The 57,671-nt window shown below is 38.5% G+C and carries 49 protein-coding genes (1 of these 49 only partly in view); 29 read left to right on the top strand and 20 right to left on the bottom strand.

All coding sequences use genetic code 11. The features are described 5' to 3' along the window. Window positions 1-347 precede the first annotated feature (347 nt). The 6 genes from EMK97_RS09760 (at window position 348) to EMK97_RS19040 (ending at window position 7,644) form a co-directional block, all read left to right on the top strand. A complete protein-coding gene (locus tag EMK97_RS09760; protein ID WP_130601678.1) occupies window positions 348-1,472 on the top strand; it encodes a DUF481 domain-containing protein in 1,125 nt (374 codons plus the stop codon). A gap of 127 nt (window positions 1,473-1,599) precedes the next feature. Then, a complete protein-coding gene (locus EMK97_RS09755; RefSeq protein WP_246028749.1) occupies window positions 1,600-2,637 on the top strand; it encodes a DUF481 domain-containing protein in 1,038 nt (345 codons plus the stop codon). A gap of 130 nt (window positions 2,638-2,767) precedes the next feature. Continuing rightward, on the top strand, window positions 2,768-4,141 hold the full coding sequence (mpl, locus tag EMK97_RS09750; protein WP_130601674.1) for a UDP-N-acetylmuramate:L-alanyl-gamma-D-glutamyl-meso-diaminopimelate ligase: 1,374 nt from the start codon (window positions 2,768-2,770) through the stop codon (window positions 4,139-4,141). Between the two features lie 66 nt (window positions 4,142-4,207). Then, entirely contained in the window at window positions 4,208-4,711 is a 504-nt protein-coding gene (gene def, locus EMK97_RS09745; protein WP_130601672.1) for a peptide deformylase, read from the top strand. A gap of 48 nt (window positions 4,712-4,759) precedes the next feature. Beyond that, window positions 4,760-5,377: a flavin prenyltransferase UbiX gene (locus tag EMK97_RS09740; protein ID WP_130601670.1), complete on the top strand. Its 618-nt coding sequence runs from the start codon at window positions 4,760-4,762 to the stop codon at window positions 5,375-5,377. 272 nt (window positions 5,378-5,649) lie between these two features. Next, window positions 5,650-7,644, top strand: coding sequence for a methyl-accepting chemotaxis protein (locus EMK97_RS19040; RefSeq protein WP_130601668.1), 1,995 nt, complete (start codon window positions 5,650-5,652; stop codon window positions 7,642-7,644). 87 nt (window positions 7,645-7,731) lie between these two features. On the opposite strand, the gene EMK97_RS09730 is transcribed toward EMK97_RS19040, so the two are convergent. Together EMK97_RS09730 and zur are read right to left on the bottom strand one after the other, a co-directional pair. After that, window positions 7,732-8,196, bottom strand: a complete 465-nt coding sequence (locus EMK97_RS09730) for a chemotaxis protein CheX (RefSeq protein WP_130601666.1) — start codon at window positions 8,194-8,196, stop codon at window positions 7,732-7,734. Window positions 8,197-8,579: 383 nt separating this feature from the next. Continuing rightward, a complete protein-coding gene (gene zur, locus EMK97_RS09725) occupies window positions 8,580-9,035 on the bottom strand; it encodes a zinc uptake transcriptional repressor Zur (protein ID WP_130601664.1) in 456 nt (151 codons plus the stop codon). Window positions 9,036-9,227: 192 nt separating this feature from the next. On the opposite strand from zur, the gene EMK97_RS09720 reads away from it, so the two are divergent. Both EMK97_RS09720 and EMK97_RS09715 read left to right on the top strand, forming a co-directional pair. Beyond that, window positions 9,228-10,307: an acyltransferase family protein gene (locus EMK97_RS09720; protein ID WP_130601662.1), complete on the top strand. Its 1,080-nt coding sequence runs from the start codon at window positions 9,228-9,230 to the stop codon at window positions 10,305-10,307. A gap of 115 nt (window positions 10,308-10,422) precedes the next feature. Beyond that, a complete protein-coding gene (locus tag EMK97_RS09715; protein ID WP_130601660.1) occupies window positions 10,423-11,784 on the top strand; it encodes a hypothetical protein in 1,362 nt (453 codons plus the stop codon). A 282-nt stretch (window positions 11,785-12,066) separates the two neighbouring features. On the opposite strand, the gene EMK97_RS09710 is transcribed toward EMK97_RS09715, so the two are convergent. Further along, window positions 12,067-12,357 carry a pyocin activator PrtN family protein gene (locus EMK97_RS09710; protein WP_130601658.1) on the bottom strand — a complete coding sequence of 97 codons (291 nt, stop codon included), beginning with the start codon at window positions 12,355-12,357 and terminating at the stop codon, window positions 12,067-12,069. A 256-nt stretch (window positions 12,358-12,613) separates the two neighbouring features. Next, window positions 12,614-12,886, bottom strand: a complete 273-nt coding sequence (locus EMK97_RS19415; protein ID WP_342774647.1) for a DNA methyltransferase — start codon at window positions 12,884-12,886, stop codon at window positions 12,614-12,616. Between the two features lie 1,237 nt (window positions 12,887-14,123). Between EMK97_RS19415 and EMK97_RS09700 the strand changes: the two genes are divergently transcribed. The 5 genes from EMK97_RS09700 to mobF are packed head-to-tail and all read left to right on the top strand — an operon-like array spanning window position 14,124 to window position 19,489. After that, window positions 14,124-14,576 carry a hypothetical protein gene (locus EMK97_RS09700; RefSeq protein WP_130601656.1) on the top strand — a complete coding sequence of 151 codons (453 nt, stop codon included), beginning with the start codon at window positions 14,124-14,126 and terminating at the stop codon, window positions 14,574-14,576. Further along, on the top strand, window positions 14,569-15,045 hold the full coding sequence (locus tag EMK97_RS09695) for a hypothetical protein (RefSeq protein ID WP_130601654.1): 477 nt from the start codon (window positions 14,569-14,571) through the stop codon (window positions 15,043-15,045). Before EMK97_RS09700 ends, EMK97_RS09695 begins: the two co-directional genes overlap by 8 nt. Window position 15,046: 1 nt before the next feature. Then, on the top strand, window positions 15,047-15,352 hold the full coding sequence (locus EMK97_RS09690; RefSeq protein WP_130601652.1) for a DUF6290 family protein: 306 nt from the start codon (window positions 15,047-15,049) through the stop codon (window positions 15,350-15,352). Continuing rightward, window positions 15,346-17,097, top strand: coding sequence for a type IV secretion system DNA-binding domain-containing protein (locus EMK97_RS09685; RefSeq protein ID WP_130601650.1), 1,752 nt, complete (start codon window positions 15,346-15,348; stop codon window positions 17,095-17,097). Before EMK97_RS09690 ends, EMK97_RS09685 begins: the two co-directional genes overlap by 7 nt. Beyond that, complete coding sequence (gene mobF / locus EMK97_RS09680; RefSeq protein WP_130601648.1) at window positions 17,081-19,489, top strand: MobF family relaxase; 2,409 nt, start codon at window positions 17,081-17,083, stop codon at window positions 19,487-19,489. Before EMK97_RS09685 ends, mobF begins: the two co-directional genes overlap by 17 nt. 4 nt (window positions 19,490-19,493) lie before the next feature. Here the strand turns inward: mobF and EMK97_RS09675 are convergent, their stop codons facing one another. From EMK97_RS09675 to EMK97_RS09660, 4 genes are read right to left on the bottom strand one after another with little or no spacing between them, the layout of a single operon-like run. Next, window positions 19,494-20,309, bottom strand: a complete 816-nt coding sequence (locus EMK97_RS09675; protein ID WP_130601646.1) for a hypothetical protein — start codon at window positions 20,307-20,309, stop codon at window positions 19,494-19,496. A 14-nt stretch (window positions 20,310-20,323) separates the two neighbouring features. Beyond that, on the bottom strand, window positions 20,324-23,506 hold the full coding sequence (locus tag EMK97_RS09670; RefSeq protein ID WP_130601644.1) for a type I restriction endonuclease subunit R: 3,183 nt from the start codon (window positions 23,504-23,506) through the stop codon (window positions 20,324-20,326). A 10-nt stretch (window positions 23,507-23,516) separates the two neighbouring features. Next, window positions 23,517-24,347, bottom strand: coding sequence for an FRG domain-containing protein (locus EMK97_RS09665; RefSeq protein ID WP_130601642.1), 831 nt, complete (start codon window positions 24,345-24,347; stop codon window positions 23,517-23,519). Next, window positions 24,340-24,981, bottom strand: a complete 642-nt coding sequence (locus tag EMK97_RS09660) for a restriction endonuclease subunit S (protein WP_170176741.1) — start codon at window positions 24,979-24,981, stop codon at window positions 24,340-24,342. Before EMK97_RS09660 ends, EMK97_RS09665 begins: the two co-directional genes overlap by 8 nt. Before the next feature lie 69 nt (window positions 24,982-25,050). Here EMK97_RS09660 and EMK97_RS09655 point away from each other — a divergent pair. Further along, window positions 25,051-26,204 (top strand): IS3 family transposase gene (locus tag EMK97_RS09655; protein WP_130598651.1). Its coding sequence is split into 2 segments (ribosomal slippage): window positions 25,051-25,309 and window positions 25,309-26,204, totalling 1,155 coding nucleotides; the frame shifts between segments, so codons are not numbered across the junction. Here EMK97_RS09655 and EMK97_RS09650 read toward each other — a convergent pair. The 4 genes from EMK97_RS09650 to EMK97_RS09635 form a co-directional block, all read right to left on the bottom strand. Further along, entirely contained in the window at window positions 26,201-26,929 is a 729-nt protein-coding gene (locus EMK97_RS09650; RefSeq protein ID WP_130601638.1) for a restriction endonuclease subunit S, read from the bottom strand. The two genes, EMK97_RS09655 and EMK97_RS09650, sit on opposite strands and share 4 nt — an antisense overlap. Further along, window positions 26,929-27,960, bottom strand: a complete 1,032-nt coding sequence (locus EMK97_RS09645) for an Abi family protein (RefSeq protein ID WP_130601636.1) — start codon at window positions 27,958-27,960, stop codon at window positions 26,929-26,931. The genes EMK97_RS09650 and EMK97_RS09645 overlap by 1 nt, the downstream gene beginning before the upstream one ends. Window positions 27,961-28,195: 235 nt before the next feature. Continuing rightward, window positions 28,196-30,214, bottom strand: a complete 2,019-nt coding sequence (locus tag EMK97_RS09640; protein ID WP_130601634.1) for a type I restriction-modification system subunit M — start codon at window positions 30,212-30,214, stop codon at window positions 28,196-28,198. A gap of 139 nt (window positions 30,215-30,353) precedes the next feature. Further along, complete coding sequence (locus tag EMK97_RS09635) at window positions 30,354-31,571, bottom strand: tyrosine-type recombinase/integrase (protein WP_130601632.1); 1,218 nt, start codon at window positions 31,569-31,571, stop codon at window positions 30,354-30,356. Window positions 31,572-31,783: 212 nt separating this feature from the next. Between EMK97_RS09635 and dusA the strand changes: the two genes are divergently transcribed. The 5 genes from dusA (at window position 31,784) to EMK97_RS09610 (ending at window position 35,376) form a co-directional block, all read left to right on the top strand. Continuing rightward, window positions 31,784-32,725, top strand: coding sequence for a tRNA dihydrouridine(20/20a) synthase DusA (gene dusA / locus EMK97_RS09630; RefSeq protein WP_130604449.1), 942 nt, complete (start codon window positions 31,784-31,786; stop codon window positions 32,723-32,725). A gap of 936 nt (window positions 32,726-33,661) precedes the next feature. Beyond that, entirely contained in the window at window positions 33,662-33,967 is a 306-nt protein-coding gene (locus EMK97_RS09625; RefSeq protein WP_130601630.1) for a 6TM ABC transporter family protein, read from the top strand. A 42-nt stretch (window positions 33,968-34,009) separates the two neighbouring features. Beyond that, window positions 34,010-34,672 carry a phage shock protein PspA gene (gene pspA, locus EMK97_RS09620; protein ID WP_130601628.1) on the top strand — a complete coding sequence of 221 codons (663 nt, stop codon included), beginning with the start codon at window positions 34,010-34,012 and terminating at the stop codon, window positions 34,670-34,672. A gap of 70 nt (window positions 34,673-34,742) precedes the next feature. After that, window positions 34,743-34,973 (top strand): PspC domain-containing protein, encoded by a 231-nt coding sequence (locus EMK97_RS09615; protein WP_130601626.1) that lies wholly within the window; start codon window positions 34,743-34,745, stop codon window positions 34,971-34,973. Window positions 34,974-35,019: 46 nt separating this feature from the next. Beyond that, window positions 35,020-35,376, top strand: a complete 357-nt coding sequence (locus EMK97_RS09610) for a hypothetical protein (protein ID WP_130601624.1) — start codon at window positions 35,020-35,022, stop codon at window positions 35,374-35,376. A 78-nt stretch (window positions 35,377-35,454) separates the two neighbouring features. Here EMK97_RS09610 and EMK97_RS09605 read toward each other — a convergent pair whose 3' ends face one another. Then, a complete protein-coding gene (locus EMK97_RS09605) occupies window positions 35,455-36,198 on the bottom strand; it encodes an enoyl-CoA hydratase (protein ID WP_130601622.1) in 744 nt (247 codons plus the stop codon). A gap of 67 nt (window positions 36,199-36,265) precedes the next feature. Between EMK97_RS09605 and EMK97_RS09600 the strand changes: the two genes are divergently transcribed. From EMK97_RS09600 to EMK97_RS09590, 3 genes are read left to right on the top strand one after another with little or no spacing between them, the layout of a single operon-like run. Further along, window positions 36,266-36,736 (top strand): copper chaperone PCu(A)C, encoded by a 471-nt coding sequence (locus EMK97_RS09600; RefSeq protein ID WP_130601620.1) that lies wholly within the window; start codon window positions 36,266-36,268, stop codon window positions 36,734-36,736. A 9-nt stretch (window positions 36,737-36,745) separates the two neighbouring features. Next, window positions 36,746-37,741, top strand: a complete 996-nt coding sequence (locus EMK97_RS09595) for a DUF2333 family protein (protein ID WP_130601618.1) — start codon at window positions 36,746-36,748, stop codon at window positions 37,739-37,741. After that, window positions 37,742-38,500, top strand: coding sequence for a TIGR04219 family outer membrane beta-barrel protein (locus EMK97_RS09590; protein WP_246028748.1), 759 nt, complete (start codon window positions 37,742-37,744; stop codon window positions 38,498-38,500). A 73-nt stretch (window positions 38,501-38,573) separates the two neighbouring features. Here the strand turns inward: EMK97_RS09590 and EMK97_RS09585 are convergent, their stop codons facing one another. Then, a complete protein-coding gene (locus EMK97_RS09585; protein WP_246028747.1) occupies window positions 38,574-39,218 on the bottom strand; it encodes a lytic transglycosylase domain-containing protein in 645 nt (214 codons plus the stop codon). A 203-nt stretch (window positions 39,219-39,421) separates the two neighbouring features. On the opposite strand from EMK97_RS09585, the gene EMK97_RS09580 reads away from it, so the two are divergent. Genes EMK97_RS09580 through EMK97_RS09570 form a run of 3 tightly spaced genes read left to right on the top strand, consistent with a single transcriptional unit; the run spans window position 39,422 to window position 43,744 of the window. Further along, window positions 39,422-41,257 carry an assimilatory sulfite reductase (NADPH) flavoprotein subunit gene (locus EMK97_RS09580; protein ID WP_130604446.1) on the top strand — a complete coding sequence of 612 codons (1,836 nt, stop codon included), beginning with the start codon at window positions 39,422-39,424 and terminating at the stop codon, window positions 41,255-41,257. Continuing rightward, window positions 41,257-42,990 carry an assimilatory sulfite reductase (NADPH) hemoprotein subunit gene (gene cysI, locus EMK97_RS09575; protein ID WP_130601616.1) on the top strand — a complete coding sequence of 578 codons (1,734 nt, stop codon included), beginning with the start codon at window positions 41,257-41,259 and terminating at the stop codon, window positions 42,988-42,990. The genes EMK97_RS09580 and cysI overlap by 1 nt, the downstream gene beginning before the upstream one ends. Continuing rightward, window positions 42,983-43,744 (top strand): phosphoadenylyl-sulfate reductase, encoded by a 762-nt coding sequence (locus tag EMK97_RS09570; protein ID WP_130601614.1) that lies wholly within the window; start codon window positions 42,983-42,985, stop codon window positions 43,742-43,744. The genes cysI and EMK97_RS09570 overlap by 8 nt, the downstream gene beginning before the upstream one ends. 67 nt (window positions 43,745-43,811) lie before the next feature. On the opposite strand, the gene EMK97_RS09565 is transcribed toward EMK97_RS09570, so the two are convergent. Further along, the gene (locus tag EMK97_RS09565; RefSeq protein ID WP_130601612.1) at window positions 43,812-44,702 is read right to left on the bottom strand and encodes a TIGR03899 family protein; all 891 of its coding nucleotides are present in this window, start codon (window positions 44,700-44,702) and stop codon (window positions 43,812-43,814) included. 279 nt (window positions 44,703-44,981) lie between these two features. On the opposite strand from EMK97_RS09565, the gene EMK97_RS09560 reads away from it, so the two are divergent. After that, window positions 44,982-47,204, top strand: a complete 2,223-nt coding sequence (locus EMK97_RS09560; protein WP_130601610.1) for a bifunctional diguanylate cyclase/phosphodiesterase — start codon at window positions 44,982-44,984, stop codon at window positions 47,202-47,204. A gap of 20 nt (window positions 47,205-47,224) precedes the next feature. Here EMK97_RS09560 and EMK97_RS09555 read toward each other — a convergent pair whose 3' ends face one another. Continuing rightward, a complete protein-coding gene (locus EMK97_RS09555; RefSeq protein WP_246028746.1) occupies window positions 47,225-48,412 on the bottom strand; it encodes an MFS transporter in 1,188 nt (395 codons plus the stop codon). Between the two features lie 265 nt (window positions 48,413-48,677). Here EMK97_RS09555 and fadB point away from each other — a divergent pair, with 265 nt between their 5' ends. Together fadB and fadA are read left to right on the top strand one after the other, a co-directional pair. After that, window positions 48,678-50,846 carry a fatty acid oxidation complex subunit alpha FadB gene (fadB, locus tag EMK97_RS09550; protein ID WP_130601608.1) on the top strand — a complete coding sequence of 723 codons (2,169 nt, stop codon included), beginning with the start codon at window positions 48,678-48,680 and terminating at the stop codon, window positions 50,844-50,846. 17 nt (window positions 50,847-50,863) lie between these two features. Further along, window positions 50,864-52,027 carry an acetyl-CoA C-acyltransferase FadA gene (fadA, locus tag EMK97_RS09545; RefSeq protein ID WP_130601606.1) on the top strand — a complete coding sequence of 388 codons (1,164 nt, stop codon included), beginning with the start codon at window positions 50,864-50,866 and terminating at the stop codon, window positions 52,025-52,027. 215 nt (window positions 52,028-52,242) lie between these two features. Here the strand turns inward: fadA and EMK97_RS09540 are convergent, their stop codons facing one another. The 4 genes from EMK97_RS09540 to EMK97_RS09525 form a co-directional block, all read right to left on the bottom strand. Continuing rightward, entirely contained in the window at window positions 52,243-53,163 is a 921-nt protein-coding gene (locus EMK97_RS09540) for a manganese-dependent inorganic pyrophosphatase (RefSeq protein ID WP_130601604.1), read from the bottom strand. Window positions 53,164-53,272: 109 nt separating this feature from the next. Then, a complete protein-coding gene (locus EMK97_RS09535) occupies window positions 53,273-54,076 on the bottom strand; it encodes a hypothetical protein (protein ID WP_130601602.1) in 804 nt (267 codons plus the stop codon). A 169-nt stretch (window positions 54,077-54,245) separates the two neighbouring features. Next, window positions 54,246-55,214, bottom strand: coding sequence for a class 1 fructose-bisphosphatase (locus EMK97_RS09530; RefSeq protein WP_130601600.1), 969 nt, complete (start codon window positions 55,212-55,214; stop codon window positions 54,246-54,248). Between the two features lie 180 nt (window positions 55,215-55,394). Beyond that, the gene (locus tag EMK97_RS09525; protein ID WP_130601598.1) at window positions 55,395-56,303 is read right to left on the bottom strand and encodes a DMT family transporter; all 909 of its coding nucleotides are present in this window, start codon (window positions 56,301-56,303) and stop codon (window positions 55,395-55,397) included. 85 nt (window positions 56,304-56,388) lie between these two features. Here EMK97_RS09525 and EMK97_RS09520 point away from each other — a divergent pair, with 85 nt between their 5' ends. Next, window positions 56,389-57,671 carry the 5' portion of an aminotransferase-like domain-containing protein gene (locus EMK97_RS09520; protein ID WP_246028921.1) on the top strand. The gene runs 202 nt beyond the window's last position, so the window shows 1,283 of its 1,485 coding nt (coding positions 1-1,283); it begins with the start codon at window positions 56,389-56,391; its stop codon lies off the right edge, out of view.

Raw genomic sequence — 57,671 nt, 5'->3', positions numbered from 1 at the left:
TGGTGCTTGTTGCGCCTTTAATTGGTGCACTTTATTTGTTCTTGGACAGCTAACTATAGAGCAAAGTTTCTAATTTAGCTGCAATATTTTGTAAAAAGGCTTTGTAAAAAGGTTTTGTAAAAATGACGTGCTAATAAAGCGACTGTTAATAGTCAGGAGTAATAACCTTGGCTTAACGATACGACAAAGCAATCAATTAATTCCCCAGTTTAAAAACATACCTTCTTTAAGCTGCTAATTTTTATAAGGTACTAGGTTAAAAGAGCCAACTTGTTATAATGCTTGAGTAAGTTGTTAAGGCTATTGCGGTAAGGACGTAATTTAATTTTAAGAATACGGAGTTCTTCATGAATAAAGTTGGTTTGGCTCTAGTGCAAGTACTGGCCATAGCGATAAGTGTATTATTTTTACCGTCAATGAGTCTTGCTCAAGACGAACAGACAAGTTGGCAAAAACCAACCCCCATCTTTAAACAAGAATATGATTGGCTTCGCCTTAGCTCAGATGAGTGGTTAAAGGGTGATATCATTTCTATGTATGATGAAGAGTTAGAATTTGATAGTGATGAGTTAGATATTCAAAAGATTGATTGGGAAGATGTTGCTGAGCTGCGCAGTAAAAATTGGCAAAGTATTCGAATGCTCGATGGTACGATTGCTGAGGGCTATTTAGTGGTAAAAGATGGTAAATTAAGCTTAGTAAAAAATGGCCAAACAAGACATTATGAGCTGGCGAATTTATTATCGATCGCTTCATCAGGACAAAATGAACGTGATCTGTGGGATGGCTATGCCAATATTGGTATTAATTTGCGTGAAGGTAATACCGTACAGTTTGATTATACCTTTACCGCAGGTATGCAAAGGCGTAGCGCTAGCAGCCGCTTTAAAACAGATTACACCGCCAACTATAGTAAATATAAAGACCAAGATACTAATGAAAAGAAAGTTACGGCTAACAGTGATAGGTTAACCTCAACTTATGACTGGTTTTTTAGTCAAAAGATGTATTTAAGAGCAATGGACTTTGAATATTTTTCTGATGAGTTTTTAAATATTGATCGCCGTATTCGCTACGGTATTGCTATGGGTTATCATCTTGTCGATAACAAAACGACCACCTGGGATATCAATGCTGGTCCTAGTTATCAAAAAACCTACTTTAAGGATGTTGAAGACGGTGAAAGTAATACAGAATATTCACCGGGTTTAGTATTAGGGACAGACTTTACTTATGAAATTACCCGTGACATTGATTATGATGTTTCATATAGCATTCAAATTGTTGATGAAGCCTCGGGTGAGTTGATTCATCATTTTGAAACAGGTTTAGAAGTAGAGCTGACCAGTGATTTTGACTTAGATTTAACCTTTTACGCTGATAGAACCGAAAAGCCTAAGAAAGATGGCGATGGGATAGTACCTGAGCAGAATGATTATCGCTTAGTTATTAGCCTAGGTTATGACTTTTAGAGTCTTATAGAATAGTTTGCTCAAAACGATCATTACGGTCGTTTTTTTACGTCTTATGAAGAGAATGTTTATTAAACGCTTACTTACTTGTTGCATCTTGTTGGGCTGCCTTACTTGTGGTTTAAGTATGGCGCAAACGCAAAAAGCAGTGTGGCAAAAACCTACGCCAATTTTTAGCCAAAAATATGATTGGTTACGATTGAAATCTGATGAATGGCTTAAAGGCGACATTATTGCTATGTATGATGATGAACTCGAGTTTGATAGTGATGAGTTCGGTATCAAAATCTTTGATTGGCAAGATGTTGCTGAGCTAAGAAGTCGCTTTGATCAGCAAATTCGTTTCGCAGATGGCAGGGTTGAACAAGGCTTTCTTATAGTAAAAGATGGTCATTTAATTTTGCTAAGCCAAGGGCGAGAGCAGCATTATCCGTTATCTGAGTTACTATCTATTACCTCTTCTGGTGAAAACCGCAAAGATATATGGGATGCCAAAGCGAATATTGGTATTGATATTAGCGCAGGTAATGTTAAGCAATTAGAATATTTTGCCTCTGCTATGTTACAACGACGTACCGCCTTTACACGTTTTCGTAGTGATCTAACCTTTAATTATAGTAAGTCATTGAGTGATGATAGTCAGCCGGTGGTTAGTGACACTCGCCGATTGACAAGTTATCTTGATTGGTTTTATAGCGGCAGGATATTCTTTCGTGTCATAGACTATGAATATTACAGTGACTTACAGCAAAATATTAAGCGCAGAAATAGCTTAGGTTCGAGTGTTGGTTATCATATTATTAATAATAAACGTTTGCAGTGGGACGTAACCGCGGGGCCTAGCTATCAAGCTACGGTTTATTACAATAACGTTGAAGATAGCAATCCCCATAGTGGTGCACTTTCACTGAGCACCTTACTTGAATATACCGTATCACGTAAAACAGATTATATTTTTGATTACCAAGTGAAGTTTGTTGATAAAGCGTCTGGTGAAAGAAACCACCATTTAAAAACTGGCTTTGAGTTTGATTTTACTGATGACTTTGCAATGGATTTAATGCTGTATGTTGACCGCGTAGCAAAACCTGTTGCCGCGGTTGCCCAACAAGCGCCTAAACCCAGTGATTACCGTCTTATTGTTAGTATTGGCTACGATTTCTAAAGCTCAGCAAGAATCCTAAAACAATTACCGAGCTTCATTAGCAGCGAAAACTGCATTATTAAGGTATATTAGTCAGAATTTTTCTTAACAGCTTTTCGACTTCCGACAGTTTATTTTTACGGCAAATACTATGCAACATATACATATATTAGGGATCTGCGGCACATTTATGGGGGGCATAGCAGCGATTGCTAAGCAGCTTGGTTATAAAGTTAGTGGTACTGATGCTAATGTCTACCCGCCAATGAGCAGCCAATTAGAGCAATTGGGCATTACCTTAAGTTCGGGCTATAAAGTGGAACATTTAGCAGAAGATGTCGATTTGGTCATTATCGGCAATGCTATGTCGCGTGGTAATGTTATGGTTGAGCATGTGCTTGATCGTAATATTCCTTATATTTCTGGTCCGCAATGGTTATTGGAAAATGTTTTATCAGAGCGTTGGGTATTAGCGGTATCTGGCACCCACGGTAAAACAACCACCAGTAGCATGTTGGCATGGATATTAGAATATGCGCAATTGTCGCCAGGCTTTTTAATTGGTGGTGTACCGCAAAACTTTGATAGCTCAGCTAGATTAGGCGATACGCCATTTTTTGTTATCGAAGCTGATGAATACGATAGTGCTTTTTTTGATAAGCGCTCTAAATTTGTCCACTACAGACCAAGAACTCTGGTAATGAATAATATGGAGTTTGACCACGGTGATATTTTTGCTGATTTATCTGATATTCAGCGACAATTTCATCATCTCATTCGCATGGTACCAAGTAACGGTTTAATTATTTCACCTAAAAGTGATATGGCTATCACCCAAACTTTAGATATGGGCTGCTGGAGCGAGCAAGAGTTTAGTCATGACGACTCTGGCTGGCAGGCGGTAAAACGTGTCGCTGATGGCAGTGAATTTGATGTGCACTTTAATGGTGCATATCAAGGCACAGTAAAATGGGCACTTATTGGTGATTTTAATATAGACAATGCCTTAATGGCGATTGCTGCAGCAAGGCATGCTGGCGTGCCAACCGCGGTAGCAATAGAGGCTTTGCCAGAGTTTATTAACACCAAACGTCGCTTGGAGTTACGCGGAGAAGTAAACAATATTCGCGTGTATGATGACTTTGCGCATCACCCTACTGCCATCAGTAAAACACTCGCGGGTGTGAGAGCTAGAGTTAATGACGAAAATACCTTAAACGTTCGCCAAGGCAAAGTCATTGCGGTGCTAGAGCCGAGATCAAATACGATGAAATCAGGCATTCATAAAGATGCCTTGCCAGAGGCTTTTATTGATGCTGATTTAGTTTATATCTATCAAGGCGAGCAGGTGAGTTGGTCTGTTAAAGAGCTTATCGTTAAGTGTCAGCAACCTTGTGTTGTCGAGCAAGAGGTTGACAGCTTAGTAACAAAGATAGCTAATCAAGCCAGCCCTTATGATACAATTGTCGTGATGAGTAACGGTAGTTTTGAAGGTATTCATGATAAACTACTGGCAGCATTATAGTAATACCCTAGGTTATTGTAGCAATAGCTCAGGTATTAATTGTTTATCAAGGTAAAAGGAAAAAATATGACAGTGTTATCAATACTCACTGCCCCAAATGAGAAACTACAACAGCAGGCTGTAGATGTAGAAAACGTCAATGAAGTTCAGACATTAATTGATGACATGCTTGATACTATGTACAACACAGATGACGGTATTGGCTTAGCTGCGACACAAGTTGGCAGAAAAGAAGCCGTTGTTGTCATTGATATATCTGAAGAGCGTAATGAGCCTTTGGTTTTGGTTAACCCGAAAATTATTAAGGGAGAAAACCTAGCTAAAGGCCAAGAAGGTTGTCTCTCAGTACCTGGCTACTATGCTGATGTAGAGCGCTTTACTAAAGTTACAGTTCAAGCGCTTGATAGAGAAGGTAAAGAGATCACCATAGAATCTGATGAGTTTCTCGCTATTGTTATGCAGCATGAAATAGATCACTTAAAAGGTAAGTTATTTATTGAATACTTATCACCGTTAAAGCAAAACATGGCCTTGAAAAAGGTGAAAAAAACACTAAAGCGTAATGCTTAGTTTTAGTCATAGCTTAGTGCTGTGTAGAAATTTGTTTAGGAAAAATAAATGAGTCAGTTTCAAGATAAGATAACCATTGCTATTACAGGTGCGTCTGGAGCTAAGTATGCGCTGCGCCTGTTAGAGTGTTTACTTGCTGCTGATTATCAAGTGTATTTATTGTGTTCTAGTGCCGGACGCGTTGTCTTAGATACTGAAGTTGGTTTGAAATTACCATCAGGTCCGCAGGCTGCCACAGACTATCTCACGCAGAAATATCGAGCTAAGGTGGGGCAAATTACCGTTTTTGGTAAAGAGCAATGGTTTTCTCCAGTTGCCTCTGGCTCTGCCGCACCAAAGAGGATGGTGGTTTGCCCATGTTCAACGGGGACTTTATCGGCAATAAGTCACGGTATGAGTGACAACTTAATTGAGCGTGCTGCTGATGTTGTTATTAAAGAGCGCGGTCAGCTGATATTAATGGTACGGGAAACACCTTTTTCAACTATTCACCTGCAAAATATGCTTAACCTTTCTCAGTTGGGGGTTACTATTATGCCGGCAGCACCAGGCTTTTATCATAAAGCTGAATCTATTGATGATTTAATTGACTTTATGGTTGGGCGGGTACTTGATCATTTCGGTATTGAGCAAGACATTATGCCTCGTTGGGGCTATAACCTGTAAGTAACCTCAGCTTCATATAAGTTATGAATTCAGATAAAAATATCTAGACATAAATTAAAAAGTAGCTACAACCTGCTAATTTAATTGAATCTAGATATATTTCTGATGCAAACCTGAGGTTAAGTATGTTATTTGTTAGACGGTATAAAGCTTTGATAAATATCAAGGCGGCTTGATAGGCATTTAGCTACAATGTCAGCAAAAGATGTCGCTAAGTTCAGCAATAATGAAGCTGAGTTTGCTGCATCATTCCTGCTTGCTAAGGAGCTTTAATGTCTTTAATTAAACACGCCCCCTTTAAAACGAAGCTGATATTGTTGGTAACTCCGGCAATTGTAGGTTTGATCTTTTTTTGTGCTTTGTTGATTAAACAAAATATCTCTATTGTAAATAGCAGTAAAGATATCGACTTATTAACACAGTTAGCCACTTTTAACAGTGCCTTGGTACATGAGCTGCAAAAAGAGCGTGGAGCATCAGCAGGATATATAGGCAGTAAAGGTGCTAAGTTTGCTAATACCTTATCGACACAACGACTCGCCACTGACCGTGCTTTTGAACAGCGTACCGCCTTTTTAAACGATAATTTAGATGCGATAACTCAGCAAGAAATTGTTCAAGCTACCCGTCAATCAAATAAAGAACTAGCTAAGCTCTCAGATATTCGTAGCCAAATTGATGCCTTAAGTATTGCTGGCAAAGTTGCGATTTCTTACTACACCAATAACAACGCGCAATTAATCAATGTTGTTGCACATATCAGTCAAACGTCTTCCAATGGTGAGATTGCTAATAGCCTACAAGCCTATTACAACTTTTTGCAAGGTAAAGAAAGAGCGGGTATTGAACGTGCGGTTATGACCAATGTCTTTGCCAAAGGCGCTTTTTCAGGAAATTTTTATCAGCGATTTATTGCCTTAATGACAGAGCAACAGTCGTATTTTGATACCGCGAATAAAATGACCACGCAGCAATTAAGACAAGCATTTGATGATGCTATGGCTCATTCTTCGGTTGCTAAAGTGCTTGAATATAGAGACGTTGCTTTAGTGTCTATGGGTGTGGAAAAGTTATCTGTCGATAGCCAAGACTGGTTCAACAATACCACGCAACGTATTAACCAATTAAAAACCGTAGAAGATAAGATAGTTGCTAGCCTGTTACAGTTAAGTCATAAGCATTTAAGTAATGCGCAATTTATGCTGACCCTGACGGTTGTTATTGCCGGTGTCATTATCTCGTTATCTATATTCTTATCTTACTATATTAGTAAAGTAATAATGCAGCAGCTGAGTTTGATTTCACAAGCAATTACCAAAGCTGATGAACAAAGCGATTTAAGCAGCCAAGCTGAGTTAACTTGCCATGATGAGCTAGGGGACATTGCTAAACGCCTTAATAAGATGCTGAAGGCATTCCAGCACGCAATTTTAGCGATAGATGATAGTAGCGCAAAATTAGCTGAAAGCTCAGAGCATAGCTCTAAGGCGACATTGAATAATCAACTTCATTTAGAAACGCAACAATCAGAAACAGCGTTAGTTGCCACAGCAATAGAAGAAATGAGTGCTACCGTTCAGGAGGTTGCTGCTAATAGTGCACAATCAGCAGAGGCGGCAGTAGAAGTCGACACAGTGGCAAGCCAAGGTGTTGAGCAAATCAACCAAACACGTGAGCAAATGCAGGCGTTGTCAGATGAAATGAGTAATGCCAACCAGCTGATTGCCCAGTTGCAACAAAGTAGCAATAACATTACCTCTTTTGTTGATGTCATTAAAAGTGTTGCCGAGCAAACTAACTTATTAGCATTAAACGCAGCAATTGAAGCTGCACGCGCTGGCGAGCAAGGCCGAGGTTTTGCGGTAGTTGCTGATGAAGTAAGAACATTGGCACAGCGTACGCAAGAGTCAACCGCTGAAATTGATACTATGGTAGGTAAATTTCAGCATGATGCAGAGCAAGTATCCAATTCAATTAATCAATGTGTTGCCAGTGTTGGTAGTTCAGTTGAACAAACTGATTTACTGGAGGAAAAATTACAAACCTTGTCAGAGTCAGCAACATCTATCAGCGATATGAGCAGTCAAATTGCCGTTGCAACAGAAGAGCAAGTGGCTGTTGCTAATGAAATGGCGGGTAATATTGAACGTATTAGTGAGCTATCGGTAAATAATACCCAAGAAGGTGAGAACATTAGGCAAGCAAGTGAGCAGCAAAGTGCCTTAGCTGCTGAGTTGCTTAAATTGGCTAATAAGTTTACCTGCTAGCTTAAGTTGATTTAAAAAATGAATATAAAAAAAGCGACTTGATAGTCGCTTTTTTTATAAGTAACAGTAAGTTAGTTTAATAAGATATTATTCATCAAAACTAAATTCAATATAGGCTTTACCGGTTGGAGAGCCAAGAGGAATTATTACGACAGGGCCTTTAGCTTTATGGTGAATAGTATGGTCAGGGCCAGAAACAACGACAGGGGTTGCCATATCAAATTCAAAGCCTTTTTCACTCAGCATTCTTTTCGCGCCACCTGTGACCATATTGGTTATTTCACCAACTAAGTCGGTGATCTCTTCATTAACTTCGTCAGGCGCTTCACCAACCATGCCTTTCATTGTTGCTATAGCTAACGCAGAATCAAATGTGATAGATAATGAGCCTTTAGCCTGTTCACTAACCATGCCGATTAAACCTGAAACATCACCCATGGCTACTTCGTCTTTTTTCAACTTAGGCTTTTCAGGAGTTAACTCCATTTGAGCCATAGTTGACATTACATTTAACATTGAAGATAAAAAGGGGTTAATAAACTCTACATTCATGGAGCTTTCCGAGCCTTGTCAGTTTAATTAAGTAGTTTGATTTTGCACGGTTAATTAACAAATGTAAATCAAACGATATTAATAAATACTAATAATTAGGTTAATTGTTATTACCAATCACTATTTTTTGAAAATTATTGCAAAAAATGCCTATAACTAGCTAAGTCAATTGGTTGCTAATAGCATAAGTATCGACGACTATTGTGTTTTTTACCACTATTCCCATTAAAAAGTTTTTTACTGTTTTATCGCTTAGTTAAAGGCCTTAGTCGTTTACTTATAGCAACTTTACGTTTTATGCCGTTTAACTTGTTGATCTTGAACAAAGTAATAACGACTAAGTAGCATTTGTGTAAATCATCTCGAGTCTACTAGTAGAAAGCTTAATTGGCTTGCGCTGTACAAGAACGACAACTGCCATGCGCTTCAACTATTTGATGGCTTATAGTAAAGCCACTGGCATCAGCCATGGCACGTAAAGCAAGATCAAAGTTATTTGATTGAATTTCATCAACTTGGCCGCAATCATCGCAAATTAATAATTGCACAGGATGGTTGCACTCACCAAAATGATGACACATAACGAAGGCGTTAATTGATTCTATTTTATGAACAAAGCCTTGTTTGCTTAAAAAGTCTAAGGCGCGATAAATAGTCGCCGGTTTAGCAGAAGGATCAAGCGCTTTTAGTTCATCAAGTAAGTCATAAGCACCTACCGCACCATTATGCTTTGCAAGTAATAAAAAAACTTGTTCACGAACTTTTGTGAATCGAGCGCCTTTTTTTGCACAGACTTGTTGTGCTTGCGCCAATAATTGTTGTGCCGATGAATCAGTCATACCTAAGCTATATAATTAGACAGTTTTTATCAGTGTACCATAGCCAAATAGTGTCAGTTAACAGTTTTTTCAGTGCTAAGATGTCGAAGTAATTGACGTGAGCAACTAGGAAACTATTCGCCATTTTTATTGCAATCTATTACAATCCCAAAAAGACAGCGCTGTCTTTTGGCTTTTAGATAGGAAATTAGCATGACAAGATACCTTGCCCTTGATGCCTTTCGAGGCATTACTATTGCACTAATGATATTGGTTAATACTCCAGGCAGTTGGAGTCATGTCTATGCTCCGTTATTGCATGCGAAATGGCATGGCTGTACCCCTACGGATTTAGTGTTCCCTTTCTTTTTATTTATTATTGGCTCAGCCATGTTTTTTTCATTTAAGAAAACTAACTTTGCTGCCTCTACGCCACAATTCCTGCGTATTGTTAAACGTGGTTTTATCATATTTTTTATTGGCTTTATGCTTAATATTATCCCATTTAATTCTGACCCTGATACCTGGCGAATTATGGGGGTATTACAGCGCATTGGAATCGCTTATATTTTTGCAGCAACCATTGTGCTTTTGCTTAATCGTCGCGGTATTTTCATTGTTTCAGCTGTGATTTTAATCGCATACTGGGGCTTACTGCTTTCGGTTGGCGCCGAGCAAGCCTATAGTTTGGAAGGAAATATTGTTCGTCAGTTCGATTTAGCTGTGCTTGGTGCTAGCCATATGTACGGCGGCCTTGGTATTGCGTTTGATCCTGAAGGTATATTGAGCACTATTCCTGCCATAGTGAATATGTTGCTGGGCTTTGAAGTAACTCGCTACTTAACAAGTATTAAGGATAAGAAAGAAAGCGTAATTAAGTTAATTTTAATTGGTGGTTTAGCTATCGGTTTTGCCCTTTTATGGAGTCTAGTTCTACCTATTAACAAATCATTGTGGACGGGCTCATATGTAATTTATACCACAGGTTTCGCTTGTTTATTATTGGCTTTATTTGTTTGGTTAATTGATATGTTGCAACAGCAAAAATTAGCTGAGCCTTTGCTTGTTTATGGTACTAACCCGCTATTTGTTTATGTTTTATCCTATTTAGTTGCAACCTTTTATATGAATGTTTTTGTCGGAGAGCAGACACTTTATGATTGGTTATTTATTTTAATCAGTACGCATATTGAAGCGACCTTTGCATCGTTTTTATTCGCCTTTAGTCATGTCGTGGTGTTTTGGTATGTTTCTTTAATCTTGTATCGCAAGAAAATATTCATCAAAATCTAGATACCTGACTTATTTTCTGATTATTAATAAATAGTTATCAAACCTTAGTTGATTATTGCTATGCTTTAATTAACTGAGGTATGTTAAGTTATTGATAAAGGAGAATTAGCATCGAGTGAAAACTGCACAGCTTAGCCAAGATGAAAACTTATCGTTTAAAATAAGTCATCAGTTACTACCGCAAGAATATCAACGTCTTGATTTATACTTTTCCCTGCCTGTTGAAATGGGCATTAGCCCTAGCACACTCAACGAAGAAGATTACTTTTACTCCAATATAAAAACTCACAGTGCTTATTATGCCGATCAATTGCATCTCCCCCTGGTAAGAAGCCGTTTTATCAGTCAAAACAAAGGTGAGCAAACCGATTATCGGCTTAATTTAAATCTGTATTCTTATCAAATCCGCATAGCTTTAGATGCCGATATAAAGCAAACATTAATGCTTAAAAATGCTGAAGAGTTTTATCCAGCTTCAGTCGAGCTAGCTGAGCAAACGCTTGTGCTGTTGAAAAAGTTACGACGATATTCACCGCCTGATAAAAAACTCAGTTCATTTTTTGAAAATGCCGATAATTATTTAAGTTGGCACGCAGAGCAATCATTTCTTAAGTTGCTGGCGAAAGGGCCAAAAAGCAGCGATTTTTCGACCGAGCGAGAGTTCTTATTATCCTTTTGTCGCCAAGAAAATGCTTATCGCGTTGCCAATGAATATAACTCTCAAGTGACTTTGGATGATCCTAACCGTATCACCAATAAGATGCGCTTATTACAACGCTTAATTGAGTATGGTGTTGTCTTTAAAAAGCAAACTAGATATTTAAACTTGAACTTAAAACGATTAGTCAGAGGCTCAGTTACTGCGGTGATTATGGCTTTTGTTATGTTTTTAGTGCTCAATGCAAGGTCAAACTTTGCCGAAATAACCGTAGCACTAATTGCTTTATTAGGTGTAATTTATGGCTTACGTGAAATATTTAAAGATGATTTAACCAGTTTAATTTGGCGTAAAATTCAAAAAGGTCGGCCAAAATGGCAAAACCTGTTCACGCATAGCGTTAATAATAAACGGATTCTCAGCCAAGTATTGTGGCTTGAATATATTCAAAGTAAAGATTTACCCAAAGATGTAAATGAGCTATTTCAGCGCCGACGTCAGCAAAATAAGCAAGCAGCTCGGTTATTGCATTTTCGCTGCGATAACAAAGTGATAGTAAAAGAATACTTGCCCGGTTATGACGAAATTCAACAGCAGATCTTCTTTAATTTGACCCCGTTTGTTCGTTTTCTAAAGAAAGGGGCAGGTAAGCTCTATAGCTTAGATGGACAAAAAATATCAGGTCAGTCGGTTGAAAGACGCTATCAAATTAACCTAGTTTTGAAAAATAAAAGCAAACAAGGGGAGCAATTACAACGATATAAGATCACCTTAAATCGTTCTGAAATTGTTAATATTGAAGCCTTGTCTGAAGAGTAGATATTCTTTATTTGCCTTATTATAACTAAGAGCCAAGGCAAGAGTTTTAAACTATCATTAGTTTCAATTATAATGACGTTAATTTATTTACTTACCTTGTTAGTAGGCTAACTTTCAATACTGCTTATGATTTCACACAAACTCTCAGTTGCGCCCATGCTCGATTGGGGCTACTTTGTATATATGTGATTGTTATTTTTATGTATATTTTTCTTGGTTTTGTTTCTGGGTATTTTTAGGGTACTTTTGGGGATATTAAAAAGGGGCAATTGCCCCATAAACTCAATTCGCATACTGTGCTTTTTTCCACTCGTCATAGTCAGCTCTAAACCGATTATCTATGTAGTCAGCAAGAACCGTTAATTGAACAACGTATGGTGACTTCTGTGAATCATTTAACCGAGATACAGGAAATGGCAAAGCACACTCCCCAGCTCTTCTTTTTGCCGTAGCAGTCTTCATACCTAAGTATCTCTCAGATATTCGATCCAAACGGACAAAAAGCGTTTCATTAAACTCTTCTTTCAAAGACTGCAAAGTAGTTGAAACTTGGTTTTTAATGCGATTAGACATATTCATATCTCCATACTGCTCATACCAATATCCGTATTGAATCGCAAACAGAGAGCCTTCAATGGTTATCGCTCCATTCCGTGGTGTTATACATCCATCCATGTGAGGCGATTTTATGAAATCTAATCGAGGTCAATATTATCAAAATATCGAAAAAATGAAAGTCAGGGGGCTACCGCACAGACAAGCTGTTTGGTGACTCTTGGAAATTATTCAAAATGAATTTAAACAATTTCCAAGAGTTAAATTAATGAGATTAAGCGGCAGGGTTCGTCACATTAAACTCAGGATCATTTGCTGAGTATGCGAGGGTTTCAAGTGTACAGGTTATGTCACAGTCAAATTGACGCAATGCTTCGTTGATTCTTCCAATTGAGATATCACAGTATTTCTTATTCATTTCAATACCGATATAAGAGAAGCCTTCCTTAGCACATGCAATACCTGTTGTGCCTGAGCCATTGTAGAGGTCAATACAAGTTCCACCGATAGGAGTAACTTGATGGCATAGCTTTAAGAGCTGTAAGATTGTGTGAGCAGATAACTTTGTAATTTGTTTTTTTCATAAATGTTTCTCCTATATTGAAATCCTCGGAGGGAGGTTATATTGTTGCTTCACCTCCGAGAGTTAAATCTGAATTACGTTTATTCATGATTTGCCTAATTGTCTTATTGAAAGTTTTCCTTTGTTTTTTCGGAGTAATACCGAACAAGTCAATCCATTAAACTTGTGCTTTAAAAGCTTTGAATCTTGCTTTTTAAGAACCTATGAGTCCAATCTGGGATTAGCTTAAAGTCTTGTTCTGAGACCCTGTGATACCTGCCGTTTTCTATACGGTACACACGGTCGACTTTTAAGCCTTTCTTGGTGGACTTTCTTAACCAGAGTTTGTTACTTACTGGGTCTACATAGTGTTCTACAACACACCCCTCGCAGTATGTCCTACCGTCAGCGGAGGTATAAATTGAACTTAAGTTTGCAATAGCATGCCCATTTATAAATTCTTCGTAGTTATACACGTACATAGTTCACCTCCGATATTGAGCTTGTTTGCTTAGTCACATAGCTAACATAAACGTATTTAGTCTTTTTCATATCATTTCTCCTATTTTTACTAAAAAATTTGGTGCACAAAGCCTTTGCCAATTTTGGCAATTAATTAGTTTGCGAATAGTGGATTTCAGACAGATCTTTGCGCCGTCTAACCTTCAATGGTTAGCTATTAATTGGCGAAGGTGATCATAGAAATGTCACTTTCTCAGCAAAGTTTGGAACTCTGAGAAGTGACGTAAGAAATGTTACGAGTATTGCTCAGAAGTCCAATTCAGTTTTTGTGTTTTCACTTTTAAACCGTTTGGCTTTGTTAATAAGTTGAGCGTATATTAACTCGAAAAAAGTCAGTTTGTCAAATTCTCAACTGTTTAAGTTGTTGATATATATAGGTTTATTTTGTTTGGTTTTTGCATATTCTTGCACGTTTTTGCATGGAATTTAGGAGGTGTTAAACTATTTTCCTAACAAATTCATATAGATAATGTTTTTTTCGAAAAAAAGTTAAATTTTTTTCAGTTTTGCTATTTGAGAATTAAAAACATGTGTTATCACTTGTATTGAATGCTTTTGTTTTTAATCATTACTGGGAAACTAATTACTTTAAATCTCTCTTTTTAAACTACTAATCCATTTCCCGACTGGTATCAACCAAGTCGACTTGCTGAATATCTTTACCGCATTCGTTTTCACTCAAAAAAACAGGAGAAAACTTATGAGTAAAGAAATACAAGACTTTGCGTCAGACCTGCGCAATCAGATTACAAAAGAACACATTAACGAAGACAAAGTTAAATTTTACTTTGAAAACTATAAGTCTGATTTTTTATCGCACCTGCGAGAAGAGCTAAATGATGGTATTCCGTTAGACAACTATCGAATGCAGGTAACTTATTATTTATTGGAAGGTTTAGAAGAGCACAAAGATTTTGACTTGGCTCTTGATAGTGTCGAGCCAGACATTTACAACGCAGATCTTCTGCTTTGGTTATCAAGTAACCTCCATCGAGCTGATTATGTAAATCAACTTCTTGAGGAAACCAATATACAAGACTGCTTCACCCTGATCAGGGCTGCTCAATATAGAGAAATAGAAGAAGTGAGCCAAGTTGTTTTCAATTATATCGAAAACGAACTGGAACAAGACTTGGAGGTTGAATATGAATAATTTATTAGCTCATATTTTTATTTTCCAAGTAAACGAGCAACTTAGAAAAGAGCTCCCATGTCTGTTCAAGAACAGCCTTGGCTTTACTAAATCAAAAAATGATAGCTTGGAAGAGCATTTGCAGTCTTTGTCATTCGATAAAGCAGCTGATCACTTACGTGATTTTGGTTATCCATTGGAACTTTGTAAACAAGAATTTCTGTTAGCTAAGTGGTTATCAATCAGTTTGCTTACCGTATACCTTGGAACACCTTATCAATCTATTGATAACGTCTACACCTCACTCCACTGCGTGAATTGCGGTGTAGTTTCACAACCCTTATCAATGATTATTAAAACCAAGGGTTTTAATAAATTTTTTGCTGAAAAATTGTTGGGTTCTTCTCTACCTTTAAACCAGCGTAAAGCCCTTTTAGTTAGTGCTTTTGCAGTGGGTTCTTATAACTCGTCTTCTGTGGGAGGGTTCTAAGATGGAAAAGAGTAGAAAATTTTCGATACAGCTTCCAGAAAATGAGTATCGTTTTTTGAAGCAGATTGCTGCTATGCAGAACACAACAATGGCACAGCTTATAAGAACCGCATGGTTTGAAAAAGCGAACTCATTATCGGCTATGGAAGATATCGAAACAAAGCTTTCAGCTTTGCAAGACTTGGCAAAGGAGACAGCAAAATCGGAACAATTAGGAGAGTTATTTAAAGAAAACGCAAAACGTCAAAAAAGACTCTACCAAAAGCTAATAGATATCGAAAAAGCTCTGGGAGGTAAGTCATGTTAAAACAGGCAGCACCCGATAATTTAAATACATCAAAAAGCCCTTCTTCCGTTGCAACATATAGTATTCCGTTTGTTGTTCTGTGCTCACTATTGGCTTACTTCTCAACGTCTTTCGGTTCTTCATATCTACTGTTATTTGAATATTTTGAATTGCTTACGGTAGATAAATTCTGTGAAATATTAAATTCAACATTACAAGTGAACTTGGGATTTGGAGATAATGAGTACACTCTAAGTCAGTGGTATTTATCAATAGATCGAAGTAACCAAACCGTGGTTTTAGCAAGCGTAATTGCTTCACAAATAATTGCTTTGCTACTCGCTGTTTATTCTGGGCTTTGGGCGAAGAAAAAAACGCTTAGTCTGGGGGAGCGCAAAATATCAGGAACAGATTATTTAGAATTTGAACAAGCTGAATCAAGGCTTTCAGAGCTTTTAAAATCTGAGTATGAGTTTTCAGGTTATGGTTTACCTATACATCATCATTTGAAATTGCCAAAGGGAAGAGAAGGTCAGCATGTTCTGATATGCGGGCAAATTGGTAGTGGTAAAACTTCGATTTTACTGCCAGTAGTTAGCAGCATTATTGAATCCAAAGAAAAGTCCATTATCTATGACATCAAAGGTGACTTTTCCGCTTATTATCGCCATAACGAACACGTACAAGTTTTGGCTGCATTTGATCAAAACTCACTTCAATGGGCTATTTGCAAAGATGTATACGATTATAACTCAGCAATGCAGTTTGCAGAGGCAATAATTCCTGAAAATCAAAAACAAGATCCCTTATGGGTTCAATCGAGCCGAATCATTTTAGTTGGTATTTGTCAGGTGTTAATTAAAAAACATGGGGCAAATAAATGGGGGTGGAAAGATCTCTCTGATATGTTGAAGCTGCCTGAAAAATATCTTCACAGAGAACTAATGAGTGTTAACCCTGTTGCAGGTCAGTTGGTAGACGAAAAATCTAAGACCAGCAAGAGTATGGTGCTTACATTACAATCTTATACTGCGCCAATACATCAAATAGCGTTGGCATGGAACAATGCTGAAAATGGTATTTCATTGAATGATTGGGTGTCTGATGAGCACAGCAAGATTAGAACTGTAATCTTGCAACAAAATCCGAGATATAAAGCTTTGTCAGAAGCCGTATGTAACTTAGCTTTATGCTTTATCTCAAGTCAGCTTTTATCGTTAGAGGACGATACTGAGCGAGAATTTTATTTCGTGTTAGACGAAATTTTTCACCTAAATTTTCCAATCATAGATTTTATGACGGTATCGAGGAGTAAAGGCGCAAGAATACTGATTGGGATCCAAGATTTAGCTCTTCTGACTCGCAAGATGAGCAAAGAAGAAGTTATGTCCTTAGCGTCAATGGTTGGTACAACAATTATGCTCAGGGTTGGTTCTATGGGAGATACGATCAAAACAATAGCTGATAGTTTAGGCTCTCAGGAAATTGAAAGGTTGCAATCAAATTTTGATGAAGAAGGACAAGCTACTTTTTCATGGCAAAGAGTAACTCTGCCTATTGTTAGAAAAGAAGACCTGCTGGCACTACCTCAACCAAGTAAAAAAGGCATACACGGCTACTTGTCTATTGCAGGTACTGGCATGGTTGGCAAGCTCTGCTGGAAATTGCCTAAAGTGAGAAAGTTATCAAAACCTTTTGAACTGGCTGATTGGATTAAGAAATCGAAAGAAGATAATAAGGAGGTTAACCATGCTGACGATCAGTAGATTAGGAAAGTGCTCAGATCAATCGAAAATAGCCTATTACACAGAAATTGCTTCACTAAAATACTACTCGAATGAATATGAGCCACAAGGTTATTGGTTTGGCAATTTATCGAGCCAATTAAAATTAAATGGTAAAGGAGTCACTCACGAAGATTTACTTAATCTGGCACAAGGTTATGCAAAAGACGGTAAAAAATCATTAGTAAAAAATGCAGGTAAAGAACACTGGATTGGCTCTGATCTTACTTTTAGTGCTCCTAAGAGTGTTTCGGTTTTGTTTGGTCTTAGTGAATTAAAGGAAAGAACTCAAATACAACAATGCCATCAAAAAGCTATTGAGAAAACACTAAAATACATTGAAAAACATATTATACAAACCCGTTCAGGCTTTGATGAGTATAAAAACAGACAGAGAGTAAATACTAATAAGGCGCTGTTTGCTGTATTTGAACATGCAAGTTCACGTAAACTTGACCCACAGCTCCATTCGCATTGCCTTCTACTAAACCTTACATATCAAAATGGTAAAGGGTTTAGTTCTCTTGAAACACTTAAATTACACCAATATCAAAAAGCCTTGGGTGTTATGTATCGTAATGAGTTGTCTCATCAATTAAATAAGACTCTTAATTTGGCTGTTCAGCATGACGAAGAGTTCTTCAAATTACCAATGGTTCCAGATGAGCTATGTAAAACGTTCAGCAAGCGAACTGAGCAGATAACAGATGCGATTGCGAAAGAAGCTTTGATCTCTAACGCTATAACCAAAGGTAAAGCAGCACTTTTTACAAGAGATAAGAAAGAACATTTACCCCGTAAGAACCTACATGAATATTGGAGAGTTGAGTCAGAAAATTGGATACCACACTACCCAGAGAATGCTTTTGTGCATGATTATGCATTGAGTGATTTTAAAACAAAAATGTTATCTGAGCTGGTTGAACATCAGTCTATTTTTCAACATAAACACATGCTAGAAGTTATTAACCGATATGCTCAGTGGCTTGGTTTAGGCATTGATGCCGCTTTGGATTACTTGAAACAATTAGTACAAGACAAGGAGCTATTAACAATTGTTCATCCAACCTTGGGCGAATGTTTTACAACTCAGGCACAATTAAATTTAGAGAAAAGTTTTTACTTTGATGCTATCAACTATTCGGCATTAAAAAGCCATGCGATAAATTATCAGCTGTCACCAGATTCGACTTTAAACAATGAGCAGAAAAGTGCTTTGTTAGGGGTAATTTCAAAAGGCGGTTTATCTGCAATTAATGGTTTACCTGGTACAGGAAAGTCGTATTTGTTGAAAGAGTTAAATGCTGCCTACTCGGCAAATAAGTATAAAGTTATTGGTTGTTGTGTTGCAGCCAAAGCTGCCGAAAGCCTGCAAGAAAGTTCAGGTATTAAATCTCAAACGTTAGACTCATTGTTGCTGTCCTTGGAAAATGGATCGAAAAAGTTAAATGAAAAAACAGTAATGGTTCTGGATGAGGCTGGGATGGTTGGAGTTAAAAAGCTCAATCGCCTATTTGAGTTCGTTGAAATGGCAAGAGCCAAGCTCGTTTTGGTTGGTGATTATAATCAGTTAAATCCGATACAGGCGGGCAATCCATATTATAGGCTTAAAGATAAAATACCTTTTTTCGAACTCAATAATATCCAACGTCAGAAGCATGAAAAAGACCGCCAGAATGTTTTGAACATTAAAAATGGTCACATTTTGGAGGTCTTAAATGACTTAGACGAGTCTGGAAATTTGTCATTTGAAAAAGAGCATATTCAAGCCAAAGCTAATTTGGTAAATGACTGGTACAACTCTTTTAAATCTTCTCCTCTTGAAAACATTATGATTGCTTCAACGAGACAGGACGTAGCCGATTTAAATAAGCTTGCAAGACAAAAGCTGAAGTTAGATGAAAAGCTTTCTGGCTTAACCGTTCAAATGTTAAACCACGAAGATCAACTATTGGACTTACAAAAAGGTGATCGGGTTATGTTTAGAAAAAATGCTCATGAGATTGAAGTAAGTAATGGCAGTACAGGGGAAATCGAAAAAGTACAGCAACTTATTGATCGTTCTCTCAATATCACAATCGCATTAGACAATGGTAAACAAGTAGAGTTTAACACTAAGTATTACACTGCGTTGGATTATGGCTATGGCATGACAACGCATAAATCGCAGGGGCTAACCTGTGATAACGCATACATATTTTTCAGTGAACGTTATCTATCCAAAGAGTTGGCTTATGTAAAAATGAGCCGTTCTCGCAATGCCCCCAGAGTATATTGTTCGAGTGCATTAATGGAAAAAACAGAATACCTTCATGAAATTGCATTTAAAACACAGCTTGAAACAGAGAAAATAGATGCTTTTGAATTAGAGTAAGAAATTATTCTGATGGTATTTTTACGCACGTTCGAGTCGAAAATAGGTACTTTTTATCAGTAGTCAATGTACCAACTACGGCTAATTTTGTATTGATATAGCCAAATCTTTCTTGTTCATTCAGCCTTGTACAGTGAGATTTTTTATACAATTCAAAATTATAAATAAACCATGAAATGTTGTTTTCAACGCCTGTTAAGTAATCTTTATTAAATTTACCTAATACTTGGGTATTACTTATTAGAAAGCCAACGGCAATAGCTCTTGTGAATACAAGTAACCACATAAACCTTTCTTTTGGCGGTTTAACTTTTAACCTTAAAGAATAACGCACTAATGGCATTGCTCTGAATTGGTGATACAACCAATATAAAGGCACGAGCATGGTGTGAAAAACAAAAAATGTTAAAGCTGAAAATTGCAGAATGATCCAAGCAAAGATCGGGAACAATAAGAAACTTGTTAGCGTAATTGCATATGGAAATTTAGACGGATCTGTCCCTACTATCTCAGCTACGGTTGCGCTACTACTTGCGATAGTAAATGTTGTTACAGCTGAAAAAATACCTGAGATGATTATTTTTCCAAACTTATAATCCCAGAGTTTGGAAAAGAAAATAATACCTTCAACGACTAAACCAATAGAGAAAGCGCTAATGCCTAACAAAAGATAATAGACAGAATATTTTTCTGAAACTAACCAAACTGGTAAAGCAAATAACATCCAGACTAATCCAAATAGGTATAGCTTTTGCCCAGCATTTGTATTGTCGAAGACCTTACGTAAAAAGCTTGCTCGTTTTAGTAGTTTGACTTTCATTGATAGCGCAGAATCTATGGGGCTGTTGGTTTTATGCCTTTAACCAGCATATCAAACATTAATTCAGCAAAGCCTTTGGCTACTGCTTCATTAGATAGCACTTTCATTGCCATTCCTTCATGTATACCCATACTTTCAATTACTGCTTCGTTGATAGACTCTGGGAACTTGCCGAGCATGGCTTGCTCTTTGGTGTTGTTGCGTAGCTGATCCATTACTACTTCGTTCTCAGACACTTTACCTGCAATGGTATTGGCATAATTGATCATGTCGTTTTCAGTGAGCTTCTCGTCAATAAACAAATCATTCATGCGAGATACAATGCTGCTAAGTAATTCCGTCTGAGGATCACGAGGAGTTGCACCAGCGGCTTCTTTTGCAACATAAAGGGCTTTGGACTCGTTAAGTATTAAGTTCGCTTCTCGCTGTTCATGTAGACGATAATGAGTCATTGCCAAATCGCTGAGATCAATGTCATTTTCTTCAATGTCAAAGCGTAATAATGGGTATAGCTCCTTGGCATATATACTTAGCTTCTCCAAATCGATGTCATCGAAGTCAACAATTTGCGAACTGAACTCGTAGAAGCGACAAAATGACATTAAATCCTTTTTAAATACTTCTAATACGTCTCGTGCTTCTTTGGCATTTTTAACGCTGTTTTCAGCAAATTTAATCTTTTTATCATTGCCTTCGTCTTTGGCTTTTTTAAGCTCTGATTGAGCCAGCGTAAGCACTTTCGAAGCTTCTTTGTATCTTACGTTGAAACGCTCAACCGCAGGTTTACAGATATTAGACAACTTAGCCTGATTAACTTTTTTGTCGTTATAAGCTTCAACAAAAGCTTCAACTTCTGGCCAAGTATAAATACCAACGTCATTAAGCTTGTCCATGATGTCATAAACAAGGTTAGGGTCTGATACACCCGATAATTCCGCTGTTTGGAAGTAAACTTTAAATTCTTCCAAAATTTCTTCTGGGTCGTTTACAAAATCCAGCACGTAAGTAGTGTCTTTACCTTTGCATGTGCGGTTAAGGCGAGAAAGTGTCTGAATACACTCAACACCTTTTAACGGCTTATCTACATACATTGCAACTAATTTGGGTTGGTCAAAACCTGTCTGGAACTTGTTAGCCACTAACATGACTTGATAATCGTTAGTATCAAATGCTTTTCGCATGTCACGACCATTCAAGTTCGGGTTCATATTACGCTCGGTGAAATCCATATCTGGTAAGTCTGGGTCTTTCACTTCACCAGAAAAGGCTACCATTGCGTTAATGCCTTCGTAGCCCTTGTTGGCAACATATTTATCAAACGCTCGTTTGTACCTAACCGCTTCAAGCCTACTTGAAGTCACCACCATAGCTTTTGCTTCACCTGCTAATAGGTGCTTAACATTACTGTTGAAGTGCTCAATGATGGTTTCAACTTTTTGAGCAATATTATGAGGGTGAAGTCGAACCCATTTAGCAACCTTGGTAGCAGCTTTTTTACTATCTACTTCCTTATCTCCCTCAGGATTTTTATGAGCTAACTGATATGCAACTTTATAGCTGGTGTAGTTTTTCAGCACATCCAGAATAAAGCCTTCTTCAATTGCTTGCTGCATGGTGTAGATATGAAAAGCTTCTGGTTTATTGTCATCAGCGGCAGGGCGGCTTCTATCAGGTGCTCTGCCAAATAATTCTAATGTTTTCGGCTTAGGGGTTGCTGTAAATGCAAAGTAACTAATGTTTTGAGAGCCTTTTCTCGCTTCTAAGCTTAGGCGCAGAATATCTTCTGAATCTAATTCTTCTTCATTGTCGAGCTGTTCTGCCATTAACACTTCACGAAGCTTTCTTGCTGTTGCCCCTGTTTGGCTTGAATGGGCTTCGTCAGCAATAACGGCAAAGCTTCTACCTGAAAGCGTTGAATCTTTTCGAATAGCTTCTATTACGTGCGGGAAAGTTTGAATAGTCACGATAATAATAGAAGTTGAGGCTTTTAATTCACCAGCTAATTGAGACGATTTTGAGCCTTGCGCTTCTTCTCGATTAATACGAGCAATCATGCCTTCGTTATGATCAAACTGATAAATAGTATCTTGTAACTGGTTGTCTAAAACGGTTCTGTCTGTTACAACAATCACCGAGTCAAAAACCTTATCACCAATTTTTTTACTTAGTTGCTCATGATCTTGATAATAGTGTAAAGAAGCTAATTGGTGAGATAACCAAGCAATAGAGTTTGACTTACCTGAGCCAGCACTGTGCTGAATTAAATACTTTTCACCAGTACCTTCTTGCTCAACTGTGTCAAGTAGAGTCGAAACCGCTGACCATTGGTGATAACGAGGGAAGATCATAGTCTCTTTTCGGTTTATTGTGCCGTCTAACTCTTCTTTATCTTCAACCTGTAAATGTATATAGCGACCTAAAATCGTAAGTAGGTTGTCCTTGCGAAAAATTTCATTCCAAAGATACGAAGTCGCATAGCTGTCATCCGCTGGAATATCGTTACCAGCGCCGCCTTCACTTGTGCCTTGGTCAAACGGTAAAAAGAAGGTTTTTTTGCCAGCCAACCGAGTTGTCATGGCTACGTTATATTGGCTAACCGCAAAGTGAACTAATGCGCCCCGTTTAAAAGTAAGCAATGGCTCTGGCTTTTTAGTGGTTGGATCTTTGGGCTGGCGATCTTTCATATACTGAATTTTTGCGTTATCTAATGCTTGTTTAAACTCAGATTTAAGCTCCAAAGTCGCTACGGGCAGACCATTTACAAATAAAGTTAAGTCAATACGCCCATCATAGCCGTTAGGTGAATAAATTAGCTCAGGAACAACACGCAGAATGTTCTTGTTGTATCTATCCAATGCATCAGGGTTTAAGTCATGATCAGGCTTAAACGCACAAAGGCTAAATTTAGCGCCACGGTCTTTAACTAAATTTCTAAGTACGTACAGCGTTCCTTTGCTATTGGCCTTTAAGTCTCGCTCAACCGTTTTAAGCAATGCTCCTTTTGGGTCATTAGGATAAGTATTACAAAGCTTTTGCCATTGTTCTTTTTGTGTGGATTCAACAAACTCAAACAAGTCATCAGGATAGATTGCAAGCTCTCGATTGTAGTGCTTGGATTCGCCCACTAACCAACCATGAGATTGCATTTGATCTAATATGTCGTTTTGAAAGATTTTTTCCTGTGTGCTTGTTGTCATTGTTATTCCTTTAAGCTCTTAATGAACGTGCTACATAGTCAATTTCTGGGAAAAGTGTTGCTTCGGATATCGCTACATTTTTAAGTTCATTTAATATATTGAGTTTTGCAGACTTTGGGATTTCAATTTTTTTAATCGATTCGGAACGGTAATTTTCAGGGATACCAGTTGGGTCATTTTTTCTAACCCCCATACCAAATAATAAGAAAGCACCGCTTTGTTTTACTATTCTACGGTTATCTAACTTCGGCTTTACACATAATACCGAGTTCAAATGCTCTTGCTTGATCTCGTCAGCAAAGTAAGGCTTTTCTTCTCTTATCGCATGCAAGTAGCTTTTGTGGTGATTTACATTTTCGAAATTGAAGTCTGAGTTCATTTTTGACAGGTTACTAACGACCGATACCGTATCGCTGTTATAAAACTTAATTTCATCATTCGGAATACTATAAATAAGGACTTCACCATCCTTACCTTTTGCACCTTTACCTGCCAAAGTACAGCAGGCGAAATAAAGTGCTACTAATGGGTTACTGGTAATGTCGAGCAACCTTGTTGGTAATCCGTAATGTTGCATTTTTACTAAGTGGTCAAATGCTGAATTGCAAGAAAGAAACTCCTCTGGACAGCGCATGATAATGTCGTGAAAAAGCTCCTGTTCCTTCTCTACATAACGTAAGCTCTGCTCGTCATTAGGATTAACTCTGAAGATAGTTGGCAGTGCTACATACTCTAAATCAGCATGACCTCTGAAAAATAGAGTACGATTTTCGTCTGCTTTTATGTCTGTAATGTGTCCTATAAACGTTGAGAGTTTAGTAACTCTTGCGGCTTCACTCATTTACTTCTTCCTTAAAGTTTCGTACATCAATTTTTCCCGTAACAGCCGCGGATATTAGAGCAGTTTTTCGCTCTTTCATTAACCCTATTTGTTCGATACAGTTTTCAATCAATTTTGAATATAAACTTTCTATATTTTTGAGAGCTAAATTGATTTCAATTAACTCATTGTGAGGAGGAACGGCAATGCATATATCTCCAATTCCTTCCCCTGAAATATTTGGTTGATTAGTCACTGTCATATTATTTATAAATTGTGCTTTAAAAGCCGATGACAACGAAGACTGTAAAATAAAAGATGAAATATCTTCGTTTTCAATATTAATAAATCCAACCCTTTGGTTTATCAAAGGGTTACTGTCATCTTTCATCCTGAATACTTTGATACCGCCTGATATAACAGGTCGAGTCATTGCAAAAACCAGAGATCCTTTTGGTGCTATGTATTCTTTATGCCTCTCTGCAAAATCAGGTGGGAGGTAAGATCTATCTGACCAATCTATCTCTAAGTGTGAAACATTAGAAATCTTAATGACAGGGTAACCACTATCTGTAAAATCACTACTTTTGAAAGCATAACCTCCGATTACTGCACCGAAGTGTTTAATTTTTTTTACAGTCCAATGCTTAGGCACTTGTGATCTGATTTAATAGCACCGCACACTTTTATGAAGGATAATTAATCCAACAATAAAGGTGTGAAAATGACGCAAAGAAGAAAACCAAGAAAATATACAGATGAGTTCAGAGAAGAAGCTGTAAAGCTCGTTACAGAACAAGGTTATAGCGTAACCGAAGCTGCTAACTCGTTAGGCATTACAACGAAGCTGCTTTATAATTGGAAAGATAAATTTGCTAAGCAAGCTTCAGGCGAAACATTAAGTAAAGATGAAAGAGCTGAGCTGGTTAAGCTTAGAAAAGAAAACAAACGCTTGCTAATGGAGCGTGAAATCCTAAAAAAAGCCAGCGCCTTCTTTGCGAAAGAAATGAAGTAAAGTTCGAATATATTAAAGAGCAGCAATGGCGCTTTCCAATCAGTGCGCTATGTAATGTTTTAAAAGTGAGTCGCTCAGCCTATTACGCTTGGCTTAAGCGGCCAGCTAAAATCATCACACCAGATGAGCTAAGACTATATCGTCGTATAAAGCGACTATTTGATGATAGCCGAAGCAGTGCTGGTGCCAGAACCTTGATGAAGCTGCTACGCAAAGAAGGTTTTAATATTGGAATTTTCCGAGTAAAAAGTTTGATGAAGTTACTCAGCTTACAAGTAAAACAACGAGTAGCTTACAAAGTGACGACCATGCGAAAGCATAGTCATGCTATTGCAGATAATTTGCTTAAGCGTAAGTTTAATCCAGCTAGCGCTAACCAAACGTGGGCTGGTGATATTACTTACTTGAGAACTCACCAAGGCTGGATGTATCTAGCTGTAGTAATGGATTTACATTCTCGCCGTATTATTGGTTGGGCTTTAAGTAAGCGTATGACCGTTGATTTAACAATGAGAGCTATGCAGATGGCAATTAACCTACGCCAACCCAAAGCAGGCTTAATATTCCATAGCGATAGAGGTTCACAATATACCAGCAAGCGCTATCGAGCTCAGCTATGGGCTAATCGAATTACACCATCCATGAGTGGTTGTGGGGCTTGCTTAGATAATGCTGTAGTTGAAAGGTTCTTCGGAAGCTTGAAAAATGAATGGCTATTAAATGTTTATCACTTAACAAGAGAAAGCATGAAAATCGATGTTGAAAAATACATCAAATACTATAACTCAGTTCGATTACATACGACCTTAAACGATATGTCGCCAATCGAGTTTGAAAGTGTAAGGAGAAAGTGTGCGGCCTAGCTTGACCAGATCACTTGTCCCAACCACTCAACACCTGAATCTTTCATTTCTGAATCAGGTCTTAATCCTTTCGTTACAGCATGAGAAATAACAGCTTGTCGTTTTTCTTTTAGCAACTCAATCAGCTTTTCTTGTTTACTGATCAATTTGTCTATTTTGGCGGTTTCATGATTAAGAAAATTATTAATTGGCTCTAATTCATCTTCTGGGGGGAAAGGAATTTCGAAACTGTTCAAATTGCCAGTTGTTAGCTGATTAATAGTTGATGTTAAAAATGAGCCTGATTGATATTCAAATAACTTGGAGTTGAAAACATGCGATAGGTATTCATTGTACTTACTTCGGAAAATAGTCATGAATGCGCCAAACGTCATATTGGCAGAACTTTCGTCTATTCGTGCGTTTTTTCCGATTAAAGCTCGGCTACCATTTCGTGAACAAATTAAAATATCGTCTTTTTTTGTACGAAGCTTTTCGGGAATGTCTTTGCTCACATATACGTTGTCCAGTAGAGATATTTTTCCGTTTTGCACATTAGACGATCTTAATACTAATGTAGCGTCTTCACTTTCCTTTTCTACCACCTCATCGGGTGAATATGTTAAGCCTATAATTGCGTTTCCTAAGTATTTCAGACGGGTGGTTTTCCATTGTGAAGGTATCTCTTCTAACCAATCTATTGTTGAGGGTTTGTAATCAGGATAAGCTTGATAACGTCCTGTCATTATTCTATTACCTCTTGTAAAAATGGGTGTTGCTGCCAGTCTTCGGGAAAGCCCATATTTTTTAATGGCACATTTGGGTATTTGGCAAATAACGCCAGTAAGCTATTTACCCATTTGCTGTCTGGGCTGACTTGCTTCATTAAAAATGCCAAAAGCAGAATCACAGAGAACAACCGTTTTGCTGGTTGGATTTGGCTATCTGGCAATACCGTAGGAAATTGCCATTCAGGATCACGCATCAGCTTAGGTGCAATTGGCAACTCTCTATTCCAAAGCCTTGCATGATGAGCGCAGCAGTTACGAATAAAGGTCAATGTATGTAGCCAACTGGCAAGTTTGTCTTGCGGTACTTTGAATCGTTTAGCTATGGCTTTGCGATCAGCGTCTCGCTTTAAACCTTTATATAAGTGCGATAACTCACCAAGGGTTAACTCTTCGATTGCTGCCCAACAAGGTGGAAGTTCAGGTTCACTGTAATTATTTGCATAATATCGACAATAGTTTTCACGCTGTTTAAGGTTTTTCAGTATGTCTTTTTTTGCATCATCGTGTTGGGCGTTGTCGATTTTATCGAACTCTTGTCGAAGAGAGCGTTTTTCTTGTTCTTGTTTATTACCCAATGTGCCGAGAAGGCGTTGGTGATCATAACGAAAATTGAATCTATCCCTATTCAAATACCAATGACTACCACTATATGGTTCTTCTTCGTTTTGATATGTCGGTCCCATAACGTTATTCACCATAGAACGAATACCAACTTCGACTCGCTCTACTGCGTCCATAATAATTAGGCGTAGCTCTCGGTCAAACGCATAAAGCGCTACGACCTCTTTAAATTCGGCGTTGTCTTTAAAGGTGTGCTGGTCGTCATGAGGAACTTGAAAAGGACGCATGTAGGCTGAAAGCCTGAAAAAACTGATGACTTCTAAATAACGTTCAGCTCTTTCAGTATCTTGAATAATTAACCCTCTGTTTTGTAACAGGGTTATTTGATCTTTTACGCTAATTGAAGGTTTAGAAAATGGGATCAAATTGCGCTCCTTACTACCAAAGGAGTGCTTAGAATCGTGTTTGAATTAACGTTTTTGAAGGCATAAAAAAAGGAAAACCCGCTCAATTTCAGCATTCTAAATGACGAATCACTTAGCATAGGCTTGGCGGGTGTATTGCCGACAATAGTAGACTCTAATGACATTACGGTCAATAAAAATCTCTCTATAAATGTTAAGACTTTAATAGAAAATTTTTTACATGAAGAGACTGTCATTAAGAGTGAACCTCTTGTAATAACTGCATTATTTCGCCTGAAACCAAATCTAAATCTTTGTCTATCTCTTCTAAATTTCTTGGCGGCTTGTATTCATAGAAATGGCGATTAAATGGGATTTCGTAACCCACGATACCAACTTCACCGTCTTTTTCATCGCACTTGGTTTCGTCAATCCAAGCATTTGGAACATGAGGTAAAACTTCTCGCTCAAAATACGCTTGCACGGATTCAGTAAGCGGTACATTTTCATTATCTCTTAGGTCAGGATTAGGCTCTTGTTGACCTTTGTTTTTACCAGATTCGACATAACAGATCTCAGCTTCATCATTGTGTTCGCCAAAATACTTACACAAACCTTTTACTTCTGCGGAAGAAAGTTTTTCGTCAAATTGAGCTAAAAATTCTTTGCGGCTCATTATTACGGGTTGACCGACAAGCCCTTGAAGCGAGGAGTAACCTGCTGGTGGGTTTGCCTCAATGGTAATCTCAGGATTCTTCTTGTGTAGCTTATCCAGATAGTCTTGGGTATAAGCTTCTAACTTTTCTTTGGTCACTTCAAACGACAGTTGTAAAGGACGTTCAACAGTAATTCGGCGATAGCCAAACTCTTTGTAGTTAAATAGTTTGCTGTTTTTTGCTTCTGCGAATTGACCATATAGTTTAACTATTTCATCAATTTTATTTTCTGGCAGTTCTCTGCGTTTACTGCCTAACGATTTACGCATGGCAACATAAAAGTTGTTTTCGGGGTTCTCTTTATCATCTACGCTGGCATTAATAAGCTGAACTTGTTTCTCTCTGCCTTCTGGCTTGTTGTTGGTTAAAATCCAGACATAGGTAGCAATACCTGTGTTGTAGAACATATCTGTGGGGAGGGCGATTATTGCTTCAACTAAGTCATGCTCTAATAGATAACGCCTGATCTCGCTTTCGCCACTTCCTGCGCCGCCAGTAAATAGTGGCGAACCGTTTAGAATAATACCGATGCGAGAGCCACCTTCGTGTTTCGGGCGCATTTTACTGACAAGGTGCATTAAAAATAAAAGAGAGCCGTCAGAAACTCGTGGTAAACCAGCACCAAAACGACCTTCAAAGCCTTTGAACTTATGTTCATCATTGATTTTCTTTTGAACTTTTTTCCAATCAACACCAAAAGGAGGGTTAGATAGCATGTAGTCAAATTTGTCAGCAGGTAAGTGGTCGTCAGACAGGGTGTTACCAAGCTTAATGTTATCGACTTTTTGCCCTTTGATTAGCATATCCGCTTTACAGATTGCGTATGATTCTGGATTTAACTCCTGACCGAAAGCCGAAAGTGCGGCTTTGTCATTTAGCTCATGCACGTATTCCATACCAGAAGATAAGAAACCACCAGTTCCTGCTGTTGGGTCGTAGATACTTCTTACCAAACCTTGTTTAGTTAATAAGTCATCGTCATGGCAGAAAACCAAAGAAGTAGTTAAACGGACAATATCTCTTGGCGTAAAGTGTTCACCCGCTGTTTCATTGGAACTTTCAGCAAAACGGCGAATTAACTCTTCAAAAGTTAAACCCATGTGATAGTTATCAATAACTTCTGGGTGTAAATCAGTTGTTGCGAAGCGTTTTGCTACTTTGTATAGCAAGTCAGCTTCTGAGAGTTTGTCGATAGTGTTAAAGAAGTCGAAATGCTCAAATATCTCACGAGCATTTGAACTGAAAGATTGCACATAGCTTTCAAGGTTTTGCGCAACGCTGGTTTCACCCAGTTTAGTTAAGTCCATTTTAGATGTGTTATAAAAGCTCTGTTTTGCCGAGACCGCTAAGATTTTTTCTTGTGCTTCATGCGGCATTGCTTTTACAGTTTCGTACTTAGCAATCACATCGTCTTTTGTTGGTTCGAGAACACATTCTAAACGGCGAAGTAGAGTGAAAGGAAGAATAATTCTTCCGTATTGGCTTTGCTTAAAGTCGCCACGGAGAAGATCAGCAACTGACCAAATTAATGCTGCTGTTTTTGAAAAATGTTCGCCCATAAATTGCCCTATATATTGTTCTGCTTTCCGTAACTAATATACTGTTATTATCGGATCTAAGTTGTTAATTTTTATAATGGAATAAGTTATCATATTTATTAAAATTATGGGATATAAATGTACCCATAAATAACGTCCATTAGTCTACGCTTTCTTTGTTTAATCCATGTCTTTCATTAAAGTCTTCTTTTGCTATAACACTGACTTCATAACGGTTGTAAATATTATTCAAAACTTTCATATCCCTGTGACCAGTCACCTTCGATACCTTTGGTAATGACCACCCTTTTTTAAGGAGTAAAGTCGCTCCGTATGCTCGAAGGTCATGAAAACGAATCTGCTTAATTGAATGCCCTTCATCAATTAGTTGTTTTCTACATCGTTGCCAACCTGCCGTTACCGATCTGCTCTCGAAAGGAAAAATTGCCTCAGTAGGATCGAAAGGCAAGTTTTTCTCTTTAAGCTCTCTGATTTTTTCATCTCGCCTATTTAGAACTATTTCGTAAGCTCCGCCAATTAGCGGTATGGTGACATTGTTACCAACTTTATTTGTGGGATGTTTGCGGTCTTCAATCACGATTGTATGAGCGTCTTCATCGAAGTTTTTCCACTTCACTCGACATATTTCGGAGACTCTCATGCATGTGGCAATGGCAAAATCTAAAATCTGTAAATATGGAATTTTTGCACTTGGGTGCTGTTCTCGTACTAATAAAGCTTTTCTAAGAAGCTCCATTTCTCTTTCACTTGGCTCAATATCGCTTCGCTCATTAGCTGAAAACTCTAATAAACGATGACCCTTAGGTATTTTTTGTTTATTAATTTCAGTTTTAATTTGATCAATTGCGTCTATTACACAGTCAGCATTGCCATTTACCATGAACTCTTTATCTCTCGCAGCTCTAAGAACTGACTTCATATAAATAAGGTCTTGGTATGTGGTGTACCCTGATACACCATCTCGCTTTCTCATTTTTGCATAATCAATAACGTCATCCTTGGTTATTTGTGAAACTAAGTTGCTGCTAATGTCTCGTTTAGCTATTGCTGATAGAGCAAAAATCTTGCTTCGTTGTAACTTTTTTTCGTTAAGATCCCAATACTGTAAATACATTTGAATTAAGTTTGCCAAAGTTACTTCTCTAAGATCTGAACCTTTGATGCCTTTTGTTGGTATTCCTTCAACCTCAAGAAACTTGGCTCTGTTAGTTGCCCAATGATTTGCCTTTGCTCTGGTTGTGAATGTGTTACTTTCTTCGTAGTACCCTTTTTCGAGTAACGGATCTCTAATCCTAACTCGTGCTCTAAACTTAATTCCTTTTTTAGTGGTTCTTTGTTCGATATTTACTGTTGCCACAAGTCACTCTCCATTATAATTGCCATATTAAGAATTACGCTTGGGTATATTGATTGTACCCCATTATTGTACCCTGTGGGTACTTTGGATGCAAAAACGTGCAAGAAAATGAAAAAATACACGAAAACATACAAGAAAAAAATACAGATAAAACAGGTGTTAATGTAAGAGATGCAAGGAACCCAATTGATCATAGGCTAAGTATTGCACCAATGCTCGATTGGACTGATCGCCATTGCCGTTATTTTTATCGACTGATGTCTGAAAAAACGGTTTTATATACTGAAATGGTGACAACAGGCGCTATTTTGCATGGTAGGGGTGATTACCTTGCGTTTAACCAAGCAGAGCACCCGTTAGTGCTACAGCTTGGTGGTAGTGATGTTAATGCTATGACAGAATGCGCTAAAATTGCTGAGCAGCGTGGCTATGACGAGGTTAATATCAACGTTGGTTGTCCTTCAGATAGAGTGCAAAATGGTCGCTTTGGTGCTTGTTTAATGGCTGAGCCAGAGCTAGTTGCTCAATGTGTTAGTGATATGCAGGCAGCGGTTGATATTCCGATCACGGTTAAATCTCGTATTGGTATTGATGATCAAGACAGCTATGAATTTTTGCATACCTTTATTGAGCAAGTCTCTCAAGCAGGTTGTCAGCACTTTATTATTCATGCGCGTAAAGCTTGGCTGAGTGGTTTAAGCCCCAAGCAAAATAGAGAAATACCACCGCTTGATTATCAAAGAGTTTATCAAATTAAGCAGGATTTCCCAGAGCGTGAAATTTCAATCAATGGCGGTATTAAATCATTAGCAGAGGCCAATGAGCATTTAGCTCATATCGATGGCGTTATGATAGGGCGAGAAATTTATAATAGCCCTTATTTATTGGCTGATGCCGATCCGCAAATTTATGGTGAAAGTAAAGCCGTGATCAGCCGACAGCAGGTTATAGAGCAGATGGCTAACTATGTTGATAACCATGTTGCCAATGGCGGTAGAGCTTGGCATGTATTACGCCATATGTTGGGTTTATGCAACGGCCTTGTTGGTGCGCGACAATTTAGACGTCACTTAAGTGAATGTGCTGGACAGGCTGATGCTAATGGCAGTGTACTATTAGACGCTTTTGCCAAAGTCGCTCAGTCAGCTAGTTAGCATAGGAGCAAATGTTTCGATTTTGAGAATACTTATCCCTAAATCGAACAGTTAGGCAGTGCTTCACAGCTGAGAATATTACAATTACTTTAGATATATACTAATTTTTGGTCAATTTTACTAATCAAAGGATTTTTTTAGACAACTGGTTAAATACTCGTATTTACCTAAAAATTTTATTTCAATAAAAATCAAAGGCTTATAAAAAAATTAAGAAAGTGGCACAACCTTTGTAACACTTGTTGCAACTTAGTAACAACTAGTGTGCAATTTTAAGGAACTTAATATGCTTAACTTATCTTTCTTTTTAACTTTGACTGTTATGCCAATTATTGCCATGGCATGTACTTCTTTATTAGTTACTGCATTTGAAAAGAAACTATCTTAATGGCAGGCAGGCAATATACCAATATGCTTGCCATTGTCACTTACTTCACTACGTAAACCACCTACGCACCGAATAGCTGCAGCTATATATTTTCAAAAAATTTCAGTTTCTCTTTCCGTAAAATAGAAAATAAGCAAAATAAGCTTAGCTGTCATTCACCAAGGCTTAATTTTTCTTATCACTTTTTCAATCACTAAATAAATTTAGCGCGATGCATATCAGTATCGTGGCCAAACCCTATCGCTCATCAGTGAACATTTTTTATCTGTTCGATTTCTTCAATTGCACATGTTTATCACTGATTAATTTTGAATTGGTTAAATTTACTAATCTGGTGGTCATATTTGCCATTATTTAGTTTGGCATATTATGTCAAAGTCAGGCCATTTTCTAATGCTGGTTTAATCTTCCTTATTAATCATATGTTTACGCTTGTTTTTAATCTTGGCACATGACTTGAAGTACTAGTAGGCATGAAGCAGCTGATGAAGAGTTGTTAATCAGTTAAAGGTTGGCTTCGAATTATTCAAGATAACGAGAAGGAATTAATGATGAAAACTTTAAATATCAAAAATATTGGCTTAGCAGTAATTATTTCAGTAACCGCAATGATGAGTTTAACCGCCAATGCTAAGGCGAATAATACCATAGAAGGTGCAGTTAGTGAGTTTGTTGTTGCTCATAGCCAGCAATTAATGACTGAGCTTAATCAACAACTTAAACAAGCAATTGAGAATGAAATCAAAACTTTTTCTATTAACTTACCAGCTGCTACACCAAATATTAAATCGGAGGAAGTTGGCAATAAAGGACCTAAGGGAGTAGCAAAAGAAGAAACTAAACAAATTAAGTAATTTTAAGATATAGCAAAAACAACAATGAGATTGGAGTGAATTATGGGCTTATTTACACGTTTTACTGACATTATTAATGCAAATTTAAACAGCATGTTAGACAAGGCTGAGCAACCAGAAAAAATGATCCGTTTGATTATTCAAGAGATGGAAGAAACCTTGGTTGAAGTTCGTGCCACAGCAGCTAAAAACATTGCCGAGCAAAAAACACTAGCGCGTAAAATTGGCGCGGTAGAGAAAAGTATTACTCATTGGCATGGCAAAGCTGAAGTCGCTTTGGAAAAAGGCAGAGATGATTTAGCCAAAGCTGCTCTTACGCAAAAGCATAAATATCAGGCTGAGCAGGAGCAATTGCATGAAGAAAATAATCAGTTAACTGAGTTTTTAACCGCAGTGCAAGATGATGCACAAAGACTGCAAGAAAAACTTAATGAAGCGAAACGTCGTCAAGATGCCTTATTGCTAAGACAAGCGTCAGCAGAGGTTAGGTTAAAGGTCAGAGAAAAGGCGGCTGTGTATAACATTGATGAAGCCATTGGCAAATTTGAACGCTATCAGCAAAAAATTGATCGTATTGAAGCAGAGGTTGAAGCCTTTGATATGACGGAAAATAAAGATCTTTCTGCGCAGATTTCAGCATTGGAGCAAGACGACAATATTGAGCTAGAACTAGCACAAATGAAAAAGCAAGCTGCTAATGGTTAGTAATTAACACCGTAGAAAATAGGCCCAATTGGGGCCAACCCTGGCGATATAGTTATAGAGGTAGAAGATTATGAGTTACGAAAGAGAATATTCTAGGTATAAGCGAGTAAATAAAACATTAACCAAAGACATAATCCATAAAAAGCTGACCGGTGTTTGTGCTGGTATAGCTAAGCATTATGAGTTACCACGTATCGCTGTACGTATTGCCGCAATTGCCGCGCTATTTTGTTTACCTGTAGTTACAGGTGTAGCCTATGTGGTGGCGAGTATTTTATTACCAAGTAGACCAGGTTATTAAGCACATTTAATGCACTTTTTCATTAACAGCAAACAAGCGAGGGTATATGACATTTTTTAAATCACTCATTTTAGCAATTTTGGCAACCTTGTTTTTAACATACGTATTAGGCGTTAGCTTACTTGAACTGTTAGACGTTAATGTTTACATGGGGGCAGAGTTAATTGAACCAATTAAAGCGATTAGTATATCTGCCTTGGTTGTTGTTTTATTAGTTGTAATTGCTTTAGCGATAGTACTTAGTGTGTTTGGCGGTATTATCTTTATTGGTATGCTTATTGTAGGTTCAATCGCTATGGTTGCTGTTGGTGTTTTTTGGCCAGTGTTGTTAGTTGTTTTGGCGGTGTGGTTAATAGTGCGAGATAAGCCGCAAGCTCAGCCTCAATATCGATATCATAGGTAAAAAAGCTCTGCTAATCAAACGCGCTCGATTGTGAGCGCGTGGTATTGAGTGTGATGGAAAGAAGTGTATCTGTATAGGTTAACGTGTGCTAAAAAATTGTTGTAAAATTTTCTTGCATTCAGGGGTTTGAACTAAGCGAGAAAATTCATCTCCTTCTTCTTTAATTACACTGTCTAATTTTGCTTGGCTTGCTTTGCGTATTAGGCGTTTACTGGTTAATACCGCATCACTAGGTAATTTAGCAATGATTTGCGCGCATTTATCAGCTTTAGCTAGAAGCTCATTAGCATCGCAAATTTCATTGATAAAACCAAGTTCATAGGCCTTTTCTACGTTGAATGTATCACCTAACACAAGCAGCTCAAATGCGCGGTTATGGCCTAATAATTGTGGCAGCAAATAGCTAGAGCCGGCTTCAGGACATAAACCTAACTGAGTAAAGGGCAGTTTAAATTTAGCGCTACTTGTGGCAAAGACCATATCGCAATGCAATAGTAATGTGGTGCCGATACCGACAGCAGGGCCAGAAACCGCAGCGATAAGCGGCTTAGTAAACTTGGCAAGCACTTTAACAAACTCTAATGCTACTAAGTCATCATGTGCAGAGAGGTTAATAAAGTCTTCGAGATCATTACCTGCGGTAAAACAGGTATTGTCACCTTGAATGACAACGCAATGAATAGAATTAGTTGCCATAGCATGATTAAAATGCTGACATAGAGATTGATACATTGCTGTGTTTAAGGCATTTTTTTTCTCAAGCCTATTAAGCGTTATAGTGAAAACGCCGTTTAATTCTTGGGTTTGAATAAAATTTGTCATGTCAGACCAGTTGGTAAAATAACATGCAATTAACCATAGTGCTTATTAAAAGGGATGTATAGCAAAAATGAAAAAAAATCATATTATCATGCAAGTTTGTTTTGTTGTTTTAATAACTTGTTTAGGCGAGGGGGCTGCTAAGGCTGCAAACAACACGCAGCTTGTTACTGTAACTCAGGGACATGTGCGCGCAACAATACCCGGAACAACAATATCTTCAGCTTATATGACAATTCATAATAACAGCGAAAAAACAGTGACTTTGCATAGGGTCAGCAGTAAAATTTCACCGCGAGTGGAAATTCATCAGCACAGTATGAAAGCGGGTATGATGACGATGCAACAGCTAGATTCTTTGACTATTGATGGTCAAAGCCAGTTACTTTTGCAGCCAGGCGGATTACATTTGATGATATTTGATGTAATAAAACCTTTGCAAGTTGATGATACTGTTGAATTGACACTGCATTTTTTAGAGCAAGACGAGGTAATTGTGCAATTGCCCGTTCAAAGTATTAAGCACAATCACCACCACTAGGAGTGGATAATGAATTTAAATGTATCAAGCAAATCATTAACTATTGGGATAATTAGTGTATTTGTCTTTTTTTATGGCCTTGGTGTTTACTGGAGTATTGAGCCAGACTCTATCGATATTCATCATGAGGTCACTCAAGCTGCGCAGGCGGAAAATGTTGCTCCCGTTGTTGGTTACACAACCACAACGGCATTGATTAAAGTAGCAGAAACCTTATTAAATAAGCCGGGCGGCTACTTAGCCAATGACGCGCTACCACCATCGGTATTTTTAGATAATATGCCAGCATGGGAATTTGGTGTTTTAGAAATGGTTAGGGATATGGCTTTGGTGATGCGTAAAGATTTTAGCCGTTCTCAGTCGCAATCATTAGTTAATGAACATTTAAAAGCAGCACAACCACGTTTTAATATTGATCATACTAAATGGGCAATGCCAAGTGCTGAATCAGAGTACTCAAAAGGTATTCAAAGCTTGTATGAATACCGTACCGATTTAGTTAGCTCAAACAGCCAAGATAAAGCACAGTTTTATGCGCGAGCTGATAATTTAAGAGCCTATATAGAAGAAGTGCAAAAGCGCTTAGGGAGTTATTCTCATCGCTTAAGCTCGAGTGTTGGTCGCGACCAAGTGAATACTGATTTAGCGGGTGATAATCAAGCGCAGCAATCTACACAAGGTGCAAGTCAATTGCAGTTAAAAACCAGTTGGTGGTTAATTGATGATGTTTTTTATGAAGCCAGAGGTGCTGCTTGGGCATTATTGCAATTGCTAAAAGCCGTTGAGATAGATTTTGACAGTGTGTTAGCGAATAAAAATGCCAAAATTAGTTTGCAGCAAATTATTCGCGAGCTTGAAGCAAGCCAGCAAACGCTGTGGAGCCCTATGGTGTTAAATGGTGATGGTTTTGGCGTGTTAGCAAACCATTCGCTTGTTATGGCAAATTATATTTCAAGAGCTAACGCAGCCTTGATAGATTTAAATGAATTATTAAGTAAAGGATAAATGATGAAAAAAACAGTTTTAGCGGCAAGTTTAGCGCTACTGACAAGCATACCTGCTCAAGCAGATACGCTTTTAGGCTTATATATTGGTGGCCAAATGTGGGCTAACAACGCTAAAGGTAGTTTTGGTGAAGGAGAAATTGATCAATCGGTTTTTAACTTTGAAGATGAATATCAAGGCAGTTTTTATGTTGCTTTTGAGCATCCGATTCCGTTAATTCCTAACGCAAAAATTGCTTCAACTACGTTAGATACGGTAGGCGGTACTACCTTAACAAGTAGCTTTACCTTTAATGGTCAAACTTATACCGCTAATACTGACTTAGATACTACCCTTGAAGCAAGCTATATTGATTACACCTTATATTATGAGTTGTTTGATAATGATTTATTAACCTTTGATTTTGGTATTACAGGTCGTGATCTCGATAGTTATATTCATGTAATCGAGCCAGCAACTAAGATAGATAGCGACTTATCGGCTTCTGGCATTATCCCTATGGTGTACTTATCAACTATCGTCGGTTTACCTTTTACCGGCTTTAACTTTTTTGCTGAAGGTAATTTTATTAGCTATGACGATCAAACTGTTTATGATGTTCAAGCTGGTGTTAGTTACGAGTTACTGGATAACTTAGCCGTCGATTTAGATTTAACGCTAGGCTATCGCACAGTGAAGTTAGAGTTAAATGACTTAGATGATTTTTATAGTGATTTGACTTTTGATGGTGTCTTTGTTGGTGCAATTTTGCATTTTTAAACACATACTATAAGTCAATGTGGAAAAGGTAGCAGTTGCTACCTTTTTGCTTATTAATTACAGTAAGTTTAGATTAACTGCTTGTATAACCAGATTTTTCATATTCTTGCTGATACCTTTTCAATAAAATTTCCACTCTTTCAACATAGACTTGTGTTTCAGGATAGGGTGGAATGCCGCCATATTTCTTTATGGTTGTTTCCCCAGCATTATAAGCGGCAGAAGCTAATGAAATATTACCGCGATATTTTTTTACTAGCCTAGCTAAGTGCTTAACGCCCCCTTGAATATTTTGCTTGGCAACTAACGGGTTTTTAACGCCAAGCCAAGCCGCAGTTTCAGGCATTAATTGCATCAAACCCTGTGCGCCTTGTTTAGAAATAGCCTTAGCATTGAAATGAGACTCAGCATGAATGATTGCGCGTACTAAGGCAGGATCTATTTGATGTTGACTAGATGCTTGATGTATTGCCTTGCTATATTCAGATAAATATAACTTAGTGTTTCGCCAGTTAACTAATGAGTCGATTTGGCAGGCATAGCAATCAAATCGAATTTGTTGGTAGTCTAAACCGATTGGCTCAATATCAGAAAAAGATGTCACACCAGATTTAGAGCGATATTTATAAACGGTAGTTTCTGCTCCTGCGAAAGCACAAGCAAGTGTTAAAATCGCCATAAAAAATAATCGCGCTAGGCGATATTTACATTGATACAAGAGCTTTCCTTCATTGATTAAAACGGTTAAAAATTGCTGAAGCTACCATAACTTAATAGCAGATAATTATAACCTCGCATAAATAACGCCAAAAATAAAACTATCAATATTCCTTTTTGGAATAAAAAAGCGCTATCTATTCCTTTTGATCTGCAAGATTCTTGTCTATCCTTGCGCAATCAATTGTAATGGGTGAAATCGCTATGTTGCCAGAGCAGCACTTAAAAAATCAAACTAATTCAAATGGTGCTAGCGCCTTAGATGCTAGCCAATTAGCTCAGCTTCAACAAGCTACAGCTAATCTTTCGTCTTTACAGCTAGCTTGGGCTAGCGGTTATTTAGCAGCAAAAAGTGAGCAAGGTCAAAATGCTCAATTAGCGCCTGCTAGCGCAGCTGTGGCCGTTGCTAAAACATTAACCATTTTATATGCCTCACAAACGGGCAATGCTAAAGGTGTTGCTAGTCAGTTGGCTGAAGTAGCCAAAGCTGCTGGTATCACAGTTAATCTTAAAAATGTCGCTGACTATAAAGCTAAATCATTAAAGTCTGAAACGCACTTGCTTATTGTTGCCAGTACCAATGGTGAAGGCGAGCCGCCTGATGATGCCATTGAATTCCATGAATTCTTACTAGGTAAAAAAGCGCCTAAGTTACCTGAATTACGCTATAGCGTATTAGCTTTAGGTGATAGTAGCTATGAGTTTTTCTGCCAAACAGGTAAAGACTTTGATGAAAGGCTAAAAGCGTTAGGTGCACAGCAAGTTGCTCCTCGTGTAGATTGCGATGTTGATTATGATGAGCAAAGCCAAGAATGGAGCTTGACGATTGTTGAATCATTGAAAGATGAGTTAACGCAAGCTGCTGAAGGTTTAGCTCCGGTAATTGATTTACCGGTAACAGCGGGCGCAGCAAGCCAATACACTAAACAAAACCCATTTGCAGCTGAGTTTTTACTCAGTCAGAAAATCACGGGTCGTGATTCAGCGAAAGATGTACGTCATATTGAAATTGATTTAGATGGCTCAGGCTTAACTTATCAAGCAGGTGATGCTTTAGGTGTTTGGTTTGAAAATGATGCTCAGCTTGTTGATGAATTAATTGCTGCTTTATCACTTAACGGTGATGACAAAGTAACAGTGAAAGTAGCCAGCGAAAGCCAAGAGTTGACCTTAAAGCAAGCCTTAGTTGAGCAGTTAGAAATTACTCAAACAGCACCAGCGTTTATCGAATACTGGGCGAATTTAAGTCAAGACAAAGCCTTGTTAGCGGTAGCTGAAGATAAAAATTCAGCGCGTGAATATGCGGCTAACCACCAAATTGTTGATGTAGTTAAAGCGGCTCCAGCCAAGCTTAGCGCGCAAGCGTTTGTTGATAGCTTACGTAAACTTACGCCACGCTTATATTCAATTGCGTCTTCACAAGCAGAAGTTGAAGAAGAAGTGCACTTAACTGTGGGTGTTGTTCAATATCAACAAGACGATAATACTCGCACTGGTGGTGCCTCAGGCTTCTTAAGTCATCGACTAGAAGAAGGTCAGAAGGTTCGTGTCTTTGTTGAGCATAATGATAATTTCCGTTTACCTGAAAATGGTGATACGCCGGTTATTATGGTTGGCCCAGGTACAGGTGTTGCGCCATTTAGAGCCTTTATGCAGCAGCGTGATGCACAAGAAGCACAAGGCGATAACTGGTTGTTCTTTGGCGATCAAACCTTTACCCAAGACTTTTTATATCAGGTTGAGTGGCAAGGCTATTTAAAATCAGGCTTATTAACACGTATAGATTTAGCTTTCTCACGTGATCAAGCAGAAAAAATCTACGTACAAGACCGTTTACGTGAACATGCCGCAGAAGTGTTTGCTTGGTTAGAGCGTGGCGCACATTTCTACATTTGTGGTGATATGAGCCGAATGGCAAAAGATGTTGAAGCGGCATTGCTTGATATTATTGCTGAGCAAGGCCAGTTAGATGAAAGCCAAGCACAAGATTATTTAAAAGATTTACGTAACGCTAAGCGTTATCAGAAGGATGTATACTAATGACAGACTCAACTCAAGCAAATGGCCCATTAATTGTTGAGGGTAAGCTGGCTGATAACGAGCGTTTAAAAGGTGAAAGTAACTTTTTACGTGGCACAATTGAGCAAGACTTATCTGATGCCGTTACTGGCGGATTTAATGGTGATAACTTTCAGCTGATCCGTTTTCACGGTATGTATCAACAAGATGACCGTGATATTCGAGCAGAGCGTACTAAGCAAAAATTAGAACCTTTGCATAATGTTATGTTACGTGCTCGCATGCCTGGCGGTATTATCAAGCCTGAGCAGTGGTTAGCTATTGATAAGTTTGCAGCAGACAAAACCATGTATGGCAGTATTCGTTTAACGACGCGTCAAACATTTCAGTTTCACGGGGTTTTAAAGCCAAACATTAAGTTAATGCATCAAACGCTAAATAGCATAGGTATTGATTCTATTGCCACGGCAGGTGATGTAAACCGAAATGTGTTATGTACCACTAACCCAGTAGAGTCTGAGTTACATCAAGAAGCCTATGAATGGGCGACAAAAATCAGTGAGCATTTATTACCGAAAACCCGTGCTTACGCCGAGATTTGGTTAGATGGTGAAAAACTAGAAGGCCCTAACGGTGAAGCAACTGAAGAGCCTATTTTAGGTAGTAACTATTTACCGCGTAAATTTAAAACCACGGTAGTTATTCCACCACAAAATGACGTGGATGTGCATGCCAATGACTTAAACTTTGTTGCCATTGCTGATAATGGCAAGTTAGTTGGTTTTAACGTGCTGGTTGGTGGTGGCTTAGCCATGACCCATGGTGATAAGTCAACTTATCCTCGTCGTGCTGATGATTTAGGTTTTGTTCCGCTTGAAAACACGTTAGATGTAGCCGCTGCTGTTGTTACAACACAACGCGACTGGGGTAACCGTGTAAATCGTAAAAATGCCAAAACCAAGTATACCTTAGATCGTGTTGGTACTGATGTATTTAAAGCAGAAGTAGAAAAGCGCGCAGGTATTACATTTGCAGAAAGTCGCCCGTATGAATTTACAGGACGTGGTGATCGCATAGGTTGGGTTGAAGGTTTTGATGGTAAGCACCACTTAGCGCTATTTATTGAAAATGGTCGTTTATTAGATTATCCAGGTAAGCCATTAAAAACAGGCGTTGCTGAAATTGCTAAGGTACATAAAGGTGATTTTCGCATGACAGCGAACCAGAACTTAATTGTTGCTGGCGTCGCTCCTGAAGATAAGGCGCAAATTGAAGAAATTGCTCGTGCTCATGGTTTAATGGATGACGGTATTTCTAAGCAGCGCCAAGACTCTATGGCTTGTGTGGCATTTCCAACGTGTCCGTTAGCTATGGCAGAAGCTGAGCGTTACTTGCCTGGTTTGGTAGATGAGGTTGAAGGTATTTTAGCCAAGCATGATTTGGCTGATGACAGCATTATTCTACGTGTTACTGGCTGTCCAAATGGTTGTGGTCGCGCTATGTTGGCGGAAATCGGCTTAGTTGGTAAAGGACCTGGTAAATACAATATGCATTTAGGCGGTAACTTAGCGGGAACGCGTGTGCCGAAAATGTATAAAGAAGGTTTAGGTGAACAAGAAATTCTGACAGAAATAGATACTTTAGTTGCTCGTTGGGCAAGTGAGCGTGAAACAAATGAAGCTTTCGGTGATTTTGTCATTCGTGCTGGCATTATTGCTGAAGTAAAAGTCAGTAAGCGAGACTTTCATGATTAATGCGAATAGTTCCACAGTGAAGCCGGCGATTAATAATCGTTTTCCTGCATCATTACCAGAGCCGTGGTTAAACCAGTGGAATGAGTTACTGGAAAAACAAACTGCGACTCAGCGCATTGAGTGGGCAATGGAAAACTTGCCTTCACAGTTTGTTTTATCATCAAGCTTTGGTATTCAATCTGCGGTTATGCTGCATATGATGACGCAGGTTGATAGTAATATTCCGGTTATTTTAACCGATACAGGCCACTTATTTCCTGAAACCTATCGCTTTATTGATCAGTTGACCGATAAGTTGAACTTGAATTTACAGGTTTATAGTGCAAAAGAAAGTGCTGCATGGCAAATAGCTAAATATGGTGAGCAATGGGCGCAAGGTGATGAAGCCCTTAAGCAATATAATCGCCGTAATAAAGTTGAGCCGTTAGAGCGAGGCTTGTCTGAGCTGAATGCCGGTACTTGGTTCTCAGGCGTGCGTCGTCAACAGTCTGATCACCGACAAGGTTTGTCTGTGGTGAGTATTTTACGCGGTCGCTTTAAGGTGCATCCAATTATTGATTGGCATAACAAAGATGTGCATCAGTACTTAACTAAGCATAACTTGCCATATCATCCGTTGTGGGATGAAGGTTATGTTTCTGTAGGTGATGTACACAGTACCAGACCACTTACTTTAGGTATGGATGAGAGTGAAACACGTTTTGGTGGTGGTCAACGAGAATGTGGCTTACACACTGATGGTGATGGTATTTAGTTATCAACTTATCTACACAAAAAGGCGACATAAGTCGCCTTTTTGTGTATTTACTGGGGCAGTATTTTTAGTTAGTCACATGAAAGTGTTTGCTTAACACGTCATTTATATTATTAAAAAAGTCTTCATTTGGTTTATCAGAAATAAGCTGTGCTAATTCAGTGCCTATTGGGGTGAATTTATAAAACTGAATGTTAGTATTGGCTTTGCGAGCAGTTAACTTCAATGGTAAGCCGTTATAATTTAGCGTGAGTTTATCTTGGGTGTTACTCAAAGATAGCTCGCTTTCCTGCATATAAATTAAATGGTTTTCAGCTAGTGCCAGTAAGTCAGCATAGTTAAGGCCATAGTGACTGAGGTTTATACCTTGAATTCGGTCTTTGGAAAACCAGTTGAGTAGCCCGGGTTGTTGGTAGCTGCCTGAGAAAATTCTAATATTACGTTTACTTTGATCTTGTACTGCCAATGAGCAGGCTTTAGCAAAAAGCTTGGCATCAAAGATGCTCATATCCCTAAAGACTTGTAACGCCTTAAAGGAAAAGGAACCCGGCTTGGCTAGTTCACCTGCAAGTATTTTCGCCCATAAATCTTGCATCGTGGTATTACTAATGCCTTCAGCGAGGTTAATGTAGCGGCTAAACCAATCTTGATCTGTACGTTGTTTTACTTCTGAACTTGCACAGTAGGCAAGTGTTTTTTGCATGATACTTTCAATATTTTGCTGTTTTCGTAAATGCAGAAGTCGTGCTCTTTTCTCACAGCGATCTTCGATTGGCATCTGTTTTTCCGGGGGCAATAAAGCACCATCGACAGCAAATAATTTGGTTAATTTGAGAAATTGTTGGCTGGTATTACTGTCACTGGATTTGTGATGTTTATCAGACTCTTTAGCTGGTGTTGTGGTTAAGTTACTGTCAGTGCTACTTGAAGTCGCAATTGGCATTTTATCTTTAGTCATTAACCTCATCCCTTAAACTGATAGCAAGTCGTAATGTGTTGTACAAAAAACAGACAGTAATGGATGATTTTGTACGACTTTTTCACAATTGTTACGTGAAACAACATTTTTATTGTATGGTTTTATTGAATATTGTCAAAGTGGCTTTTATTATGATATTTAATGGTGTAAAAAAGTAGTATTAGGTTATAGTTAAGCTAGTGTTATTTTGTATAAAGATATTTTAAATATTTAACTGGTCACTAACATTCGTTTTCCAGCCAGTTATCTGAGGGCAGTATGCAAGCATCAGAAAATTCAAATGATGATTTTTTATTTATCGATGATAGTGATGAAGATGAAACGCTAGCTCATGGCAGTAATGATACATGGCAAGTGTTGATTGTTGATGACGACCCAGAAATCCATTCCGTAACACAATTAGCGTTATCAGACCTTATTGTACTCGGTCGACGTTTAGAGTATTTGCACGCCTATTCAGGTAATGATGCCTGCCAATTAATTGAAGAGAACCCAGACATAGTTTTAGTATTGCTTGATGTCGTTATGGAAACTGACGATGCGGGTTTAAATGTGGTGAAACACATTAGAGAAAATCTTCAACGACAAGATATTCGTATTGTGTTAAGAACCGGCCAGCCGGGTTATGCGCCAGAAGAGAGCGTGATAAAAGAATACGACATTAATGATTACAAAACTAAAACTGAGTTAACGCGTCGTAAGTTAGTGACTACAGTTTTTGCTGCTATTCGTTCTTACCAACAAATTGCTACGGTAAATGAAAACCGTTTAGGCTTAGAAAAAATTGTCTCGGGTGCAACTGAGCTTTCCTCTCAACATTCATTAACAGCATTTTGCCATGGCGTATTATCACAATTAACTACGTTGATTTCTGATGATATTCGCAGTGTTTTTTGTGCCAGAGGGCAAGGGATAATAGAAAATGCGGATGATCTAAGCTTTTATATGCTCGCAGAAAGTGGTTTTTCACCAAGCGTGGTCGGTCAAAAGCTAGATAGTCTAAAAAATGAACATGCAAGTAAATTAGTTAAAACTGCTTTTCTACAACAGCAACACCAAATACAAGATGATAGCTTAGCTTTATATTTCGCTAAGGGTGATTATCGCGCTGTTATTTACGTAGAGTTAGCAAAAGCGCTAACAGAAACACAAACTCAATTACTTGATGTGTTTTTAACTGGCGTTGCTGTTGGCTATGAGAATGTTCACTTATTCTTAAAATTAAGCAATGCAGCATATAAAGATTGGTTAACAAGTTTACCTAATCGTTTAGAGTTTTTGCGCTTACTAGATGATTTTTCCCAAAACAATGACGAGCATACGGTTGCTGCATTAATTGATATTAATCATTTCAGTGATATTAATGATGCCTTAGGGCAAGATATAGGTAATCAATTATTATCAGCCGTGGCTAAGCGCATGGTCAGCATGGGAGGTAACTGTAAGTTTGCCCGTGTCGGCGCTGATGTTTTTGGCGTGCTCGGGCCGGAAGAAATTGTTAACCCTGAAAATTTGATGTCATTATTTCATCAGCCATTTACAGCTGGTGAGCAACATCTACCTATCAATGCCTGTTTTGGCTTATGTACCAAAGAACATGCCGAAAGCACAGGAGTAAAAGTACTAAACCAAATCAATATTGCTTTAAACTTAGCGAAGAAAAATCGCTTAGAGCACTTTGCTTTTTATAATCCAGAAATGGAAGATCAAATGCAGTGGCGATTAAATATGATCCGTCAATTGCGTAATGATTTTGCTGCTAATTGCTTAGAGCTTTGGTATCAGCCACAGCTAAGTTTGGATACGGGTAAAGTTATTGGTGCTGAGGCCTTGCTTCGTTGGCGTACCAGTGATGGTAATTATGTTTCGCCAGCAGTGTTTATCCCGCTTGCTGAATATTCAGGCTTAATTATTGAAATAGGCGACTGGGTTGTTGCGCAAGCATGTCAGCAATTAAAGCGTTTAGAGCAAGATTTTGCTGATATAAGTATTTCCGTTAATGTATCTATCCCTCAATTTAGACGTGATGATTTTGTTGATACTGTAATTGACACAATGAAGTCTCATCAAATTAGACCAAGTAAATTAGAGTTAGAAATCACTGAAAATATCTTAATGGATGATCCTCAATTAGTGGTAGATGCCTTAATTAAGTTAAAAGCAGAAGGAATTAGCATAGCCTTAGATGACTTTGGTACCGGATATTCATCATTAAGCTACCTACAAAAACTGCCATTGGATCGTTTGAAGGTTGATCGCGCTTTTGTCACAGACATTCATAAAGAAGGCCAGTCAGTTTTAGCAGAAACCATCATTAACCTAGGCAAGAAAATGAACCTTAAAATTATTGCCGAAGGTATTGAAGAGATAGAGCAGCAGGAAAGATTAATTGAACTTGGCTGTGATGAAGTTCAAGGTTTTTACTACGCTAAACCTATGCCAGAAGCAGACTTTGTTGCTTTTTTAAAACAAAATCATTAACTGCCACCACAGGTAAATCTTTAACTTACTTGTGGTGACTCTTTAAATCTCACTTCTACACCAATGCGCGGCTGTTTAGGTATTAATAATGCCAATATCAAAGAGCAAGCAGCAAAGCCCGCACCAATAAAAAATACCCAACTTGAGTTAACTATCCATAACAAACCAAGCAATGCTGGAATAACGACAGCGGCGATATGATTAATAGTAAAACTTACCCCTGCTGTTGAAGCAATATCTTCAGGTGAGGCAATCTTTTGGAAATAGGTTTTAATTGCTATCGCTAAGGCAAAAAACAAATGATCTATGACATAGAGTGCGGCGGCAATATTGGCATTTTCTACTAAGCCATAGCTAATAAAAATAACCATTAAACCTATGTATTCAATACGTAAGGCTGCGCTTTCACCTATGCGAGCAATAAGCTTACCGATTGATGGCGCAAATAACCAATTAAATACATAATTAATCAGAAATAGCGCACTGATTTCAGCAACACTATAGTTAAATTTTTCTACCATTAAAAAACCAGCAAATACCACAAAGATTTGCCTTCTCGCGCCGCTGAAAAACGTTAAGGCGTAAAAAAGCCAGTAGCGCTTTTTCAGTACTAATTTTTTATTTTGCTCAGCTTTGTCGGGAAACTGTTTAAACGCTAAGGCTAATAGAGTAGTGATAATTAAAGCGCAACCACCAAAAAGTGCATAAGTTGCTTGATACGACCAAGTAAAATACTCCATAAGTAGCCAAATGCTAGAAAAAGCAATAAGGGAGGCGATTGACTTGGCTGATAACATCTTACCCATAAAATGAGCTGTTTTATCTTTATCTAACCATTGTAGCGTTAAGGACTGGCTAACAGTTTCGAAATAATGAAAGCCAACAGACATAATAATGGTGGTGATATAAAGGCCAAAAGCACTTGGGAAAAAACCAGTGAGAAATACGCCTATGCTGGTTATTGCCAGTGATAATAAAGCCAGTTTTTGCTCTTTGATAAAAAGTAGCAAGTAAATAACGGTAAAGGCCAAAAAGCCGGGAATTTCTCGTAAGCTTTGCAATATGCCTATTTCTACACCAGTAAAATTCGCTTTTTCAACAACAAAATTATTAAGTAACACCATCCAAACAGAGAATACCAGCGGCATAGTGAATGCCATCGCTAAGAGTAATTTTTCTGGTTGATTAAAGAATTTTTTTGAGCTCATAAGGTTAGACTCAATTTGATTAGAAGCTTAGCTGTTATTAGTTTACGTGAGTTTATTTTTCATGTAATGATTTTTATTTATTTTGGGCAAATAAGTACTTTACCAAGGTGTTAAACAATCAATTTAAACGCTTGTTTAAAATTTATTGCATTTATTGCTGATTCAAGGCACACTCAATCGACTACTATTATAGGTAAATAAAAAATAGCGAAAGTTTTTTAGGTAAAACCATATAAAACCCACAACATAGGTGAGGAGACTAGGCATGATTTATCAAGGCAACAGCCTTTCTGCCCAATTACTTGAAGACGGCATTGTTGAGTTTAAGTTCGATGCTCAAGGTTCGGTAAATAAGTTTGATCAGGCTACTTTTAAAGAATTCATAGAAGTTATAGAGGCAATCAATAACTGTCCCGATGCAAAAGCTGTGATGGTGACATCAGCAAAGCCAGCATTTTTGGTTGGCGCAGATATTACAGAGTTTTTAGAAACATTTAAGCAGCCGGAAGAAGCGTTAGTTCCTTGGGTTAAAAAAGCCTCGGATGTATTTGATGCCTTTGAAGATCTTAATATGCCAACCTTGGCAGCAATTAATGGTGTCGCTTTAGGTGGCGGTTGTGAAATGACCTTAGCTTGTGATTTTAGGTTAGCTGATACCAAAGTAAGTATAGGCTTACCTGAAGTAAAATTAGGCTTGATGCCTGGTTTTGGTGGTACGGTGCGTTTGCCGCGTCTTATTGGTGTTGATAATGCCGTTGAGTGGATGAGTACAGGTAAAGCACATAAAGCAGAGCAAGCTTTAGCCGTTGGTTTACTTGATGCGGTAGTAGAGCCAGAAAACTTACGCGATAGTGCTATTAGCATGCTTAAACTAGCGATTGCTGGCAAATTAGATTGGCGCGCAAAACGTCAGCCTAAACTAGAGCCAATAAAATTAAGTAAAATTGAAGCCATTATGAGCTTTACTACCTGTAAAGGCATGATTGCAGCTAAAGCAGGTAAGCACTACCCAGCACCTATGGTGATGGTAAATACCTTAGAGCAAGCAGCAACGCATGATAGAGCTGGCGCTATGGCGATAGAAAATGCCGGTTTTGCAAAACTTGCTAAAACCGATGCTGCCACGGCGCAAATTGGTTTGTTTATGGCAGATCAAGTGGTTAAAGGTAAAGCGAAAAAAGCCAGCAAACAAGTAGAGAAAGCAGTGAATAAAGCTGCGGTACTTGGTGCGGGTATTATGGGCGGTGGTATTGCTTATCAGTCAGCCTATAAAGGTACGCCGATTGTGATGAAAGATATCAATGATCAAGCGCTTGATTTAGGTTTAACAACTGCTGCAGGTATTTTAACTAAGCAAGTTGAGCGTGGCCGTATGAATGCCAAGAAAATGGCGAGCGTTCTTAATAATATTACCCCAAGCTTAAGCTACGATAGCGTTAAAGATGCCGATGTGGTGGTTGAAGCGGTTGTTGAAAATCCGAAAGTAAAGGGTATTGTGCTTGCTGAAGTTGAACAAGTGATTTCAGAAGAGGCAATCTTAACCTCTAATACTTCAACCATTTCTATTGATTTATTAGCGAAAAGCGTTAAACGTCCAGAAAAATTCTGTGGTATGCACTTCTTTAATCCTGTGCATAAAATGCCATTAGTTGAAGTCATCCGTGGTAAAGATACCTCAGATGAAACCGTAGCAAGTGTTGTTGCCTATGCTGCGAAAATGGGTAAATCACCCATAGTAGTAAATGATTGCCCAGGTTTTTATGTTAACCGTGTGCTTTTCCCATACTTTGCAGGTTTTAGCCAGTTAGTGCTCGAAGGTGCTGACTTTGCTGCCATTGACAAAGTAATGGAAAAACAGTTTGGTTGGCCTATGGGACCCGCTTATTTACTTGATGTTGTTGGTGTTGATACTGCTGATCATTGTACTGGTGTAATGTCAGCTGGCTTCCCAACACGTATGAAAAAGCTTGAAAATGACCCGGTAAGTACCTTATATAGCAATGAGCGCTATGGCCAGAAAAATGGCAAAGGTTTTTATGATCACGGTAAAGACAAGCGCGGTCGTCCAAGTAAAGTACCAGCTGAAACGGCTTATCAATTATTTGCTGAAAATTGTGCAGGTAAAAAAGATTTTAGCAGCGAAGAAATTATTGCCCGCCTTATGATCCCTATGGTGAATGAAGTGATTCGTTGTTTAGAAGAAGGCGTAGTTGATACTGCCGCTGAAGCTGATATGGGCTTAATCTACGGTATCGGTTTCCCACCATTTAGAGGTGGTCCAATTCGTTATTTAGAAACGTTAGGACTAGACAACTTTATTGCTATGGCTGATAAATATGCGCACTTAGGTGAAATTTATCAAGTAACTGATGGCCTACGTGAAATGGCTAAATCAGGTAAATCATACTTTTTTACTGACGTTAAAACAGCTTAAGCTATAGGAGAATCAAAATGAAAGAAGTCGTAATTATTGACTGCATACGCACTCCTATGGGGCGCTCAAAAGCAGGTGTGTTTCGTAACGTTCGTGCTGAAACCTTATCAGCCCACTTAATGGAACAAATTTTAAAACGTAACCCAGCGCTTGACCCGAATGACATTGAAGATGTTATTTGGGGCTGTGTTAAGCAAACTAAAGAACAAGGCTTTAATATTGCTCGTAATGCTTCATTGCTCGCTGGTTTACCAAAATCAATTGGTGGTTTAACTGTGAACCGTTTATGTGGCTCATCAATGCAAGCTATGCATGATGCCGCAACCAGTATCATTGCTGGTCAAGGCGATGTCTTCTTGGTAGGTGGTGTTGAGCATATGGGTCATGTCCCTATGATGTACGATGTAGATTTTGCACCGTCATTAAGCAAGCATATTGCACGCGCTTCAGGCAGCATGGGCTTAACCGCTGAATTACTTGGTAAGCAGCACGGTATTACCCGTGAAATGCAAGATGCTTTTGGCGCACGTTCACATCAAAGAGCACATCAAGCAACATTAGAAGGTCGTTGGGCTAATGAAATTGTTGCCACAGAAGGTCATGATGCCAACGGTGCATTAACGTTAGTTGAGCATGATGAAGTAGTTCGCCCTGATACTACCGCAGAAAGCTTATCAGCGTTACGCCCAGTGTTTGACCCAGTGAATGGCACAGTAACTGCGGGTACATCATCTGCCTTATCAGATGGTGCATCAGCCATGTTGATTATGTCAGCAGATAAAGCAAAAGAGCTAGGGTTAACGCCGCGTGTTAAAATTCGTGGTATGGCCTTTGCGGGTTGCGATCCAGCCACTATGGGTTATGGCCCAGTACCTGCCACGCAAAAAGCATTAAAACGTGCTGGTTTAGCGATTGAAGATATCGAGTTAGCTGAATTTAATGAAGCGTTTGGCGCGCAGGCGCTATCTTGTATTTCAGCATTAGGCTTAATGGATAAGATGGATGATATGATCAACTTAAATGGTGGTGCTATTGCCTTAGGTCATCCATTAGGTTGTTCAGGTACGCGTATATCTGGCACCTTGATTAACTTGATGGAAGGTCAAGATGTTAATATTGGCTTAGCGACTATGTGTATTGGCTTAGGCCAAGGTATAGCAACAATATTTGAACGCGTTTAATTCATCTAGTTTTCTTTGTTAATCATTATTTATGCAGCGTTGAAAGTACTCATTGACTAGCGTCAACTCCGTGCTATCGTCTTGCTTAAATAGTGATTACCTTTGATAACTATGATGAATAATACTAATTTGAATATTAGTGATTTGAGATAAAAAAAGCCCAGCAATTACCATAATTGCTGGGCTTTTTGATATGTACTGCTTACGTTATGTGATTAAGCAAATGCTTCTTGTAATGGTGGTACAACTTGCTTCTTACGGCTAAGTACGCCATCTAACCAAACTTTACCTTCGCTGGTTGCTTTGCCGTACGCGCGCTCGGTAATATCAGCGCTATCACTGACTACTAACATTTCTGAGCCTTCTTTCATAATGTCAGTTAACAGTAATAATACCGTATGGCGATTGCCTTCAGCTTTAAGCTTAGCAATATCAGCTTCAAGATCGGCTTTAATATCGTCAAAAATAGCTAAATCAATCACTTCTAATTGACCAATACCTACTAGGTTGCCATTCATATCAAAGTCTTTAAAGTCGCGAAGTACTAAGTCACGAACTGGCGTGCCTTCAACCGCAGATTTAACCTTGAACATTTCCATGCCCAGCGTTTCTGGGTCGTCAATACCGGCAATTTCAGCTAAGGCTTCAACACACTTGATATCGGCAGTGGTGCAAGTTGGTGATTTGAAAATAACCGTGTCACTTAAAATAGCGCACATCATAGCACCAGCGATGTTTTTTGGAATTTCCACATTGTGAAAATCATACATCATTTTAATGATGGTATTAGTACAACCAACTGGGCGAATCCAACATTCAAGCGGAGTTGATGTTGTGATATCACCTAATTTGTGGTGATCAATAATACCTAGAATAGTTGCTTCATCAATATCATCTGGGCCTTGAGTACGCTCAGAGTGATCAACAATATAAAGGCTTTCACCAGCATAGCTCATTTTAAGCTCTGGTTGTTCAAAACCGAATTTATCTAGAATAAATAAAGTTTCTGGTGATAGCTCACCTAAACGCGCTGGTACGGTTTCTTCGCCTAGCGTAGTTTTTAAATAAGACAGCGCAATGGCTGAACAAATTGAATCTGAATCTGGGATCTTGTGACCCACAACATAATGCGGCATAAAAAAGCTCTCCTGTAATTTGCTCACTATTTTATCAAAGCTGATGTTATTTGGGTATAGTAGAAAAGTCTGCTGAAAAAACGAATAAGGTGTGAGCTATAGTGATTATTTATAAGCTAGCCATGATAGGCCTAAAATGAAGTTTCCCCATGATAAGTAAAACTCTTTCATTTGCTTGTCTAGCGTTATTTAATTGCTCAATAGCACTCTTATCACGAAAGCTATTTACTCTATCTTTTATCGCCGCTAACTCTTCAAAACCAGGGCTTGAGATAATATCGTCAAACCGAGCTGCTGATGTAAAGTCATGCCATGCTATTGTTTTATTTGATATTAGCGCAAGTTGGTTGTTTATATCATCGATGTTGGTAGGTTTTCCTGATAATTGGTACTCCATGGCTGGCATTCCTGTAGAACCTAATAAAGTGCTTATTTCTTCAAGTGTTGTTTGTTCATTATTGTCCCGTAAAATTTGGGGCAGTTGCCTTAATACATAAAATAGTTTTAGCTTTTCTTTAGAGTGCTTTTCTAGTACGAATTTACTTTCATCCACAGAGCTACCTTCCCATGTTTTAACTTTTACACCGTCTTGTTGAGCTAAATACTGTAGAAAGCCCATTTCACCACAGCAATCAATTGCTGCCTGTTGGCTAGCTTTTGTTGGCCAGTTACCACCTTCGAGTAAAATTAATGTCGGCTTGAATGCTTGATACATTTTTTCGATATCGGCAAATTGTGGGTGACTAGCATCGTAGCTATGCTCAACTCCCAGTAATAAAACTTGCTGTTCGCTTGAGTGAAGTACCCAAGTGTTTGAGTTTGGTTTATAGGGGGCGTTATCTGCATAAGCAGAAAAGTTAACTGTGATAAGGGCAGAGAAAAATATGAAGAAAAGTTGGGCTAAATGAGCCATGTAAAAATCCTTTTTATCTAATGTTATGAGTTATTCTTCTAATATGGGGGAAGTGATTAGGTATTACCAACCGGCTAGCTGATAAGTTAGTGAGAGCTAGATCTTTTAGCCCCCGCTAAATAAGCTGTGTACTTGCTTAGGGGGCTAAATATTATCAGTTTACTTTATGTTACTTGTAATAACTCAAACAAGTTTCTACTTCATTCGCTGAGCCCATAATCACTTCCACGCGTTGGTGGATGCTTTCTGGCTGAATGTCCATAATACGGCCTTGGCTAGTCATGGCTGCGCCGCCCGCTTGTTCAATTAAGAAGGACATAGGGTTGGCTTCATACATTAAGCGTAGCTTATATGGTTGCTCAGGTTTTTTGTTATCAGCTGGGTAAGTAAAAATACCGCCACGAGTTAGTACGCGGTGGATATCACCCACCATGGCAGCAATCCAGCGCATGTTAAAGTTTTTACCGCGTGGGCCAGTCTCACCTGCAACTAAGTCGTTAATATAGTTTTGCATAGGTGCTTGCCAAAAACGTTGGTTTGACATATTAATAGCGAATTCTTGGGTATCTTTTGGTACTTGTACATTGCGATCAACTAATAAGTAGCCGCCATGAGTTCTATCTAATACATAGAAGTGTGTACCGCTACCTGTGGTCATAACTAACATAGTTGACGGGCCATAAAGTACGTAGCCAGCACATACTTGTTTGTTACCCGGCTGTTGAAATTGTGCTGGATCTTCTGCATCCATTCCAGGAATCGCTTCATGGATTGAGAAAATGGTACCAATCAGTGAGTTAATATCGATATTTGAGCTACCATCTAGCGGGTCAAATGAGACTAAAAACTTACCTTCAGGATCGCCTGCAACCGATGAATCTTCTTCTTCTGAAGAGATTGCTCTAACAAAACCTGACTCAAGTAAAATGTCTTTAAACAATTCGTTAGCGACAACATCAAGTTTCTTTTGTACTTCACCTTGAATGTTTTCATCTAAGGTTGAGCCCATTAAGCCACCTAAGTGGGCTTGGCTAACACGAAAAGAAATCTCTTTGGTCGCTGCCAGTATAGTTTTAATCAGTGAAATGAGATCGAGTGGAACATTGTCTTGACGCAGAGCAGGTGCTAGTCGTTGCATTGGCTTACCTAAATTACCTTAAAGTTAAAAGTTATGTAATGTTTTATGAAAACATCTGAAAAGACTTTCACTATTATAACAAGTTTCAACGAAACATTAGTATGCTTTATTTGATAATTTTTGCGCAATACAGCGCTAACCCTTGAGCGGTTAGCGCTTTTTTCTTGGTTAAGACTAAGTCTAAGCAGTTGCCGCAATCGTTTTGCTTTTTCGGCTTTTTCTTGGCTTAGCTAATACGATTAAGTTACCTACCACCATAAGGATAAGGCCAGCAACGGTAAACTCACTCCAGACAAAACCTTCAACAAAAGTAGAAATTACTACAGCTACGCCTGGGAAGATAATATTGGCATACGAAGTTTTATGAGCGCCAATACGTGTCATTAAACTTAAGTAACAACCAAAAGCGATTACTGAGCCAAATATTGATAAATACACTAATGATGCAATGTACTCAGTAGTAAAGCTAAAGGTAAAACTTTTACCCTGTATTAAGGCGACAATAACCATAAATACTGTGCCGTAAAACATGCCCCAAGCATTGGCTGGTACTACGGCTATATTGTTTTTCTGATTTCTGATAGAAACCATAGTGCCCACTGAGGCAGAGCAAGTACCTGCGATACATAAAGCTAAGCCAAGGAGTGTCGCTGCACCTAATTGCACGTCATTTAATTGTGGCCAGAATAAAATCACTATACCGGCTAAACCACAAGCACCGCCGTAATAAACTTGTTCGGTAATTTTGGTTTTATAAAAAATGCGCGTATTGACGATATTAATCAGCATTAGCGTTGAAAAACCAATACAAGTCAGTGCTGAGTTTATATGCTGTTGAGCATTATATAACAGCAAGTAATTTAGGCCGAATAAACAGGTGCCAAACAGAGCGAACAGGCCATGTTGTTTCAAAGTATAGCGAAGCGGCATTTTCTTAATCATGGCAAAGGCGAACAGGGTCAGTGATGCCAAGGCAAAACGATAAGCAACAGAGGCTTCAACAGCAACATCACCTAGCTGATAGTTAATGGCAATCCAAGTTGAACCCCAAATAACTACCGTAAGAAGATAGAGCATAGTGTTATTCATAATATGTCACTTATTTATGGTAAAGGAAGAAAGAAGTGACAGTGTAAAGATTATTTGCTGTAATAACATATACAAAATAATGAAAATGAAACCTATACAGTTTATGCGTTTATTGGATAAAAAATCATCATCGTTTTTATATCAACAAGTTATCGACTTTATTGATCAGCAGCAGAAAACAGGTGCTTTGCTACCCGGTGATAAATTACCTAGCTTAAGAAAGCTTAGTCGACAATTTGAAATAAGCGTACCTACGGTCAAACAAGCTTATGTTGAACTGGAAAGGCAAGGGCGAGTATGTGCTAGACCACAATCTGGTTATTACTTGATGGCGCAGCAAGTGCGCACTTTACAGCCACGGCCTGCTACTTGGGCACAATGTAAGCCAACCGAAATAACCTGTCGTAGCATGATTGAGCAGGTTCACGATGCTGTGCATTTACCTAACACGGTTGCATTAGGCATTTCTAACCCCATTCAAGCGCACGCGCCAGATAAAGCGCTAGCACGATTAATGCGCTCAGTGCTAAGTAAAGTATCTGATAAAGCAGTCAGTTATGGCCCAGTAACTGGTGATGCCAAACTGCGTATGCAATTAGCGTTTCGTTATCAAGAGCAGGCGGTGGATATTAACCCGAATGATATTGTTATTACTAATGGCGCACAGGAAGCGCTATCTATTGCGCTGCAATGTGTGGCTAAACGTGGTGATGTGATCGCCATAGAATCGCCATGCTTTTTTGGCATTATCGAGCTAATTGAAACCTTAGGGATGAAAGCGTTAGAGGTTTATACTTGCACCGAAGATGGCGTTTGTATTGACTCATTAAAACAGGCAATTGAGCAGCATGATATAGCCGCTTGCTTATTTTCAACTGCCATTAATAACCCACTTGGCTCAATGAAAAGTGATCAACAACGACAAGCCATGGTGGAGTTATTAGAAGCGCATAATATTCCGTTAATTGAGGATGATGCTTACAGTGAAATTTACTTTACTGAGCATAAACCAAAGCCAGCACAATTATACTCGGAAAAGGGCTTAGTGGTCACTTGCTCGTCATTTTCTAAAACTGCAGCGCCAGGTTATCGCGTTGGTTGGTTACTGCCGGGTAAATTTGAAGAGCAAGCAAAACGTATTAAGCGCGCGCAATCAAGCTCAACACCTATGTTGCAACAATGGACGCTGAATGAATATTTGCTCAGTGGTGATTATGATCGCCACTTAGCGGTTCTGCGCAAAAACTTACAGTTTAACTGTGAACGTATGCGGGCGTTAATTGCAGAGCATTTTCCCGAGCAAGTATGTATTTCACAACCTCAAGGGGGCAGCGTGCTGTGGATCCGCTGTCAATCGCATGTTAATAC

It is taken from the genome of Litorilituus sediminis, assembly GCF_004295665.1.
Lineage (GTDB): Bacteria > Pseudomonadota > Gammaproteobacteria > Enterobacterales > Alteromonadaceae > Colwellia > Colwellia sediminis.
This window is presented reverse-complemented; position numbering and strand designations above follow the sequence as displayed.

Excerpts from the sequence above, each read along its gene's own strand:
- EMK97_RS09760 (WP_130601678.1), top strand. The coding sequence starts at position 348 with ATGAATAAAGTTGGTTTGGCTCTAGTGCAAGTACTGGCCATAGCGATA.
- EMK97_RS09755 (WP_246028749.1), top strand. The coding sequence starts at position 1,600 with ATGGCGCAAACGCAAAAAGCAGTGTGGCAAAAACCTACGCCAATTTTT.
- mpl (WP_130601674.1), top strand. The coding sequence starts at position 2,768 with ATGCAACATATACATATATTAGGGATCTGCGGCACATTTATGGGGGGC.
- def (WP_130601672.1), top strand. The coding sequence starts at position 4,208 with ATGACAGTGTTATCAATACTCACTGCCCCAAATGAGAAACTACAACAG.
- EMK97_RS09740 (WP_130601670.1), top strand. The coding sequence starts at position 4,760 with ATGAGTCAGTTTCAAGATAAGATAACCATTGCTATTACAGGTGCGTCT.
- EMK97_RS19040 (WP_130601668.1), top strand. The coding sequence starts at position 5,650 with ATGTCTTTAATTAAACACGCCCCCTTTAAAACGAAGCTGATATTGTTG.
- EMK97_RS09730 (WP_130601666.1), bottom strand. The coding sequence starts at position 8,196 with ATGAATGTAGAGTTTATTAACCCCTTTTTATCTTCAATGTTAAATGTA.
- zur (WP_130601664.1), bottom strand. The coding sequence starts at position 9,035 with ATGACTGATTCATCGGCACAACAATTATTGGCGCAAGCACAACAAGTC.
- EMK97_RS09720 (WP_130601662.1), top strand. The coding sequence starts at position 9,228 with ATGACAAGATACCTTGCCCTTGATGCCTTTCGAGGCATTACTATTGCA.
- EMK97_RS09710 (WP_130601658.1), bottom strand. The coding sequence starts at position 12,357 with ATGTCTAATCGCATTAAAAACCAAGTTTCAACTACTTTGCAGTCTTTG.
- EMK97_RS09700 (WP_130601656.1), top strand. The coding sequence starts at position 14,124 with ATGAGTAAAGAAATACAAGACTTTGCGTCAGACCTGCGCAATCAGATT.
- EMK97_RS09695 (WP_130601654.1), top strand. The coding sequence starts at position 14,569 with ATGAATAATTTATTAGCTCATATTTTTATTTTCCAAGTAAACGAGCAA.
- EMK97_RS09690 (WP_130601652.1), top strand. The coding sequence starts at position 15,047 with ATGGAAAAGAGTAGAAAATTTTCGATACAGCTTCCAGAAAATGAGTAT.
- EMK97_RS09685 (WP_130601650.1), top strand. The coding sequence starts at position 15,346 with ATGTTAAAACAGGCAGCACCCGATAATTTAAATACATCAAAAAGCCCT.
- mobF (WP_130601648.1), top strand. The coding sequence starts at position 17,081 with ATGCTGACGATCAGTAGATTAGGAAAGTGCTCAGATCAATCGAAAATA.
- EMK97_RS09675 (WP_130601646.1), bottom strand. The coding sequence starts at position 20,309 with ATGAAAGTCAAACTACTAAAACGAGCAAGCTTTTTACGTAAGGTCTTC.
- EMK97_RS09670 (WP_130601644.1), bottom strand. The coding sequence starts at position 23,506 with ATGACAACAAGCACACAGGAAAAAATCTTTCAAAACGACATATTAGAT.
- EMK97_RS09665 (WP_130601642.1), bottom strand. The coding sequence starts at position 24,347 with ATGAGTGAAGCCGCAAGAGTTACTAAACTCTCAACGTTTATAGGACAC.
- EMK97_RS09650 (WP_130601638.1), bottom strand. The coding sequence starts at position 26,929 with ATGACAGGACGTTATCAAGCTTATCCTGATTACAAACCCTCAACAATA.
- EMK97_RS09640 (WP_130601634.1), bottom strand. The coding sequence starts at position 30,214 with ATGGGCGAACATTTTTCAAAAACAGCAGCATTAATTTGGTCAGTTGCT.
- dusA (WP_130604449.1), top strand. The coding sequence starts at position 31,784 with ATGCTCGATTGGACTGATCGCCATTGCCGTTATTTTTATCGACTGATG.
- EMK97_RS09625 (WP_130601630.1), top strand. The coding sequence starts at position 33,662 with ATGATGAAAACTTTAAATATCAAAAATATTGGCTTAGCAGTAATTATT.
- pspA (WP_130601628.1), top strand. The coding sequence starts at position 34,010 with ATGGGCTTATTTACACGTTTTACTGACATTATTAATGCAAATTTAAAC.
- EMK97_RS09615 (WP_130601626.1), top strand. The coding sequence starts at position 34,743 with ATGAGTTACGAAAGAGAATATTCTAGGTATAAGCGAGTAAATAAAACA.
- EMK97_RS09610 (WP_130601624.1), top strand. The coding sequence starts at position 35,020 with ATGACATTTTTTAAATCACTCATTTTAGCAATTTTGGCAACCTTGTTT.
- EMK97_RS09605 (WP_130601622.1), bottom strand. The coding sequence starts at position 36,198 with ATGACAAATTTTATTCAAACCCAAGAATTAAACGGCGTTTTCACTATA.
- EMK97_RS09600 (WP_130601620.1), top strand. The coding sequence starts at position 36,266 with ATGAAAAAAAATCATATTATCATGCAAGTTTGTTTTGTTGTTTTAATA.
- EMK97_RS09595 (WP_130601618.1), top strand. The coding sequence starts at position 36,746 with ATGAATTTAAATGTATCAAGCAAATCATTAACTATTGGGATAATTAGT.
- EMK97_RS09590 (WP_246028748.1), top strand. The coding sequence starts at position 37,742 with ATGATGAAAAAAACAGTTTTAGCGGCAAGTTTAGCGCTACTGACAAGC.
- EMK97_RS09580 (WP_130604446.1), top strand. The coding sequence starts at position 39,422 with ATGTTGCCAGAGCAGCACTTAAAAAATCAAACTAATTCAAATGGTGCT.
- cysI (WP_130601616.1), top strand. The coding sequence starts at position 41,257 with ATGACAGACTCAACTCAAGCAAATGGCCCATTAATTGTTGAGGGTAAG.
- EMK97_RS09570 (WP_130601614.1), top strand. The coding sequence starts at position 42,983 with ATGATTAATGCGAATAGTTCCACAGTGAAGCCGGCGATTAATAATCGT.
- EMK97_RS09565 (WP_130601612.1), bottom strand. The coding sequence starts at position 44,702 with ATGACTAAAGATAAAATGCCAATTGCGACTTCAAGTAGCACTGACAGT.
- EMK97_RS09560 (WP_130601610.1), top strand. The coding sequence starts at position 44,982 with ATGCAAGCATCAGAAAATTCAAATGATGATTTTTTATTTATCGATGAT.
- EMK97_RS09555 (WP_246028746.1), bottom strand. The coding sequence starts at position 48,412 with ATGAGCTCAAAAAAATTCTTTAATCAACCAGAAAAATTACTCTTAGCG.
- fadB (WP_130601608.1), top strand. The coding sequence starts at position 48,678 with ATGATTTATCAAGGCAACAGCCTTTCTGCCCAATTACTTGAAGACGGC.
- fadA (WP_130601606.1), top strand. The coding sequence starts at position 50,864 with ATGAAAGAAGTCGTAATTATTGACTGCATACGCACTCCTATGGGGCGC.
- EMK97_RS09540 (WP_130601604.1), bottom strand. The coding sequence starts at position 53,163 with ATGCCGCATTATGTTGTGGGTCACAAGATCCCAGATTCAGATTCAATT.
- EMK97_RS09535 (WP_130601602.1), bottom strand. The coding sequence starts at position 54,076 with ATGGCTCATTTAGCCCAACTTTTCTTCATATTTTTCTCTGCCCTTATC.
- EMK97_RS09530 (WP_130601600.1), bottom strand. The coding sequence starts at position 55,214 with ATGCAACGACTAGCACCTGCTCTGCGTCAAGACAATGTTCCACTCGAT.
- EMK97_RS09525 (WP_130601598.1), bottom strand. The coding sequence starts at position 56,303 with ATGAATAACACTATGCTCTATCTTCTTACGGTAGTTATTTGGGGTTCA.